The 52,425-nt window shown below is 75.0% G+C and carries 42 protein-coding genes; 19 read left to right on the top strand and 23 right to left on the bottom strand.

The genetic code is table 11. The features are described from left to right. Window positions 1-545: 545 nt before the first annotated feature. The 6 genes from ABT122_RS24630 to ABT122_RS24655 form a co-directional block, all read right to left on the bottom strand. Window positions 546-1,931: an 8-oxoguanine deaminase gene (locus tag ABT122_RS24630; protein ID WP_351556197.1), complete on the bottom strand. Its 1,386-nt coding sequence runs from the start codon at window positions 1,929-1,931 to the stop codon at window positions 546-548. A gap of 28 nt (window positions 1,932-1,959) precedes the next feature. Further along, window positions 1,960-2,865, bottom strand: coding sequence for a factor-independent urate hydroxylase (gene pucL, locus ABT122_RS24635; RefSeq protein WP_351556200.1), 906 nt, complete (start codon window positions 2,863-2,865; stop codon window positions 1,960-1,962). 176 nt (window positions 2,866-3,041) lie between these two features. Then, on the bottom strand, window positions 3,042-3,410 hold the full coding sequence (gene uraH / locus ABT122_RS24640; protein ID WP_351556203.1) for a hydroxyisourate hydrolase: 369 nt from the start codon (window positions 3,408-3,410) through the stop codon (window positions 3,042-3,044). 37 nt (window positions 3,411-3,447) lie between these two features. Further along, window positions 3,448-3,984, bottom strand: a complete 537-nt coding sequence (uraD, locus tag ABT122_RS24645; RefSeq protein ID WP_351556206.1) for a 2-oxo-4-hydroxy-4-carboxy-5-ureidoimidazoline decarboxylase — start codon at window positions 3,982-3,984, stop codon at window positions 3,448-3,450. 119 nt (window positions 3,985-4,103) lie between these two features. Then, window positions 4,104-4,487, bottom strand: coding sequence for a helix-turn-helix domain-containing protein (locus ABT122_RS24650; protein ID WP_351556209.1), 384 nt, complete (start codon window positions 4,485-4,487; stop codon window positions 4,104-4,106). Then, on the bottom strand, window positions 4,484-4,759 hold the full coding sequence (locus ABT122_RS24655) for a hypothetical protein (RefSeq protein WP_351556212.1): 276 nt from the start codon (window positions 4,757-4,759) through the stop codon (window positions 4,484-4,486). Before ABT122_RS24655 ends, ABT122_RS24650 begins: the two co-directional genes overlap by 4 nt. Before the next feature lie 122 nt (window positions 4,760-4,881). Between ABT122_RS24655 and ABT122_RS24660 the strand changes: the two genes are divergently transcribed. Both ABT122_RS24660 and ABT122_RS24665 read left to right on the top strand, forming a co-directional pair. Next, a complete protein-coding gene (locus ABT122_RS24660; protein WP_351556215.1) occupies window positions 4,882-5,535 on the top strand; it encodes a hypothetical protein in 654 nt (217 codons plus the stop codon). Between the two features lie 135 nt (window positions 5,536-5,670). Then, window positions 5,671-6,177: a GNAT family N-acetyltransferase gene (locus ABT122_RS24665; RefSeq protein ID WP_351556218.1), complete on the top strand. Its 507-nt coding sequence runs from the start codon at window positions 5,671-5,673 to the stop codon at window positions 6,175-6,177. A gap of 8 nt (window positions 6,178-6,185) precedes the next feature. Here the strand turns inward: ABT122_RS24665 and ABT122_RS24670 are convergent, their stop codons facing one another. Together ABT122_RS24670 and ABT122_RS24675 are read right to left on the bottom strand one after the other, a co-directional pair. Next, window positions 6,186-7,814: an AMP-binding protein gene (locus ABT122_RS24670; RefSeq protein WP_351556221.1), complete on the bottom strand. Its 1,629-nt coding sequence runs from the start codon at window positions 7,812-7,814 to the stop codon at window positions 6,186-6,188. A 68-nt stretch (window positions 7,815-7,882) separates the two neighbouring features. Next, window positions 7,883-9,562, bottom strand: coding sequence for an AMP-binding protein (locus ABT122_RS24675; RefSeq protein ID WP_351556224.1), 1,680 nt, complete (start codon window positions 9,560-9,562; stop codon window positions 7,883-7,885). 159 nt (window positions 9,563-9,721) lie between these two features. Here ABT122_RS24675 and ABT122_RS24680 point away from each other — a divergent pair, with 159 nt between their 5' ends. From ABT122_RS24680 to lysA, 3 genes are all read left to right on the top strand, one after another. After that, complete coding sequence (locus tag ABT122_RS24680) at window positions 9,722-10,543, top strand: helix-turn-helix transcriptional regulator (RefSeq protein WP_451067436.1); 822 nt, start codon at window positions 9,722-9,724, stop codon at window positions 10,541-10,543. 490 nt (window positions 10,544-11,033) lie between these two features. Beyond that, complete coding sequence (locus ABT122_RS24685) at window positions 11,034-11,426, top strand: SAV_915 family protein (RefSeq protein WP_351556230.1); 393 nt, start codon at window positions 11,034-11,036, stop codon at window positions 11,424-11,426. A gap of 43 nt (window positions 11,427-11,469) precedes the next feature. Then, window positions 11,470-12,807: a diaminopimelate decarboxylase gene (gene lysA, locus ABT122_RS24690; protein ID WP_351556233.1), complete on the top strand. Its 1,338-nt coding sequence runs from the start codon at window positions 11,470-11,472 to the stop codon at window positions 12,805-12,807. A 31-nt stretch (window positions 12,808-12,838) separates the two neighbouring features. Here lysA and ABT122_RS24695 read toward each other — a convergent pair whose 3' ends face one another. The 9 genes from ABT122_RS24695 to ABT122_RS24735 form a co-directional block, all read right to left on the bottom strand. Beyond that, a complete protein-coding gene (locus ABT122_RS24695; RefSeq protein WP_351556236.1) occupies window positions 12,839-13,525 on the bottom strand; it encodes an HAD family hydrolase in 687 nt (228 codons plus the stop codon). Window positions 13,526-13,554: 29 nt separating this feature from the next. Next, entirely contained in the window at window positions 13,555-14,145 is a 591-nt protein-coding gene (locus ABT122_RS24700; RefSeq protein ID WP_351556239.1) for a sugar O-acetyltransferase, read from the bottom strand. Next, window positions 14,142-15,014, bottom strand: coding sequence for an exonuclease/endonuclease/phosphatase family protein (locus ABT122_RS24705; RefSeq protein ID WP_351556242.1), 873 nt, complete (start codon window positions 15,012-15,014; stop codon window positions 14,142-14,144). The genes ABT122_RS24700 and ABT122_RS24705 overlap by 4 nt, the downstream gene beginning before the upstream one ends. Before the next feature lie 8 nt (window positions 15,015-15,022). Beyond that, complete coding sequence (locus ABT122_RS24710) at window positions 15,023-16,018, bottom strand: methyltransferase (RefSeq protein ID WP_351556245.1); 996 nt, start codon at window positions 16,016-16,018, stop codon at window positions 15,023-15,025. Between the two features lie 535 nt (window positions 16,019-16,553). Next, window positions 16,554-17,411, bottom strand: a complete 858-nt coding sequence (locus ABT122_RS24715) for an SDR family NAD(P)-dependent oxidoreductase (protein WP_351556248.1) — start codon at window positions 17,409-17,411, stop codon at window positions 16,554-16,556. Further along, window positions 17,392-18,777 carry a glycosyltransferase gene (locus ABT122_RS24720; protein ID WP_351556251.1) on the bottom strand — a complete coding sequence of 462 codons (1,386 nt, stop codon included), beginning with the start codon at window positions 18,775-18,777 and terminating at the stop codon, window positions 17,392-17,394. Before ABT122_RS24720 ends, ABT122_RS24715 begins: the two co-directional genes overlap by 20 nt. Beyond that, window positions 18,758-20,512: a 1-deoxy-D-xylulose-5-phosphate synthase N-terminal domain-containing protein gene (locus tag ABT122_RS24725; RefSeq protein ID WP_351556254.1), complete on the bottom strand. Its 1,755-nt coding sequence runs from the start codon at window positions 20,510-20,512 to the stop codon at window positions 18,758-18,760. Before ABT122_RS24725 ends, ABT122_RS24720 begins: the two co-directional genes overlap by 20 nt. Beyond that, the gene (locus ABT122_RS24730) at window positions 20,509-21,864 is read right to left on the bottom strand and encodes an aminotransferase family protein (protein ID WP_351556257.1); all 1,356 of its coding nucleotides are present in this window, start codon (window positions 21,862-21,864) and stop codon (window positions 20,509-20,511) included. Before ABT122_RS24730 ends, ABT122_RS24725 begins: the two co-directional genes overlap by 4 nt. A 110-nt stretch (window positions 21,865-21,974) precedes the next feature. Then, entirely contained in the window at window positions 21,975-23,069 is a 1,095-nt protein-coding gene (locus tag ABT122_RS24735) for a phosphotransferase (protein ID WP_351556260.1), read from the bottom strand. Window positions 23,070-23,594: 525 nt separating this feature from the next. Between ABT122_RS24735 and ABT122_RS24740 the strand changes: the two genes are divergently transcribed. Further along, window positions 23,595-24,953, top strand: a complete 1,359-nt coding sequence (locus tag ABT122_RS24740; RefSeq protein WP_351556263.1) for an NsdA family TPR-like regulatory protein — start codon at window positions 23,595-23,597, stop codon at window positions 24,951-24,953. A gap of 578 nt (window positions 24,954-25,531) precedes the next feature. Continuing rightward, entirely contained in the window at window positions 25,532-26,140 is a 609-nt protein-coding gene (locus ABT122_RS24745; RefSeq protein ID WP_351556266.1) for a LuxR C-terminal-related transcriptional regulator, read from the top strand. Window positions 26,141-26,199: 59 nt separating this feature from the next. Here ABT122_RS24745 and ABT122_RS24750 read toward each other — a convergent pair whose 3' ends face one another. The 5 genes from ABT122_RS24750 to ABT122_RS24770 form a co-directional block, all read right to left on the bottom strand. After that, window positions 26,200-27,984 carry an ATP-binding cassette domain-containing protein gene (locus ABT122_RS24750; protein WP_351556269.1) on the bottom strand — a complete coding sequence of 595 codons (1,785 nt, stop codon included), beginning with the start codon at window positions 27,982-27,984 and terminating at the stop codon, window positions 26,200-26,202. Continuing rightward, window positions 27,981-30,071 (bottom strand): ABC transporter ATP-binding protein, encoded by a 2,091-nt coding sequence (locus tag ABT122_RS24755; RefSeq protein ID WP_502976197.1) that lies wholly within the window; start codon window positions 30,069-30,071, stop codon window positions 27,981-27,983. Before ABT122_RS24755 ends, ABT122_RS24750 begins: the two co-directional genes overlap by 4 nt. A gap of 136 nt (window positions 30,072-30,207) precedes the next feature. Continuing rightward, window positions 30,208-30,339 (bottom strand): SapB/AmfS family lanthipeptide, encoded by a 132-nt coding sequence (locus tag ABT122_RS24760; protein WP_351556272.1) that lies wholly within the window; start codon window positions 30,337-30,339, stop codon window positions 30,208-30,210. Between the two features lie 30 nt (window positions 30,340-30,369). Next, entirely contained in the window at window positions 30,370-32,979 is a 2,610-nt protein-coding gene (gene lanKC, locus ABT122_RS24765) for a class III lanthionine synthetase LanKC (protein WP_351556275.1), read from the bottom strand. A 207-nt stretch (window positions 32,980-33,186) separates the two neighbouring features. After that, window positions 33,187-33,990, bottom strand: coding sequence for a type 1 glutamine amidotransferase (locus ABT122_RS24770; RefSeq protein ID WP_351556278.1), 804 nt, complete (start codon window positions 33,988-33,990; stop codon window positions 33,187-33,189). Between the two features lie 590 nt (window positions 33,991-34,580). On the opposite strand from ABT122_RS24770, the gene argC reads away from it, so the two are divergent. From argC to ABT122_RS24805, 7 genes are all read left to right on the top strand, one after another. Next, a complete protein-coding gene (argC, locus tag ABT122_RS24775) occupies window positions 34,581-35,603 on the top strand; it encodes an N-acetyl-gamma-glutamyl-phosphate reductase (RefSeq protein WP_351556310.1) in 1,023 nt (340 codons plus the stop codon). Beyond that, on the top strand, window positions 35,600-36,751 hold the full coding sequence (argJ, locus tag ABT122_RS24780; RefSeq protein WP_351556281.1) for a bifunctional glutamate N-acetyltransferase/amino-acid acetyltransferase ArgJ: 1,152 nt from the start codon (window positions 35,600-35,602) through the stop codon (window positions 36,749-36,751). The genes argC and argJ overlap by 4 nt, the downstream gene beginning before the upstream one ends. After that, window positions 36,748-37,704, top strand: a complete 957-nt coding sequence (gene argB / locus ABT122_RS24785; RefSeq protein ID WP_451067428.1) for an acetylglutamate kinase — start codon at window positions 36,748-36,750, stop codon at window positions 37,702-37,704. The genes argJ and argB overlap by 4 nt, the downstream gene beginning before the upstream one ends. Next, on the top strand, window positions 37,701-38,903 hold the full coding sequence (locus ABT122_RS24790) for an acetylornithine transaminase (protein WP_351556284.1): 1,203 nt from the start codon (window positions 37,701-37,703) through the stop codon (window positions 38,901-38,903). The genes argB and ABT122_RS24790 overlap by 4 nt, the downstream gene beginning before the upstream one ends. Before the next feature lie 74 nt (window positions 38,904-38,977). Then, on the top strand, window positions 38,978-40,399 hold the full coding sequence (locus tag ABT122_RS24795) for a lysine N(6)-hydroxylase/L-ornithine N(5)-oxygenase family protein (protein ID WP_351556287.1): 1,422 nt from the start codon (window positions 38,978-38,980) through the stop codon (window positions 40,397-40,399). 11 nt (window positions 40,400-40,410) lie between these two features. Continuing rightward, window positions 40,411-43,182: a condensation domain-containing protein gene (locus ABT122_RS24800; protein WP_351556290.1), complete on the top strand. Its 2,772-nt coding sequence runs from the start codon at window positions 40,411-40,413 to the stop codon at window positions 43,180-43,182. Continuing rightward, on the top strand, window positions 43,179-43,391 hold the full coding sequence (locus tag ABT122_RS24805; RefSeq protein ID WP_351556293.1) for an MbtH family protein: 213 nt from the start codon (window positions 43,179-43,181) through the stop codon (window positions 43,389-43,391). The genes ABT122_RS24800 and ABT122_RS24805 overlap by 4 nt, the downstream gene beginning before the upstream one ends. A 98-nt stretch (window positions 43,392-43,489) precedes the next feature. Here ABT122_RS24805 and ABT122_RS24810 read toward each other — a convergent pair whose 3' ends face one another. Beyond that, the gene (locus ABT122_RS24810) at window positions 43,490-44,014 is read right to left on the bottom strand and encodes a GNAT family N-acetyltransferase (RefSeq protein WP_502976198.1); all 525 of its coding nucleotides are present in this window, start codon (window positions 44,012-44,014) and stop codon (window positions 43,490-43,492) included. 282 nt (window positions 44,015-44,296) lie between these two features. On the opposite strand from ABT122_RS24810, the gene ABT122_RS24815 reads away from it, so the two are divergent. The 5 genes from ABT122_RS24815 to ABT122_RS24835 form a co-directional block, all read left to right on the top strand. Beyond that, complete coding sequence (locus ABT122_RS24815) at window positions 44,297-44,560, top strand: phosphopantetheine-binding protein (RefSeq protein WP_351556295.1); 264 nt, start codon at window positions 44,297-44,299, stop codon at window positions 44,558-44,560. Between the two features lie 166 nt (window positions 44,561-44,726). Next, window positions 44,727-45,596: an ABC transporter ATP-binding protein gene (locus ABT122_RS24820; protein ID WP_351556298.1), complete on the top strand. Its 870-nt coding sequence runs from the start codon at window positions 44,727-44,729 to the stop codon at window positions 45,594-45,596. Next, a complete protein-coding gene (gene entS, locus ABT122_RS24825) occupies window positions 45,583-46,944 on the top strand; it encodes an enterobactin transporter EntS (RefSeq protein WP_351556300.1) in 1,362 nt (453 codons plus the stop codon). Before ABT122_RS24820 ends, entS begins: the two co-directional genes overlap by 14 nt. Window positions 46,945-47,023: 79 nt before the next feature. Further along, on the top strand, window positions 47,024-48,049 hold the full coding sequence (locus ABT122_RS24830) for an ABC transporter substrate-binding protein (RefSeq protein WP_351556303.1): 1,026 nt from the start codon (window positions 47,024-47,026) through the stop codon (window positions 48,047-48,049). Between the two features lie 210 nt (window positions 48,050-48,259). Further along, window positions 48,260-52,425 (top strand): non-ribosomal peptide synthetase (locus ABT122_RS24835; RefSeq protein ID WP_351556306.1); only part of this gene is annotated, 4,166 nt, incomplete at its 3' end.

The raw sequence follows: 52,425 nt of genomic DNA on the forward strand, positions 1-52,425 counted from the left end.
GCTCAAACGCCGGAGGGGCTGAGGTGGTGCTGCTCAATCGCCGGAGGGGCTGGGGTGCTGCGGCTCAAACGCCGGAGGGGCTGGGGTGGTGCTGCTCAATCGCCGGAGGGGCTGGGGTGCTGCGGCTCAAACGCCGGAGGGGCTGGGGTGGTGCTGCCTCAAACTCCCCCAGAGCTGCCTCTGGGAGGTGCCCCCAGCGAGGCTGGATTTCGTACCTCGCCCACCTGCGAGGGTGAGGTGGTGCTGCCCAGACGCCGGAGAGGCTGGGAGGGGTGGCTCACACGCCGGAGAGCCTGGGTGGGCCTGGCCTACGCTCCGGAGGAACCGGAGAGGTGCGGCTCAACCCGCGGAGAGGCGGGGGTCGCACGGCTCAACCCATGAAAAAGCGGGGGTCGCACGGCTCAACCGGCGGGCCGGGGTCGTGCCGCTCAACCCATGGAAAAGCGGGGGTCGCACGGCTCAACCGGCGGGCCGGGGTCGTGCCGCTCACGGTTCGGTGGGGGCGATGGCGCACGCGCCCGGGCTGCGGGGTGCCGGGGTTGTGGCTACGGCGGGTCCCCGGCGGCGATACGGGCCAGGCGGCGCGCCTCCCCGCGGGCGACCCGCGCGATCGTGGCCTCGTCGGCGGTGGTCAGCCGCCCGTCCTCCACCACCGCCCTGCCGTGCACCAGCGACAGACTCACCGGCGCGGGCGCCCCCAGCACCAGCGCCGCCACCGGGTCGGCGATGGTCGAGTGGGCGAGGGTGTCCAGCCTCCAGAGGACCAGGTCCGCGAGTTTCCCGGGCTCCAGGGAGCCAATGTGGTCCGCGCGGCCGAGCACCCGGGCGCCGCCGTGGGTGCCCAGACGCAGCGCCTGGCGGGCTGTCAGCGCGGCCTCCCGGTGGGCGCCGAGCCGGTTGATGAGCAGGGCGTTCCGCAGTTCGGTGTGGAGTTCGCCGGACTCGTTGGAGGCGGTCCCGTCGACCCCGAGGCCGACCGGCACCCCGGCCCGCAGAAGATCGGGGACCCGGGCGATACCGGCGCCGAGCCGGGCGTTGGATGAGGGGCAGTGGGCGACACCGGTGCCGGTACGGGCGTACGCGGCGATGTCCCGGTCGCCCAGGTGGACACAGTGGGCGAGCCAGACATCCGGCCCGAGCCACCCGGTGGACGCGAAGTAGTCGGTGGGCCCCATCCCGAACAGCTCCTCGCAGAACCGCTCCTCCTCCGCGGTCTCCGAGCCGTGGGTGTGCAGCCGCACCCCCGCGCCCCGGGCGAGTTCGGCACCCTGGCGCATCAGTTCCGTGGAGACGGAGAACGGGGAGCAGGGCGCCACCGCGATCCGGGTCATCGACCCGGGCGAGGGGTCGTGGTGCGCTGCGATGGTCTCCTCGGTGGCGGCGAGCGCGCCGTCGAGCGTCTCGACGGCGAAGTCCGGCGGCAGCCCTCCCAGGGAGGTGCCCCGGTCCATGGAGCCCCGCGCGAGAGTGAGGCGTACACCCAGCTCGCGCGCGGCGCCGACGATCGCCCCGGACAGATCCCCGGCGCCCCGTGGATACACATAGTGGTGGTCCGCGGCGGTGGTGACCCCGCCGCGCGCCATCATCGCGAGCGAGCCGCGTGCCGCCGCGCCCACCATCTCCTCGTCGATCCGGGCCCAGGTCGGATAGAGCGCGACGAGCCAGTCGAAGAGACGGTGGTCGGTGGCGAGCCCCCGGGTGATCCACTGGTAGAAGTGGTGGTGGGTGTTGACCAGCCCGGGGGTGGCGAGGTGCCCGGACGCGTCGACACGGCGGACGACGTTCTCCAGCCCGCCCGGCGCGTCCCCCGCGCCGACGGACTCGATCAGATGGTCCGCGACGACGAGATGCCCCCGGCGGTGCTCGGTGTCCTCCGCGTCCACGGTCGCGATGGCGCAGTTCTCGATGACGATGCGACGCGCACCCGGCATGGCGGGACCTCTCTCCTCGGTCGGACGGTCAGACCGCGCCCGGGCCGGGCGGGATCAGGGAGGGGGCTCCGTCCCTGAGGACGGTGGCCTCGATCAGCCCGTGGGGGCGGTCGGCGGCGAGGTAGACCTCGTGGTCGTTGGTGAGGCCGAAAGGGGCCAGATCCACCAGGAAGTGATGGTTGTTCGGCAGGGAGAGGCGGATCTCGTCCAGTTCCCCGTCGCCCTCGATGACGGACGCCCCCATCCGGTAGAGGGTCTGCTGGAGGGAGAGCGAGTAGGTCTCGGCGAAGGCCCGCAGCAGGTTCGCGCGCGCCTGTCCGTACGAGGTGTCCCAGTCGGGCGCACGGGTGGCGTCCGAGGCCCAGGAGTAGCGCCAGCGGGCACGGACATCGGTCGCCAGAATCCGGTCGTACGCCTCCTGGAGTGTGGTGTACCTGTCCTTCACATAGCCGGAGAACTCGGAGTCCGTGGAGTTCAGCACGGTGAGGCCGTCGAGCCCGGAGACCACCTGCCACCGCTCGCCGTCGTAGCCGATCCGGCTGACCCGGGTCTCCCGCCCGGTACGGACGAAGGAGTGCCCCGTTCCGCCGTCCCCGGGGGAGTTCTCGACGCGGCTCCAGCCGTGTTCCTCGATCCGGATGCCGGCCCGGTGGACCGCCGGCTGCGAGGTGACGAAGTGGCGCGCCAGTTCGATCCCGAACTCCTCCGCGGAGGCTATCCCCCGCTCCTTGGCGAAGGCGTACACGGTGTTCTTGGTGGTGTCGGTGGGCAGCAGCCCGGAGTTGGAGCCGGAGTAGTGGGCCTCGTCGAACTCTCCGGCGAGGGTCACCGAGACGGTGAGGTCCTTGATGTGGTGGACGGCGCCCTCGCGGATGACCCGGACGACGCGGACACCCGCCTTGCCGTACTGGTTCTGGCCGAGAATCGTGGGCATGGACCAGGGCCTTTCGTCGGGATCGGGCGGGATCAGTGAGCGGGGTCCGGTGCCGTGCGTCGCGAGGCGGAGGATCGCGCCACGGCGGTGGGGGTGCCTCCCGTGCCTCCCGTGCCTCCCGTGCCCGCCGGGCACGCGAGCCCGGCGAGGTCCCGGCGAGGTCCCGGCGCAGGGCCCTAGCTCCCCCGGTAGACGGAGTAGCCGAACGGGCTGAGCAGCAGGGGTACGTGGTAGTGCTCACCGGCCACGACCGCGAAGGTCACGGCCGCCTCGGGGAAGAAGGGGAGGAAGGGGTCCGTGCCGGGGTGTTCCCGGGCGAGGTGGGGCCCGGTGGCGAAGTCGAGGCGGGCGTGGACGGTGCCCGCCGGGAGGGGCGGCAGATCCTGGCAGCGGCCGTCCGGGCCGGTCGCGGAGGCTCCGATCTCCACCCACGCGGCCCGGGGCCCGCGCCGGGCCGAGAGGGTGACGGCGACCCCGGCGGCGGGCCGTCCGGCGGCGGTGTCCAGGACGTGGGTGGAGACCGACGCGGTGGTGTCCGTGCGCATGCGCTGTCCTCCTCCGTGAGGCGTCGGGGCCCGCGCTTCAGATGTCGGCCGCGAGGCGGGCGAGCCGGATGCGGTTGATGCCGCCCAGTTCGGCGCGGATCGCCTCCCGCTCCCGTTCGGGCGGGTTCCCGAGCCGCAGCCGGGCCCGGTCCCGCAGCTGTCCGGCCGTCAGACCGGTGGCGCAGATCAGCAGGACATGGCCGAATCTTCGCTCATAGGCGAGGTTCAGCCGGTGCATCTCGGCTCTGAGCGCGTCGTCGGCGCCGTCCATCCCGCGCTGTTCCCGGGAGGAGAGCGGGTCCCCCGCTTCCGGGCGGCCGATCGGCGGGTGCCCGGCGACGGCCTCGGCCAGGTCGTCCGGCGTCAGCGCGGCCAGGGCTGTGTCACCGGCGGCGAGCAGGGCCTCCGGGTCGGGGTAGGGGCGGCCGGCGAGCACCCGCTCGCACCAGGTGGTGCTGGCGCAGACCCGGTGGAGCGCCGCGGCGGCGGAGTGCTCCGGCGCGGCGTTGAACGGGCCGAGCCCGGCGGGCGGTACGGGAGGGGTGGGCGGCGGGCGGTGCGGAGTCGACGTCACGGGAGCCTCCGTGGGCCGTGGGGCGGGCGGGAGCGCGCGGGGTGGGCCCACAGCTAACGCCCTCCGCCCGGTGCCGTCAACAGTCTGTTGAAGCACGATGGGGCGCCCGGAGGCCGGGGTCAGCCGCCCTTCGCCGCGTTCTCCCTGTTCAGATAGTTGTAGACGGTGAAGCGGCTCACTCCGAGCGCCTCGGCGACCGTCTCCACCCCGTGGCGCACGGAGAACGCGCCCCGCGCCTCCAGGCTCCGCACCACCGACTGCTTGGTCCTGCGGTCCAGTTCGGCGAGCGGCCTGCCGTGGCGGCGCTCCAGGGCGGCCAGCAGCCGGCCCAGCGACTCGGAGAGCTGCGGCAGCCGCACGGCGACGACGCTCTCGCCCTCCCAGGCGAGGACCACGTCGTCGGGGCCGGCCTGCCCGGGGGCGATCAGCTCGGCGCCGAGGGCCTCGACCAGCGGGCCGACGGCCCGGGCGAGCGGGTGGTCGCCCGGCGGGGACCCGGTCATGTGCCGTCCTCGACGGCCGTGTTGACCTCATCGGCCACAGTGACCTGGAGCGAGATCCGGGTCGCGCCGGCGGCCAGGGTGCGGCGCAGCAGCGCGCCGACCGTGCCGAGCACCGCGTCGGCGGTGCCCTCGGCGGTGTTGCCGAACGGGCCCACGTCCACGGCGTCGAGCCCGGCCCCGGGCGCCCCGATGACCTCACGGGCGACGACGGCGTGGGCCGGGGTCTCGTCCAGGTCGAAGGGTTCGGTGGTGAACTCCACTCTCAGTCGCACCCGCACAACCTAACGCCCCGGGAGCGGGGGCCGGGGCGACGGGATGGGGGAACCTCTCCCTCCGGTGGGGTCGTTGGTGGACGATGGAGGCACAACGGTGGTGACGGTGGGGTGGGTGAGGGATGTCCGACGCGGTACCGGTGCGCTGTCCGTCCTGCCGGCGCGAGCATGAGTACACCGCGCCGGTCTACCCCTGTGCGTGCGGCGAGCCGCTGGCCCCGCCGCTGCTGCCGGCCGCGCCGCCGGAGCGGGTGACCCGCAGGACCTGGGCGGAGGACTGGGTGCTGGTGCGCTGCGGCGGGTGCGGCCGGCGCGACCACTGGCCGCAGCCGGAGCTGGGGTGTCCCTGCGGGGTGGTGCTGCGGATGCCGGTGCGTCCGGCGGGGCCGTCGCCGCGCCCGTTGTTCCGGCCCGTCACCATACGGAACGAGCGGGACGCCGTGACCGTGGCGGCGCGGTATCTGCGGTGGCTGGGGTACCGGGATGTGGTGCGGCAGGAGTTCCGGCCGCCCGGCGGGGCCGGTGTACGGGCGGCGGGGCTGATCGCGCGGGTCGATCCCTCGGCGCGGCCGGTGCTGCCGCGCGAGGTGGAGTGTCTGTGGCTGAGCGGGATGGCGGCGTCGGCGTCGACCGCGTACTTCGCGCTGGCGGGGTACGCGGAGGAGACGAGGGCGCGGGCGGAGGGGCTGGGGGTGCCGCTGTTCGTGCTGGAGGTGACGGGGAGGGCGGAGCCGGTGAACGCGGCGGCGATGCGGCTGGTGCTCACGGGGGCCTGAGTGCGGCGGCGGGATCGACCCGCTCGGAGCCGGCGGAGGGCTCTTCGTGTGGCGGAGGCGCGGGGCTCCCCGGCGGGGCGGGGCGGAGGCGGAGGCGCGTGGTGAGGTCTCCAGGGGGCGGAGGATACTTGAGGGATGCGTATCCGACTGGTCACTGACGCGGAGCTGCCACGGCTCCAGGACATCGAGCGCGCCGCGGGCGAACCGTTCCGGGGGCTCGGGATGGGGGAGATCGCCGACGACGATCCGCCCGGGCTGGATGTGCTGGAGCGCTACCGGGCGGCACAGAGCGCCTGGGCCGCCGTCGGCGACGACGGAGTCGTGGTCGGGTATCTGCTGCACGAGGAGATCGACGGGGCGGCCCATATCGAGCAGGTCTCGGTGCACCCGGCCGCCGCGCGGCGCGGCGTGGGGCGGGCGCTCATCGAGCATCTCGCCGCCCGCGCGTCGGCGGACCGGACGGCCGGCATCACGCTCACCACCTTCGCGGCGGTGCCCTGGAACGCCCCCTACTACACCCGCCTCGGCTTCCGCACTCTCGGTGAGGACGAGCTCACCGAGGGCCTGCGCGAGGTCAGACGGGTGGAGAAGCGGCTCGGTCTGGACCGCTGGCCCCGGGTCTGCATGCGCCGGGAGCTCTGACGCCCGGCTCACCCCCCGCCCGTCCCGTACCGCTCCCTCAGCTCCACCTTCCGCACCTTCCCGCTCACGGTCATCGGGAAGGTCTCCAGGATCTCCAGCCTGCGCGGGATCTTGTAGTGCGCGAGCCGCTCCCGGCAGAAGGCGGCGATGTCGTCCAGGGTCGGCGGGGCGGCGGGGTCGCGGGGGATGACACAGGCGAGGATCTCCTCGCCGTACCGGCTGTCCGGAACACCGACGACCTGCACATCGGCGACCCCGGGGTGGGTGTACAGAAACTCCTCGATCTCCCTCGGGTAGACGTTCTCGCCGCCCCTGATGATCATGTCCTTGATCCGGCCGACGATCCGCACACAGCCGTCCTCCCGCATGACCGCGAGATCCCCGGTGTGCATCCAGCGGTCGCGGTCGACGGCCTCGGCGGTCCGCTCGGGCTCGTCCCAGTACCCGACCATCACGCTGTAGCCGCGGGTGCACAGCTCACCGGAGCGCCCGCGCGGCACCGTGGCCCCGGTCGCCGGGTCGACGATCTTCACCTCCACATGGGGCAGCACCCGCCCGACCGTGCCGGTGCGGCGTTCCAGGTCGTCGTCGCGCCGGGTCTGGGTGGAGACGGGGGAGGTCTCGGTCATGCCGTAGCAGATGGAGACCTCGGCCATGTGCATCTCGGTGACCACCCGCTTCATCACCTCCGCCGGGCACGGTGAGCCGGCCATGATGCCGGTGCGCAGCGAAGTGAGGTCGTAGGAGGGGAAGTCGGGGAGCTGGAGTTCGGCGATGAACATCGTCGGCACCCCGTAGAGGGAGGTGCAGCGCTCCTCGTCGACCGCGCGCAGGGTGGCCGCCGGGTCGAAGGACGGCGCGGGGATCACCATGCACGCACCGTGCGAGGTGGCCGCGAGATTCCCCATCACCATGCCGAAGCAGTGGTAGAAGGGCACGGGTATGCATATCCGGTCCTGCTCGGTGTAGCCGAGCAGTTCCCCGACGGAGTAGCCGTTGTTGAGGATGTTGTGGTGGGACAGGGTGGCTCCCTTGGGGAAGCCGGTGGTGCCGGAGGTGTACTGGAGGTTGACGGGGTCGTGGCACTCCACCCGTGCCTCGCGGGCCGCCAGCTCGTCCGGCGTGACCCCGGCGGACGCCGCGAGCAGGGCCTCCCAGGAGGTGTCCCCGATGTAGTGGACGGACCGCAGTCCGGGGCAGCGCGGACGGACCTGTTCGACCAGGGCGCGGTAGTCGGTGGTCCGGTGGCGCGGGGAGGCGCAGAGCACGGAGACGCCGGCCTGGTTCAGTACGTACTCCAGCTCCCGCGACCGGTAGGCGGGGTTGATGTTCACCATGATCGCGCCGATGCGGGCGGTGGCGTACTGCACCAGCACCCACTCCGCGCAGTTGACCGCCCAGATCCCGACCCGGTCGCCCCGGCCGACGCCGGTGCCGATGAGTCCGCGCGCCAGCCGGTCCACCTCGGCGCCGAACTCGGCGTAGCTCCAGCGGGGTCCGCCCGCGACCACCAGGGCGTCGCGGTCGGGGTGGGCGAGGACCGCGCGGTCGAGGTTGGCGCCGATGGTGTCGCGGAGCAGCGGCGCGGTGGCGGTGCCGCGGTCGTACGAGAGTGCTCCGGCGCGGTCCGTGGCCATGGCGGGTCCCGTCTGTCGTGCGGGCGGTTCGGTCGGTTCGGTCGGTTCGGTCGGCGCGGAGCGGGATGTCACAGCTCGTCCTCCGCGTACTCGTCGGTGGAGCCCTTCGCGGTGCGTTCGCGCAGTTCGATGCGGCGGATCTTGCCCGAGACGGTCTTCGGCAGCTCGGCGAACTCGATCCGCCGCACCCGTTTGTACGGGGCGAGGACGGAACGGGAGTGGGCGAAGAGGAGCCGTGCGGTCTCCGGGCCCGGCTGCCAGCCGTCCGCCAGCGCGACGTACGCCTTCGGGACGGCGAGCCGCAGCGGATCGGGCGCGGGGACGACCGCCGCCTCCGCGACCGCCTCGTGTTCGAGGAGCGCGCTCTCCAGCTCGAAGGGGGAGATCTTGTAGTCGGACGCCTTGAAGACGTCGTCGGAGCGGCCGATGTAGGTGATGTACCCGTCGGCGTCGCGCGCGCCGATGTCCCCGGTGCGGTAGTACCCGTCGGCCATCGCCTCCGCCGTCCGCTCCGGGTCGCCGTGGTAGCCGGTCATCAGACCCACCGGGCGCGCCGAGAGGTCGAGGGCGATCTCCCCCTCCTCCGCGCCGGGTTCACCGGTGACCGGGTCGAGCAGCTCCACCCGGTAGCCGGGGCTGGGGCGGCCCATCGATCCGGCCTTGAGGAGCTGGCCGGGGCTGTTGGAGACCTGGACGGCGGTCTCCGTCTGCCCGAAGCCGTCCCGGATGGCGACGCCCCACTCGCGCCGCACGGTCTCGATGACCTCGGGGTTGAGCGGCTCCCCCGCCGCGACCGCCTCGCGCGGCGGCACCCGCAGCCGGCTCAGATCGGCCTGGATCAGCATCCGCCACACGGTGGGGGGCGCGCAGAAGCTGGTCACGCCCGCGCGGTCCATCCGCGCCATCAGCGCGGCCGGGTCGAAGCGGCGGTAGTTGTGGATGAAGACGGTGGCCTCGGCGTTCCACGGCGCGAAGAGGTTGGACCAGGCGTGTTTGGCCCAGCCGGGCGAGGAGATGTTGAGGTGGACATCGCCGGGGCGCAGACCGATCCAGTACATCGTGGCGAGATGGCCGATGGGGTAGGACGTATGGGTGTGCTCGACGAGCTTGGGGCGGTCGGTGGTCCCGGAGGTGAAGTAGAGCATCAGCGGGTCATCGGATCGGGTGATCCCGTCGGGCCGGAACTCCGCTTCGGCGGAGGCGGCGTCGCGGTAGTCGAGCCAGCCGGGGGGCGGTTCGGCGCCGACCGCGATCCGGGTGTAGTCACCGGGTACGGAGTCGAACTTGGCCGTGTCCTCGGTGCGTACGAGGACGTGCGCGGCCCGGCCCCGTTCGACGCGGTCGCGCAGATCGAGCGGGCCGAGGAGGGGGGTGGCGGGGATGACGACGGCGCGCAGCTTCATCGCCGCGAGGGCGGTCTCCCACAGTTCGTGCTGGTTGCCGAGCATCACGACCAGCCGGTCCCCGGCCCGTACCCCCTGGGCGCGGAGCCAGTTGGCGGTCCGGTCGGAGCGGCGGGACAGTTCGGCGAAGGAGAGTTCGATCGCGGTACCGTCCTCCTCCACGATGTGCAGGGCGGTGCGGTCGTTGCCGTCGGCGATGACATCGAACCAGTCGAGCGCCCAGTTGAAGCGCTCGGGCCGGGGCCAGGCGAAGCCGTCGTACGCGCTCCGGTACTCCTCCCGGTGTCGCAGCAGGAAGTCCCGGGCCGCCCGGAACTCCCCGGTAGCGCCGCTGCTTGCCGTCATGTGCCCTCCTCATTGCCTCACCACTCAGTAGCATCGTGTAATCAGTGACGTACGTCTCACCACCCCCGATCGGGGGTGGCCCCGCCGGGCCCCCCGCGGGAGACCCCCTGCGGGAGAACGGGAAGTGGAGCGGTGTCCGAACCGGCCGAGGCGGTGGAGATGCGGGCGGCGCTGTTGCGGCTGCGCCGTGCGACCGGGATTCCGATCACTTTCGGGGGGCTGCTGCTCGATGCCCAGCGGCTGCGGATCGCGCAGCTCAGCGGGGCGCAGACGCAGGCGCTGCACGGGCTGGCGATCTGTGCGGGGAACGGTCTGGGCGGCAAGTCGATGGCGCTGTCGCGCCCGTGCGCGGTGACCGACTACCGCGAGGCCCGGCACATCAGCCATGAGTACGACGCGGCCGTCTCGGCGGAGGGGCTGCGCTCGGTGCTCGCGGTGCCGGTGGTGGTGCGGCGGAAGGTGCGCGGGGTGCTGTACGGGGCGCTGCGGCGGCCGGTGCCGCTGGGTGACCGGACCTTCGACGCGGCGGTGGCGGCGGCGCGTGATGTGGAGCAGGCGCTGGTGGTCAGGGACGAGGTGCAGGGGCTGCTGGCCATCGCCCGGGAGCCCACGGCGGGGCTCGGCGCCTGGGAGGAGGTGCGGGAGATCCACGGAGTGCTGCGGGCGCTGACCCCCCGGGTCGCCGACCCGCTGCTGCGGGAGCAGTTGACAGCCGTCTGCGGGCGGCTGGCCGCGGCCGGCGCGGGCCCGCTTGCCGGGACGGGCGCCGGGGAGCGGGCGGGGACGGTGTCGCTGGCGCCCCGCGAGGTGGATGTGCTGGCGTGTGTCGCCGCGGGCTCGACGAACGCGGTGGCGGCGCAGCGGCTGGGGCTGCGCCCGGAGACGGTGAAGGGGTATCTGCGCGCGGCGATGCGGAAGCTGGGCGCCCACACCCGGCTGGAGGCGGTGGTGGCGGCCCGCCGGGCGGGGCTGCTGCCGTAGCCCCGCCGGGCGCGGCCCGGCGCCCCCGGCCCGCAGGGTGGGGACAGGCGGAGGGGCGGAAAGAGGCACCCGCGTGCCCCCGGGGGCTTCCCGGGGGGCACCTCCCGGCGCGGGAGTCGGGGGCCTGGCAGGACCGGACCGCCGGGCAGGCAGGCGGACGCGCGGACCGCAGGACGGGCAGGACCGGGCGGACTCGCGGGCGGCGGGCGAACTCGCGGGCGCCGGGCGAACGGACCACCCGGCGGGCGGGCGCGGGCCGCCGGACGGGCAGAACCGGGCGGACTCACGGGCGGCGGGCGGACTCGCGGGCGCCAGGCGGACAGGCGGGCGGACAGGTGGGCGGCGGCATGATCCCTCCCCGGCGCTAGGGCGGCGTCAAAGAGCGGGGGTGGGCGGTCAGCGGGGCGTCAGGGAGGTGCCGGGGGGCGGTGGCGGGGGCATAGCTTCGGGTGGCCGGAGCATTCACCGACTTGCCTGCGAAGGACACACCATGGAATTCCCCACCCCCGCGGGCGCGGACACCGCGGACCCCGACGAACGCCGCCCGGCAGGGCCGCTGTACGTGCCGGTGCGGCTCGGCTCCGCCGGAGGCAGGCAGCTGCGTTTTCTGCGCACCCCGCTCGGGGTGCGGACGGCCGTCGGCTTCACCAGCCCGGAGCGGCTGGCCGGGGCGCTCGGCCCGGACCAGCGGTGGATCAGGCTCGCGGAGCCCGCGCTCCGCTCTCTCGCGGAGCCGCTCGGGGTGACCGCGGTGACGGTGGACCCCCGGCTCACCGCCCCGGCCCCGGGCGCCCGCGGGTCCACGGCCCGCTCGGCGGCGGGGGTCTGTGCCCGCCGCCGGGAGTGGGGCCCGGACGCCGTGGCCCCCGCCGTCTCCGGCTGACCCGCACGCGCGAAGCACTCGACCCATGGACAGAGGTGTACGGATGACGGTGGTACCCGCGAACCCGGTGCGCTTGCCCGAGCTGGCCGCCCCCTCGGTGTGGCCCGCTTCCGCCGTGCTGGCGCCCGGCGGCGATGTGGCGGTGGGAGGGGTGTCGCTGACCGAGCTGGCCGAGCGGTACGGAACCCCCGCCTATGTGCTGGACGAAGGGGAGGTGCGGGCCCGTGCGGCGGCCTGGCGGCGGGCGCTGCCGGACGCCGATGTGGTCTACGCGGCCAAGGCGTTCCTCTGCCGGGCGGTCGTGGACTGGATGGAGCAGGAGGGGCTGGGGCTCGACCTCTGCTCGGCCGGCGAGCTGGAACTCGCCGCCACCCGGGGCTTTCCCGCCGAGCGGATGGTGCTGCACGGCAACGCCAAGTCTCCGGAGGATCTGCGGACAGCGCTGCGGCTCGGGGTGGGCCGGATCGTCATCGACTCCGAGTGCGAGATCGCGCGGCTCGCCGCCCAGGTGCCGGGCCCGGAGGCCCAGCAGGTGATGGTGCGGGTGCTGCCGGGGATCGAGGCGGGCGGCCACCGGAAGATCCGTACGGGCATGGAGGGGCAGAAGTTCGGGCTCTCCATCGCGGACGGGGACGCGGAGGACGCGGTGGCCCGCATCCTGGGGCAGCCGTGTCTGGAGCTGACCGGGCTGCACAGCCATCTGGGGTCGCAGATCGCCTCCCCGGAGCCGTACGCGCTCGCGGTGCGGCGGCTGGTGGCGTTCATGGCGAGAGTCCGGGACCGCTTCGGCATCACCCTGCCGGAGCTGGATCTCGGCGGGGGTTTCGCCGTTGCCTACCGGCCCGGGGACCCGGCGCCCGCCCCGGCGGCGTACGGCCGGCGCGTCAACGACGCGCTGGTCCGCTGCTGCGCGGAGTTCGACTATCCGCTGCCCCGGCTGACCGTGGAGCCCGGCCGTTCGATCATGGCGCCGGCGGGGGTCGCGCTCTACCGGGTGCTGGCGCTCAAGCGCACGGGCGGCCGGGTGTTCGCCGCCGTCGACGGCGGGATGAGCGACAATCCGCGGCCCGCGCTCTACGGCGCCCGGTACACCGTGCGGATGGTGGGGCGCCCGTCGGCGGCGCCGATGCGGGCGACCACCGTCGTCGGGCGGCACTGCGAGGCGGGCGATGTGCTCGCGGAGTCGGTGGAGCTGCCGGAGGATCTGCGGCCCGGGGATGTGCTGGCGGTGCCGGCGGCGGGCGCTTACCACGTGTCGATGGCGTCGGGCTACAACCTGACGGGCCGTCCGCCGGTGGTGGCGGTCGCCGGGGGCCGGTCCCGGCTGCTGGTGCGGCGGGAGACCTTCGACGACCACCGGGGGCGGGACGTGGGCCTCTGAGCGCCGCGTCCGGCCGGGCCCCGGCGGCCCCTCACCGGGCCGTGCCGGGGCGGAGCCAGGCGAGGGCCTTCAGGGCGGCCATGCCGGGCAGCAGATGGTGGGCCCCGGTGAAGTCGCAGTGCCGGGTCAGCTCGGTGGGAACGGCGATCACGGTCATCCCGGCGGCCCGCGCCGCGGCCACACCCGTGATCGAGTCCTCGACGGCGGCGCACTCCTCGGGCGGCACGCCGAGCCGGGCGGCGGCCTCCAGATAGACGGCGGGGTGGGGCTTGCGGAAGGGCACCTGGTCCCCGGTCACCACGGCCTCGAAGCGGTCCGCGATGGAGAAGTGGGTGAGCCAGCGGCCCACCCACGGCCCGTCGGCCGCCGAGGCCACCGCGAGCCGCGCCCCGTCGGCCCGGAGCGCGTCGAGGAGTTCGCGGACGCCCGGCAGCAGCCGTATGTGCTCGGGGGTGAAGAACCGTTCCCAGTGGCTCTCCAGCCGGACGCGGAGAGCCGCGACGGGCGGTCCGCCGAGGGCGTGCAGCATGGCGAGGAGACGGTCGTAGCCGTCGGGGTGGCCGCACACCTCGGCGGCCCAGCGCCGGGCCGGCAGCGGGGCTCCGTACTCCTCGAAGAGCGCGGAGCAGGAGAGGAAGTCGGCGCGGACGGTGTCGACGAGGGTGCCGTCGTGGTCGAAGACGACGGCCCGGACGGCGGGACGCTGGGGTGGGAGCACGGCGGAGCCCTTCCTTCGAGGGCGCGGCCTCAGGGGAGCGGGCGGATCACCCGCGCGGGGTTGCCCGCGGCGACCACCGACGGGGGCAGGTCCCTGGTCACGACGGAGCCGGCGCCCACCACCGCGCCCGCGCCGATGGACACCCCGGGGAGCACGATGGTCCCACCGCCGAGCCAGACGCTGTCCCCCAGTTCGATGGGTCTGGCCTGTTCGCGCAGGGCTCCGCGCAGCTCCGGGTCGAAGGGGTGGTTGGCGGTGTAGAGCTGGCAGCGGGGGCCGATCCAGACATCGGCGCCGATGACGATCGGGGCGCAGTCCAGCAGGACGGCGTCGTAGTTGATCCGCACCCGGGGTCCCAGCTCGATGAAGAAGCCGAACTCGCAGAGGAACCGGGGCATCACCCAGCCGCCGGGGCCGACCCGGGCGAGCAGTCGGCGGAGAATGGCCTCCCGCGCGGGGAAGTCGCGCAGCGCGGTGCGGTTGAAGGCGTCGAGCAGATCCAGACAGCGCAGCCGGTGGGGTTCGAGGAGCGGATCGGACGCGTCGTACATCTCGCCCCGCGCCATCCGGTCCTTGAACCGCTCCAGGGCGGCCGGACCCCCGGCCCGCGCGGCGGTCACCGGCGGCGCAGCCGGACGGTGACCGGCCGGTGGTCGGAGGCGGCGGGGCGGTCGGGGCCGGGTGTCAGCAGGGGGTCGTCCAGGGCGCGGTAGCCGGCGAGGCTCTCCGCGAGGGCGGGCGCGAGGAGGATCAGGTCGATGCGGCGGGGGGCCTCGCACGGCGGGTGGAAGCCGAAGGTGGGGGCGCGGTCGGCGGTGTGGGCGCCGGCGTCGAGGAAGAGCGGGGCGCCGGGGCGGCCGAGGAGCCGGCGGAGCGGGGTGCGGTCGGCGGTGCCGGAGTCCGGCGGGAGGTGGTCGTCGCGGCGGTGGGCGGGGACCTGCTCCCAGTCGGGTTCGGGGTCGCCGGGCGGGACGGAGTTGGCGTCCATGGCCAGGATGGTCGGGGGGCCGGCCGGGTCGGCGTACCGCCGCAGCCGGTCGGACTCGATCAGCCGGTTCGTGGGGCTGAAGGGGTCGAGATGGGCGACGGCGAACCGCAGGGGTTCCGGGTGGCCGGGCAGCCGCAGGGTGACGGCGCCGTGGCCGTGCCAGGCGGCGAGTTCCGGGGGGACGGTCTCGGTCTCCACCCGGGTGATGTCGGGCTGCCAGAAGACCGCGAGGTCGCACTCGGTCTTGGCGGGGAAGAGCACCCCGTCCATGCCGAGGGCGTCCCGGGTGTCGTCGAAGAGCTTCCGGCCGTCGCGGTGCCAGCCCCAGCCCTCGGTGGTCAGCAGGACCCGGGGCCGGTGTGCGGTGATCAGTTCGCGCTGGGCCTCCCAGCGGGCGTGGTCGCCGTCGAGCCGCTCGATCGCGGCCTCGTACAGATTCCAGAACATGATCAGGTCGGTGGGGGCGGAGGCGGGGGCGTCCGCCGGGCGGGAGGTGTGCACGGGGCCGCTCACTTGATGCCGACGACCATGGACTCGGGGCCGTCGAGGTGTTCGGTGTACGAGGAGGTGAAGCCGGTCTCCGCGAGCCAGCGGCGGCAGTCGGCGCCGGTGTAGTCCGCGCCGCCGGGCACCTCCAGATGCATGATCAGGCTGAGCAGCAGACCGGTGGTGTTCCGGCGGCGGTCGTCGTCGATGAGGGTCTCGTAGACGAGGACGGCGCCGCCCGGGGGCAGGGCGCGGTGGGCCTTGGTGAGCAGCAGGAGCCGTTCGTCCGGGTTCCAGTTGTGCAGTACGTGGCCGAGGACCAGCACATCGGCGGTGGGGAGTTCGTCGCGGAAGAAGTCCCCGGCGTGGAAGGTCATCCGGTCGGTGAGGCCGAGGCGGGCGGCGTACTCCTCGAAGCCGGTGCGGGCGGGGGCGAGGTCGAAGCCGATGGCGCGCAGATGGGGGTGGTGGGAGAGGACCTGGCCGGCGAGGGCGCCCTCGGCGCAGCCGATGTCGGCGAGGGTGCGGCGGTCCGGCCAGGGGAACTTCTCGGCGATGGCGCGGGCCGAGCCGATACTGAGGGCGGTCATGTCGCGCTGGAAGGCGCGGAGGGTGGGGGTGGTGGCGCAGATGCCGCCGTAGTAGTCGCGCCCGTCGCGGGCGCCGCGCAGGGCTCGGCCGGTGCGGAGGACGGCGGTCAGTTCGTCGGCGAGCCCGGCGCCCTGGGCGGCGAGGGCGGCGCCGAGGTAGCTGTGGGGGCGGGCGGGGTCGAGGTACTCGGCGGTCTCCGGGGTGTTGCGGTAGTGCCCGTCGTGGCGTTCGAGGAGGCCGAGGGCGACGAGGGCGTCGAAGAAGTCGGTGGCGGGGCGGGGGTGGATGCGGAGGCGCTCGCGCAGTTCGGCGGCGGGGAGGGGGTGGTGGGTGAGGGCGGGGAAGACGCCGAGCTCGATGGCGCTGAGGAGGGTGCGGGTTTGCCAGTGGGACCACATGAGGGTGGTGATGGGGAGGGGGGAGAGCATGCGGGGGCTCCTTGTCCCGGGCGGCCGGCCACCCGGAGCACGCTACCGCCCCCACCCCTCCCCCTCTCCCCCGCCGCGCGGGACCCCGCGGTCCTCAATCGCCGGACGGGCTGGAATTGCCCGGGTTGCCCGTGGCGCGGGGGCCGTCCTCAAACGCCGGACGGGCTGGGATTGCCCGGGTTACCCGTGGCGCGGGGGCCGTATTCAAACGGCGGGCGGGCGGGAACCTCAGCCCGGCCGGTGGTTGACGCGCGCCACCCCAGCACCTCGGGCCGGGCCGAGGCAGCACACCCAAGCCCCTCGGCGTGTGAGCCGCCACCCCCAGCCCCTCCGGCGTGTGAGCCGCCACCCTCAGCCCCTCCGGCGATTGAGGAGCGGGGGTTCGGGGGCAGGCCCCCGACCGAAGCCCGCGGGATGCGGGGACCTGTGGCACAGGGTCCGTCCTCAAACGCCGGACGGGCTGGGATTGCCCGGGTTGCCCGTGGCGCGGGGGCCGTCCTCAAACGGCGGGCGGGCGGGGGGCCGAGGGGGGGAGTCAGGGGGCGGACATGCCGCCGTCTATGGAGAGGGCCTGGCCCGTGATGCGGGTCGCCGAGGCCAGGAAGACCACGAGGGCCGCCACATCCTCCGGCGTCTGGAACTCCCGCTGCGGAATCATCCCCCGCATCCGCTCCCAGCACTCCTCCTCACTCTCCCCCTCCCTCACGAACTCCCCCAGCAGATACCCCCACATATTCGACCGCACCACCCCCGGGCACACCGCGTTCACCCGAATCCCGTCCCTCGCCACCTCCTGCGCCAGCGCCGCCGTGAACCCGATCACCCCGAACTTCGCCGCGCAGTAGTGCGCGATCCTCGCGAACCCCGAGCGCCCGGACACGGACGAGAAGTTGATGATCGACCCGCCGCCATGGGCCCGCATCAGCGGGATCGCGTGCTTCGCGGTGAGGAAGACCCCCTCCAGATTCCCCCGCACCACGGACTGGAATTCGGGGAGTTCCATCCGCTCCACGGTGCTGACATGGGTGACTCCGAAGGCGTTGACGAGGATGTCCAGCCGCCCGGACCCCTCCGCCACCGTGTCCATCAGGGCGACGACCGCGTCCTCGTCGGTGGCGTCGGTCTGTTCGGCGGTGACCTTCAGGCCCTGCCGGGTGAGGCGGGCGGCCAGCGAGGTCGCCTCGGCGAATCCGCCGACGCGGGTGGAGGTGTAGTGGTTCCAGGCGTCGGGCAGCCGGTCGGTGTCGGCGGCCGTGACGGCGGCCCCGCGCCGGGCGAGGGCCTCGGTCACGGCCGCTCCGATGCCCCGGCCGCCGCCCACGACCAGGGCGGTTCTGCCGGTGAGTTCGCTGCCGGGCGGCAAGGTGACGGGGTCAGGGCGTGGATCGTCCATCGGTGGGGTCCTCGCGATCGTGGTCCGGCGGCCGGCCGAAGCCGTAGCCGAGGGGCGGCAGTACCAGGGCGTCGACGAGCCGGGGGAAGGCCCGGTAGTCGGACGGGTCGCGGTGCGGCCGGCGGACGATCTCCCGCAGGGCCGCCCGGTCCGTACCGTCGGGTGCGCTGTCGATGGCGTCGAGCAGGGCGCGGTCGTCGCGCCGGGTGAAGTAGGCGGCGAACACCTCCCGGGCCCGGGAGAGGGCCGGGGCGGGGGACGGCTCCGGCCTCGGGGAGACGGTCAGCCGGTCCCGTACGGTCGGATCGCAGGGCCCCCCGGGGCTCGGGGGGTCACCGGCCAGGGCCCGCAGAAAGGCACGGGTGCCGTAGCGCGCCCGGTCGACGGGGCCGGCGGGGGCGAAGTCGCGGGCGAGGAGCTTGGCCACCAGGGCGTCCTCGTCGACCCGGCCGAGGGGGACGACCCGGTCCATGGTGAACGCGGTGGTGGTGTCGAGCAGGGTGGGGACCAGATTCCGCGCGGGGAGCAGTTCGGCCGCCGGGCCGGCGTCGGCGGCCAGGACCGGCACCCCGTGGGTGAGGGATTCCAGCACCACCCGCCCGAGTGTCTCGCGGGAGGCGGTGCTCGGGAAGAGCAGCACATCGATGTCCGCGAAGAACCCCGCGAGCCGCGCCCTCCCCACCACCCCGGCCGTCCGGGCCGTCCCGGGGGCGGCGCCGAGCGCCGCCAGCTCCCGGCCGATGGAAGCGGGCTCCCAGCGGGGGTGGTTGGGCTTGCCCGCGTACAGCAGGGTGACGGGGCTCCGCCGTCCGCAGCGGGCGACCACGGAGAGCACCTGGTCGAAGTTCTTCGCCAGGGAGAGGGCCCCCAGATAGCCGATGCGCAGCACCCGGTCCGCCGGTGGCCGGGGGCGGGCGGGCAGCCGGGGCGGGAGCAGGTCCAGCAGGGGGTAGACGACGGCGGAGTTCTCCGGGCGCGCGCCGGGCAGATGCCGCAGATAGAGCCCGCGGGTGTACTCGGTGGGGAAGAGCACCAGATCGCCGGGGCGGGTCAGCGGGGCGCACAGCTCCTCCTGGGTCCAGTACCCCGACCAGAGCGCGGTGTGGACCTCGCGCACGATCCGGTAGCCGCCGCCGGTCTCCTCCCGCCAGGCGTGGTGGAGATGGGCGTACGGGCCCGAGCCCGCGTACACCACGTCGCTCGGGCCCGCGGTGGCGAGGCCGCACGGCCCCCGGGTGAGGTCGTGCCAGCTCACCGGCAGCCCGGAGGCGGCGATCAGGGTGGCGGCCTCCCGGTGCATGAGGACGGCGCCGTCGACGGTGCCCGCCGACTGCGGCGAGCGGGGGTCATGCGCGTACAGACGCACTGTCCGTCTCCTGCCCGGTCGCGGTCCGTTCGATGAGTTCGCGGAGCTGGGGCGGGCTCATCCCGTGACGGCGGAGCTGTTCGCCGTGGACGCAGGTGCCGATGTCCCGGCGTACGGCGTGCACGGCCGCGGGGAGCAGATGGCGCTGGCGGAGCCCTTCGCCGAAGCCGCCGTGGGCCCCGTTGTACTCGACGGTCAGAATCCGGTCGCACGCGGCGAGGGCGGCCAGGGTGGCGCCGGGGAGTTCGGGGGCGAGAGCGGCGCAGTGCAGATGCGGCACTCGCGGCCCCCGGTTGGCCTCGGCGACCAGCACCCCGGCGTAGCCGAAGGTGACCACCGCCGTTCGGGGGCCCTGGCGCCGGAGGGGGGTGACCCAGACCCCGCCGTCGGGGTCGGCCGAGCAGTCCACGGGGAGCGGGTCGAAGCGGGCGTCCACCATGCTCAGCACATGGGCGGTGGCGGGGTGGGCGGCGAGCCGGTCGAGACAGGCCGCGAACTCGGCCTCGGTGACGGGTTCGTAGACGCGGGTGTGGAGCAGCTGGCCGAGGAGGTTGGTGGCGTTGTGCGCGCCGCCCCACGCGCCCCAGCTCCGCCCGGCGAGCACCAGCAGATTGCGGACGCCGGTGGTGGCCTCGGTGAGCATGCTGAGCGAGTCCATGTAGTACATCGCGTCGGTGGCGACCACTTTGAGCACGGGCTCGGGCAGGGAGAGGGTGAGACCGACGCCGAGCGTCTCGGCGAGCCCGGTGTTGGTGTACGGGACCTGCCCGCGCAGCCCGAACCTGGCGGCCATGTCGGCGGTGAAGACGGCCAGTTCGCGTCCGGTGCGGCGCTGGTGGGAGGCGAGCATCCGGCCGGTCCCGGCGGCGAAGGAGGGCCGGGCGGGGGTTCCGGCGGGGGGCGGGCGGAAGCTGTGGTCGCCCTTGCGGGTGCGGCAGACCAGGGCGGCCCGGCCGTCCCCGGCGAGCAGGGAGCGCAGGGAGCGCCGCACGGCGGGGCGGTCGTGGCCGTCGACGGGTTCGACCCGGCCCAGATAGGCGCTCAGATAGGCGAGGCTGACCGGTTTGGGGAGGGGTTCGATGCCCTTGCCGTTGGCGTCGACCACCAGGATCAGATTGCGGAGGTCGTGCTCGTGGGCGAAGCGCAGGCACTCGAAGACGACGCCCTCCTGGAGTTCGCCGTCCCCGGCGAGACAGACGACCTTGCGGTCGTCGCCGCGCCGGGCGAGGTCCCAGGCGAGGCTGACGGCCTGGGCGACCCCGACGCCGAGGCTGTAGCGCATGGTGTTGGTGAAGCCGGTGGCGCGGTTGATGACCCCGGTGAGGCCGCCCTGGTGGAGGGTGGCGAGCGGGACGAAGGGGAAGGTGCCGCGCACATAGCGCTCGGCGTAGAAGGCGGGGGCGATATGGCCGCGCCCCACGATGAGTTCGGCGGGGCCGGGGCGGCCGTCGGGGACCAGGCCCAGGTCGAAGCAGGCCCGCACGATGGCCAGGGAGGAGAGGTTGCTGGAGAGATTGCCGGTCCCGGCGAGCTGGTGCATCCGCAGCAGCAGCCGGGCGCTGTCGTGGTAGAGCCGTTCCGGGACGGCGGCGGCGAGTCTGCGCAGCGCGCCGGGCAGCGGGCCGTCGTACCCGCCCTTGTCGAGTTCGGCCAGCTCCCGTTCCACCACGGACGCCTCCTCGGGGGTGAGGCGCGGCAGGGCGGCCCGGGCGGGTCCCCGGAAGAGGGTGTTCAACGGAGCCCCGGGGATGTGTGGTGCCGGGAGGGGCCGCCCGGGGTCCCGGGAGCCGCTGTCTCGTCGAGCGCCGCCGCGAGGATGCCGGCGATCTCGTCGGCCTCGGCCCGGGTGGTGATGTAGGCGGGCGCCAGCACGGCCCAGTCGTCCTGGCCCCGGATGATCAGCCCGCGCCGCAGACAGGCCCGGGCGAGCCGCTCGCCCGCGTCGGGGCCGCCCGTGAGGGTGAGTCCGTACAGCAGGCCGATGGCGCGCAGGGTGCCGCGCCCGTCCAGCGCCCGGCGGAGCCCGGGCTCCAGATGGGCGGCGAGTGCGCTGATCCGGGCGGGGAAGTCCTGCTCGGTGAAGAGGGTCACGGCGGCGAGCCCGGCGGCGGCGGAGACGGGGTTGGCGGCGTAGGTGTGGGTGGGGGCGAAGGAGTACGGGCCGCCGTCGCCGCCCAGGCAGGCCGCGATCCGCTCGGTCATCAGGACCGCCGCGAGGGGGGCGTACCCGCCGGAGACTCCCTTGCCGGCGCACATCAGATCGGGCACCACCCCGAAGGTCTGGGCGGCGAAGGGCGCTCCGGTGCGGCCGAAACCGGTGACGATCTCGTCGAAGACCAGGAGGACGCCGTGCCGGTCGCAGATCTCGCGCAGCCGGGCGAGATAGCCGGGCGGCGGGACGGCCATACCGCGCAGATGGATCACCGGCTCCACGACCAGCGCGGCGACGGTCTCGGGGCCCTCCGCCTCGATGGTCCGCTCGATCAGCTCGGCGGCGCGCTCCCCCGACTCCCCGTGCGGCACGCCGAGGGTGGCCTCCAGACAGTCCGGCGGCCAGACATGGACCACGCCGGGCACTCCGGGGCCGAAGCGTCCGACATCGGGCCGCCCGGTCAGGGAGAGCGACCCGAAGGTCGCCCCGTGGTACCCGTGGTAGTGGCTGAGGATCTTCAGCCGGCCGGGCTCGCCCTCCGAGCGGTGGTGGAGCCGGGCGAGCCGGATGGCGGCCTCGACCGCCTCGGAGCCGCCGTTGACCAGTCTGACGGTGGTCAGCGCGGGCGGCGCGAGGGCGGCGAGCGCGGCGGAGAGGGCGAGCGCGGCCGGGTTGGTGCCGTGCAGGGGCGGGTGGAAGGGGAGCGTCCGGAGCTGTTCGGTGACGGCGGCGACGATCGGGGCGCAGTCGTAGCCGAAGCAGGTGACGAAGACGCCGGAGAGACCGTCGAGATACGGCCGGCCCGCCGTGTCGGCGAGCCGGACACCCTTCCCGGATGCGAAGAGGACCGTGTCCGGCGCGTGGGGCACCTCGAAGCAGTAGGAGGACAGATCGGCCGGCCAGGGCGAGTCGGTCGGGGTCTCGGGGGACAGCATGGCGAAGTCGCCTCCCAGGGAGAGTTCCGGTGACGGACGCGGGACGGGGCGGGCGGGGCGGTCAGCGGACGGGGTCCGCAGACGGGCGGGGACGGGCGGTGGCGGGGCGGTCAGCGGGCGCGGGACGCGGCGGTGAGGGAGTCGTGGACGCCCGCTCTGCGCTCCGGGGAGAGCAGTTCGAGATAGGCCGGCCACTGGTCGCTGAGGTCGCCCCGTTCCAGGATGTCCTTGGCGATGTCGACGACGACGGGCAGCGAGTGCGCCATCAGCAGGGGCATCAGCAGGGCCTCGTCGCCCGCGCCGAGCAGGCCGGTCCCGGCCGTCCCGTCCAGGAAGGCGGCCAGCGCCCGCCGCCGGGCGGTGTCGCCGCGGACGCGTCCGGCGGTCTCGGCGAGCCAGGCCAGATCGAGCCGGCGGTCGCCGGTGTGCAGATTGTCGAAGTCGAGCACGGCGAGAACCTCCCAGGTGCCGCCGCCGGGCGCGGTGGAGCCGGGGCGCGGGGCGACGATGAAGTGCTGGGGATGGAGATCGCTGTGGATCGCGGCCGGTTCGGCGGCGCGGAGCCCGCCGAGGCTGCCGTGGAGCAGGGGCCCGGCGGCGACAGCGGCGCGCAGCGCGGCGGCGGCCCGCCGGGAGAAGGCGTCGTCGCGGCCGGCGGACAGCGGCAGCAGCCGCCGCTCGGCGTCCAGGAGCGCGGCCCGCCACTCCTCCTCCTCGACGAGCAGCGGGAGGGGTACGGACGCGAGGCGGTCCAGGGCGCTCGCGGGGAGCCGGTCCAGGGCCCGGCGCAGCCGTACTCCGCAGCGGACCACGGCGGCGGACTGGGCGGGGTCGGCGGGGTCCGCGGGCCGGCCCGGGTACCAGGGGGTCAGTTCGCAGACGGTGTGGTCGCAGCGGACGGTGGTGGTGCCGTCGAGGGCGGGGATCGCGGCGGCCACCGGCACTCCGTGCCGCCGGCAGTGCGCCCCGATCTCCTCCTTGAGGCCGTAGAACTCCGGTGTGCGCAGGGCCTCGGGGACGAGCCGGACCTTCAGCACATGGTCGCCCGCCGGGCCCCGGACCCGCCAGAGCCCGGCGGTGTGGCTGAGCGGCGGCGCGCCGTCGACGAGCAGGGGACGGACGAGGGTGTGCCGGGCGTCGAGACCCCACCGGCCGGCGAGGAGCCGGCGCACCCAGGGCGCGCCGCCGGGCGGCGGCCGTCCCACGGCGGTGCTCCGCCCGGGCCGGTCACGACCGCGCGGGAGGACGGCCCCGGTGCCTGTGCCTGTGCCTGTGCCTGTGCCTGTGCTTGTGCTTGTGCTTGTGGCGATGCCTGTGCCGGTGTCGATTCCGGTTCCGGTTCCGGTTCCGCTGCCTTGGTCCTCGTCCTGCTGCATCACGCCCCCACCTGATTCCGGGCCGCGGGCTCCGGTTCCGCTCCCCGGCCGACGCCCCCGTGGCCGGTCCGGGGGTGCCGTACGGGGAAGGGTGCCGCCCGGGGCGGATGCGCGCGGCGGGCGCGGTTCCCGGTGTGCCGGTGTGCCGGTGCCTCGGGCACTTCCCCGTGTCCGCCGGGCCGGGCCCGGTCGCGCATATCCATACGGAATTGGACCGGCGCACATCTGGTGCGCCGACGGGACTGCCGGGTAAGCACATTGGACCGTCCCCGGCCCTGCTCGCACAAGAGTTCAGGGCCGCGAGCGGAGGGCACTCCGTGCGACTTCGTGCGTTTGTGAAGGCAGGGTGATCCGATGTCTTCGGAAGAAGTGACCGTGCCCCCCGTGGCCAACGCCCGGCTGCGGCTGCTGCTGGAGGCGTCCGGGTGGAACGCCGGCGAGCTGGCCCGCGCGGTCCGCTCGGTCGCCGGGGAGCACGGCCGGCGGCTGGCCTGCGACCGCTCGTCGGTCGTCCGGTGGCTCGCGGGCGCCCAGCCCAGACCGCCCGTGCCCGCCTTTCTGCTGGAGGCGCTCTCCCGCCGGCTGGGGAGACCGGTCACCGCGCAGCAGGCGGGGCTGACCCGCGCTCCGGACCGGGTGCCGGTGGTCTCCTGGCAGAGCGCTCCGCTCCGTACGCTCACCCTTCTCACGGAGGCCGAACTCGACCCGGCCCGGCGGCGGCTGCTCGCCTCGGGGGTCTTCAGCCCGCTCGCGTTCGCCGTGCCGGAGCTGCTGCCCCGGCCGCGCCGGGCCGCCTCGGACCCGGCCCCGGCGGACCCCGGGCCCGGTGCCCGGGAGCCGGGGGCCGAGCAGATGCACGCCATGGCCGGGGTGTTCGCCTCGGCGGCCGAGCAGTTCGGCGGCGGTCCGGTGCGGGCCGCGCTGGCCGCCTACCTCGCCCGGGATGTCACCGCGCGGCTCCACGCGCCCGCGCCGGACGCGGTCCACCGGGGGCTGCTGTCCAAGGCCGCCCAGCTGACGCTGCTGCTGGGCCGGATCTGCGCCGACGGCGGCGACGACGCGGTGGCGCAGCACTACCATCTGCTCGCCGCCCGGCTGGCCGCGGACGCCCGCGACCACGCCACGCTCGCCATAGCGCTGCGCACCATGGCCACCCACGCCCTCGAACTCGGCCACCGCGGACCGGCGGTGCTCCACCTCGCGGAGCGGGCGTCGGACCACGCGCGGCACGCGCCGCCCGTCGTCCAGGCGTACACCCAGGCCCATCTGGCGGTGCTCCAGGCCGGGCACGACCGCCGCGCGGCGCTGGCCTCGCTGGCGCGGGCGGAACGGCTGCACACCCCGCACGACGCGGCGCCGGGGCCCTTCACCGCCTACTCGCTGGGCGCCCTGCACTACCAGCGGGCCCAGACGCTCGCCGCGCTGGGCGACCGGGCGGGGACGGTCGGCGCGCTCACGGACTCGCTCCGGGCCCGTACGCCCGGGGAGCGCCACGCCCGTACGCTCACCCACGCCCGGCTGGCCGAGACCCAGTTGCGGCTGGGGCATCTCGACGCCGCGCTCCCCCACTGGGACGCGTTCCTGGAGGCGTATCCGTCACTCGACTCCGTGCGGGCGGCCCGCCGGCTGGCCGCCCTGCGGCGGCAGTTGCGGCCCCACCGCGCCTACCCGGCCGCCGCCGGACTCCTCGCCCGGGCGGACGCGGCGGGGTGAGCCCGCTCCGGGACCTCCGGTGGGGCCTCCGGTGGGGCGGGGTGCCGGAGCGGGGAAGGCGAGGGCGTAGGCGCGGGGATCTTGCATGGCCGCCACCCTGCCGCCCCGGAGGCGGCGGCCCGGGCCCGGCGGGGCCGGTGGGCCGGGATCTTCATACGAACAGGTGGCGGCGGGCCGCGGGCGGAACCGGCCCGGGGTGACTGCTTCCGCCGCCACAGGGAAGACGCTTCCCCGCCGGTCCGCCGCTCCGTCGGAGAGCCCGGCCCACCGAGGGGCGGAGCCGGTCCGAACCGGAGATCGTACCCCCGGGGCGTACAGCACTTCCGGCACTTCCGGCACTCCCCTGCTAAACCCGCGCGTGGAAGCGGAGCATGGTCAACAGAGGCGCACAGGAGGTGAGCGCGTGCCTTCGCACGCCCCCCTCACGTCCGCCTGTCAGGGGTATTAGGCAGTTCGTCAGTGAAACCCGGACCTTCTGCGGTGAACTGGTGGTAGTTGCACACAGAACATTTGCTGGATACAAGACCGTTGAGAGAGCTCGTGAAGACAGCCGTTGAAGAAAGTCAGAGGAGCGGTCCATGACGACGGTTCTGTTGGTGCACGGGGTGTCCCTGTGGCGCGCCTCGCTTGCCTGCCTGCTGAGCAAGGATCAGAGCTTCCGAGTGCGCACCACGGACAAGGGCGGAGTGCGTGCCGCCATGGAGGAGTGCCCGGCCGACATACTGGTCACCGATCTCGACTGTCCGGATTCCGTGGAAGTGCTGACGCTCGTCGAGTCGTTACGGCAGCCGTCGGGCCGGGGCGGCACCGCGCTGGTCGTGCTCGCCCGCGGCGACCGGGCCGGGGATCTGCGCCGCGCCTCCGACGCGGGGGCCAGAGGTTACATCGACAAGTTCGGCCCCGTGGACAACTTCTGCGAGGTGGTGCGGAAGGTCGCGTCCGGTGGGCGCCATATCGATCAGTCGCTGGCCTTCGGTCTGCTCCAGGCCAGTGAGGTGCCGCTCTCCGCACGGGAGTTACGCGTGCTGGCTCTGGCGGCGGAGGGGGAGTCCGTGTCGTCCATTGCCAGCGTGCTGCATCTGGCCAGCGGTACCGTGCGGAACTATCTGGCCGCCGCGATCCGCAAGACCGGGGCGCGGAACCGGCTCGACGCGATAAGACTCTCGCGGGAGTTCGGCTGGCTGTAGGCCCGGGCGGGCCGGCGCGGCGGCGGGAGCGGGCCGGGCCGGGAGGGCGCGCCGCCCGGTCAGCGGGACGCACCGGAACCGGAACCGGACCAGTGGCCGGTCAGATCGCGGTAGAGCGCTGATTCCGCGAGGAGTTCGGCGGGGGTGCCGCAGACCGTGCGGGTGCCGTCCATCACCAGCACCCGGCCGGCGCGGGCCGCCGAGGTGAGCCGGTGGGCGATCACCACCAGGGCTCCCGCTCGCTCGGCGAGCGCGCACTCGGCGCGGGCCTCGGCGACGGGGTCCAGATGGCTGGTGGCCTCGTCCAGGATGAGCAGGGGCGCGGTGGTCAGATGGGCCCGTCCCAGGGCGACGAGTTGGCGCTCGCCCTGGGAGAGCAGCCGGGGGTCGAGCGGCGCGTCGAGCCCGCCGAGCCGCTCCAGCAGTTCGTGGAGGCCGATCGCGGCGACGGTCGCGGAGATCTCCGGGTCGCGGGCGGCGGGGCGCAGATAGCGCAGATTGTCGCGGAGTGTGCCGGTGAAGACATAGGGCTGCTGCGGGAGGAGGGTGCGTACGGAGGTGGGTTCCACCTCGGTCGCGGGGCGGCCGAGCCAGCGCACCTCGCCGCCGGTGGGCGCGGCCACCCCGGCGAGTACGGCCGCGAGGGTGGACTTGCCGCTGCCGCTCGGGCCGACGACGGCGAGCCGGCTCTCGCTCCGGAGCGTGAGGTCGAGCCGGTCGAGCACCGGGCGGGCGGCGGGGCCGTAGGCGAAGCTGACGGCCCGCAGCTCGGCGGTGGGGACCACCGGGGCGGGGCGGGGCGCGGGGGCCCGGCGGGGGTCGGCGCCGGGCGCGGGCGGCAGGGGCGCGGCCCCGGTGAAGCGGTCGAGCACCACCACCAGCCGCCCTCCGGCGGTGCCGAGCACGGTCAGCAGGGCGTGCAGGGCGGGGGCCAGGGAGTACGTCAGATAGGTGAACGCGCCCACCAGCGCGCCGCTGGTGAGGCCGTGGCGCATCAGCCAGGGCGCGGCGAGCAGCAGGACCAGCGGAGGAACCCGGCCGCAGACGCCGAGCGCGACGATCCGCACGGCCGCCCAGCGGGCCAGGGCACGGGCCTCGACGGCCTGTTCGCCGGCGAGCAGGGCGGCTCGGTCGACGGTCCGCCCGGCGGCGCCCGCGGCGGCGATGTCCCGGAGCGCGGACGCGGTCTGTCCCGCGTGGGCGGCGAAGGTCTCATCGGCGGTGAGATAGGCCCGTTGGCGGGCCGCCATGGGGATGAGCGTGGCGAGGAAGAGCCCGAGGCCGAGGAGGAGCGGCGGCAGGACCACCAGGAGGAGCCTCGGCGAGAGGACGGCGAGACCGGCGAGGGCTCCGGCGGAGGTGAAGACGAAGGAGCGGAGCGAGAGCACCAGGCCGGCCCAGCCGTCGCGGGCGATCTCGCTCTGGTGGGTGACCTGCGAGACCGAGCGGGTGGTGGTGGCGGCGCCCGGGCCGCCGAGCGCGGTGCCGATGGCGCGGGCGGCGGCGCGGCGGACGAGGCCGTCGCGCAGCGGCTCCACCAGATCCGCCAGCCGGCCGAAGATGCCCCGGGTCGCGAGCGCGGCCGGGAGGGTGGCGACGGCGGCGACGGCCAGCCAGAGGAGGCCGGTGGCCGGGGAGCCGGCGAGGAAGCCGCGGTCGATGGCGGTGGCGATGGCGAAGCCGCCCAGGAAGGTCTGCGCGAACTCCAGCAGCGACCACCCGCCGAGCCGCACCATCACCCCGGTCCGCACGCGCAGAAACGGCCGCCCCTCACGCCACACCCGCCCCAGCGAGCCCTCACCGGTGGTGCGCCGCTGCTCCGGGGGAGCCTCGCCGGCAGTCATCGGACCTCCTCCCGCCCGGCGGGCGCCCCATTCCGGGACTCGGGCGGCACCGCGTGCCGCGAGGCCCCGGGGGTGGGCCCGTCCGGGCGGGGGGCTGAGGGAGACGGCGAGGTCTCCGGCGCGCGGGCCGGAACGGGCCCCTCCGGGCGGACGGGCCCAGCGAGTCCCGAACCGTCCGGCGCCCGAGGCGGAACGATCTCCTCCGTACGAGCAGTCGCGACAGACGGCGAGGTCTCCGGCGCCCGCGCCGGAGCGGGCCCCTCCGGGCGGACGGGCACAGCAGGCCCCGAACCCTCCGGCGCCCGAGGCGGAACGGGGCCGTCCGGGCCGGGGCCGTTCGGGCCGGGGTTCGGGGTTTCCGGGGGGGCGTCCGCGGGGGTGTGGAAGACCGCGCGGTAGGCGGGGTCCCGCCAGAGCGCGGCGTGGGGGGCGACGGCGCGCACCGCGCCGTCGTCGAGCCACACCACGCGGTCGGCCCCGGCGGCCGTCGAGACGCGGTGGGCGACGACGATCGTCGTGCCGGTGCCCGTGTGGCGGGCCAGGGCGCGCTGGACATGGGCCTCGGTGATGGTGTCGAGGCTGGAGGTGGCGTCGTCGAGGATCAGCAGCCGGCCCCGGTGCGCGAAGGCCCGGGCGAGGCCGAGGCGCTGGCACTCGCCGCCCGAGAGGGGCGCCCGCTCCAGCGGGGTCCGGTAGCCGAGCGGCAGCAGGGCGATGAATCCGTCGGCGGAGGCGGCCCGGGCGGCCTCGTGGACCGTGGCCGGGGGCGGCTCGGTGGCACCGAAGGCGATGGTGTCCTCGACGGTGGTGCCGAGCAGCGCGGGCCGGGCGAACGCGAAGGCGATCTCGTCCCGCAGCCGCACCGGGTCGACCCCGTCCAGGGGCACCCCGTCCAGGGTGACCGTGCCCGCGTCGGGGTCGGTGAGCCGCCCGGCCACCGCCGCCAGCAGGGACTTGCCCGAACCCGACCGTCCCACCACGGCCAGCGAGCTGCCGCCGGGCACGGTGAGGCTCACCCCGCGCAACAGCCGCCTGCCGTCCCGTACGACCTCGATGCCGCACAGCTCAACCGTCCCCGGGCCGCCGGGCGGCAGGGTGCGGGAGGAGTGGGGCACGGCGGGCAGATCCAGCAGCGGCTCCAGCCGGCGGGCCGCGGTGCGGCCCCGGGAGATCGCGGCGAACGCGCCGGTCAGCGCGCCGAGACCGACGGCGAGCACGGCGTAGCGGGAGACGGCGAAGAGGTCGCCCACGCTGATCGCCCCGGCCGACATCCGCAGCCCGGCGACGGCCAGCACCAGCACGGTGAGCAGCGGCAGCAGCACGGCGCTCGCGCCGACGGCCCGTCCGTGGATGCGCCAGGTGCGGTGGCCGTGCCCGGAGAGGGCGGAGAGCGGCTCGGTGATCCGGGCGTGCTCGGAGGTCGCGGTGCGGGCCGCCCGTACGGTGTCGATCCCGTCCAGCACCTCGGTGAGCCGGGTGGCGATCAGGGCCTGCTCGCGCTGGTAGTCGGCGGAGACATCGGCCGTGCGGCGGATGAGGGTGCGCAGCAGCAGGACGAAGGCGGGGGCGCCGACGAGCAGCGCGACAGCGGCCCAGGGGTCGATGAGGAAGAGCGCGACCGCCGCGCCGAGCGGCAGCAGCACCACGGACGCGGCGGTGGCGGCCGTGACCGCGACGGTGGCGGCGTCAGCGGCGTTGGCGGTGAGCCGGGTGGTCAGATCGCCGGAGGCCACGGCCTGGCCGTGGCGGGGTTCGGCGCGTACGACCCGGTCGACGAGGGTGGTCCGCAGCCGGGCGGTGAGGGTCGCGGTGGTGGAGCCGCCGAGGAGGGCGACGAGCGCGTCGAGGGCGACTTCCGCGGCGGTCAGCGCCGCGCACAGCAGCAGCCCGGACCAGGGGATCTGGCGCCGGGTCAGCAGGTCGTCGACGGTGGCGCCGAGCGCGGCGGGCAGCGCGAGGGCGGCGAGCGCGGCGCCGGTGGAGCAGACGACGACGGCCGCCAGCGAGAGGCGGCCGGCGCCCGGAGTCGTCCGGAGGGAGGCCGCCCGTGGCGGGGAGGACTTCACCAGGGGCGGACTGCTCGTCACACTGGATTCCTTCCGGTCTCGGCCGGGCACCGGCCCACGCGACCGGTCCCGGGCGGCCGAAGCGGCCCGGGACCGGCGCGGTGGCCGAGGGGCGGCCCGGTGCGGTTGTTCACCGGTCAGCCCCTCGGCCCTGGTGTCACGGGGTGCAGAGGACGATGCTCAGCGAGCTGTACTCACAGGCCAGCAGGCTGACCTGGCTGCCGCCTTCGAGGTCGCCGTACGCCTCGTCCGCCGGGGTCTCCAGAGCCTGAAGGTCGAGAAGCGCCATGATGATTTCCTTCCGTGGGGACGAATGTGCTCATGGGTGGTGCACGGCCCCTGGATGGGGCCGGGTCGTGGGCCTCTCGCGGAGCGAGAGGAACGGCAGGGACACCCGGTCGGGCCGGTGTGCGCTGCCGAGAGCGAGGAGGACACCGGCGGTGCCGGTGGCCAGGTCCATGGACCGGCGCATCAACTGCTCTCCGGGGAAGGCCAGTTCGCCCGCGAAGGGCGTGGCCAGCCGGCCGATGAGGGCGGTGTGGCGGTCGATGGCCCGCTGCCGTTCGGCCGGGTCGCCGAGCGGGGTGCGGGCCAGGTGCAGAACGAGTCCCGCCACCCCCCGGAAGAGTCCGGGCTGGACGTAGAAGGCGGAGCGCAGCCCCGGCTGGATCTCCTGGCGCGCGGTCTCGAAGGACTCGTCCGGCCGGTGGGCCAGATACTCGTCCAGCACCATCGCGAGTCCGGCGCTGCCCGCGCCCAGATAGGGCATGGTCCGCTTCTCCTCGACCACCAGGAGCGCGCCCTCGGCGCCGGTCCTGCAGCGGGCCAGATCGCGCCGGAGCGCGGTGGCGGCCAGGTCGAGCAGCGCGGGGTCGCCGGTGGACTCGTAGCGGCGGACGAAGAGGAGCGCGAGGCCGGTGGCGCCGCGGAGCAGCCCGGTGCGGGGGGACGGCGGGCCGTGCACGAGGGCGCGGGCGGCGAGTGCGGTGCACTGTTCGGCGGCCCGGCGCAGCGCGGTGGCCTCGGTGCCGCCGATGGCGTCGGCCAGGTCGGCGAGGGCGAGGGCGATCCCGGCGTGGCCGCCGTGCAGATCGGAGCCGAGGCCGTCGAGCGGCTGGCGGACGATCAGATCGGCCAGTTCGGCGGCGGGGGCCGTGTGGCCGAGGCGGTGCAGGGTCCAGGCGATGCCGGCGAGGCCGTCGTAGAAACCGACCGGGGTGCCGGACGCGGGGTCCTTGATCCGGGCCAGGAGCCATTCCACGGCTTCGGGACAGGGCGGCGCTCCCGTCTCGTGGAGCGCGTACAGCACTCCCGCCGCTCCGTAGCCGAAACACTGGCCGCCGGCCGGGTTGGCGAACTGGGCGATGTCGCCCGGAAAACATCGGTCCTCGCGGTCGGGGGTGCGGGAGGCGGCGATGGCGCGGGCCATGGAGTCGCGGGCGAGCGGCCACTCCCCGGGCTCCGGGACCGTGCCCCCGGCCGGTGCCGCTGCGGGCTCCGGGGCGCCGCGCAGGATCTCCTCCACCGCGGGGCGCAACTCCTCGGCGGTCACCGGGTAGACGCGGGCGATGTCCCGGGCGAGCCGGGCCGCGCCGTGGCGGTCGATGGCGAAGAGGGTGGTGAGCGGGAGGAAGAGGGCGAGGCGCAGACAGGCCAGGGCGTACCGGTCGATGGCGGTGCCACGGCGGTCCGGCGGGGCGACGAAGGCCGGGTTGGCCACGATCTGGCGGCGCTCCTCGGCGGCCTGGGAAGCGGCCTCGAAGTCGAGGAGGACGACACGGTTCCCGTCGTCGGAGACCATCACATTGCTCATGTGCAGATCGCTGATGACGATGCCCCGGGCGTGCACCCGCTCGACGGCGCGCTCCACCCGGCCGTACATCCCGCGCGCCCAGTCGGTGTGCTCGGCGAGCCGTTCGGCGGCGGGGACGGCGGCGGTCAGCGGGAAGCGGCGGGCGAAGACGGTGTTGAGGGTGGTGCCGGGGATGTGCTCCAGCACCAGGAAGTGGTGATCGCCCACCTGGAAGGTGCCGCGCACCTCCGGTACGCAGTCGAGTCCGGCGAGCTGCTCCAGCGCGACGCGCTCGCGCTCCAGCCGGGCGACCGCGTCGGCGCCGTCGGCGGCCAGTCCCGCGTACGGCCGGGCCTCCTTGAGCACCACGGTCTCGCCGGTCCGGGTGTCCCGGGCCTTGTAGACGCCGCCGCCGTTGGAGAAGTGGAGGGCGCCCAGGACCTCGTACGGCAGGTCCTGCATGCTCACGGCGGAGCGGGCGGCCAGATACGGTCCGAGGACGGCGGGGGGTGTCACCCAGTCGGGGATCTTCAGCGACGGGCCGCGCGGGTCGGGCACCAGGGTGCCGCCGGGGTCGGCCACGGCGGGCACGAGCCGGCCGTCGGGGCCCGCGCAGTACCTCGCGGCGAACGCGCCGTACCGGACGTGCACCGGGCTGTCGCCGCAGCGCAGATCGCTGAGGATGGTGGGCCCGTGCTCGTCCGCCAGCAGTTCCACGAGGTCGGTGCAGACCTCGGGGAAGGTCTCCTCGGAGTGCGGGTAGACGGTGATGAACTTGCCGCTGCCGGCGCGGTCGGCGTACTTGGCGTTGCGCAGCAGGAGCAGGCCGGGGCCGGGGACGAACTTGAACGCGAGGCGCCGGGGGACGCAGTACGCGGAGACCCGTTGCAGGATCGATTCGGCGTTGTCGAGTCCGGCCGAGACATGAATCTTCCAGCCCTGGGGCGGCAGCTGGAGTCCGAGCGGGGTGTACGAGAGCCAGTCGCCGCGCCGGGATGTCTCCCACCCCTCGGGGGCGGGGGTACGAGCCGGGGCGTACTGCGACTGCTCGTCGCCGGTGCCGCCGCGCCGGGCGCGGTGGGGGGCGTCGTAGAAGTCGCGGTCCGCCTGGGTGTACGCGGCGTACTCAGGGTTCACCCGTGCTCCCTCTCTCGGCTCGCTGTGGAGTGGATACGAGAGGAAACTGTCATGGCCCGGGACGGCGGGACAGTCGTCGCTGTCACCACTCCGGCGTGCGCCCGGGCGTGCGAATCGCACACCCGGCGCACGCCGTTGTCCTGCGTCGTTCCCGTGCGGGGAGCACACGCGCACGGCGGGGGCCTGCGAACGGCATCCGCCGGTTGGTCAGAGGGACGGCCGCCCGGCGGGCCCGGCGCACCGGGCCGGATCGGCGGATTCGGCGAACTCGGCGAACTCTGTGCCCTCGGCGTGTTCCGCGCCCTCGGCGGACTCGTGGACGAGGGCGGCCCAGGCGGCGGAGGCCCGGCTCCAGACCGCGCGGAGCGCGGGTTCCGCCGCGCGGACGGAGGCGACGGCGCCCTCGGGGTCGCCGCCGGCCGCCGCGACCGCCGGGCCGTCGGAGCGGGCCCAGTCGGCGACCTGGGCGGCGAGGACCTCGGGGTGGAACTGGACGCCCCAGGCCCGCTCGCCCACCCGGAACGCCTGGTGGGCGCAGTCGTCCCCGGTCAGCAGCGGGACCGCGCCCGGGGGCAGTGCGGTGATCTCGTCCCAGTGCCACTGGGCGGCGGGCGCCCCGTCGGGCACCCGGCCGAGAACCGGGTCTGCGGCGGCCCCGGGCAGTCTGCGCAGGGGCACGGCGCCCACCTCGGGAACCCGGCCGCGGGCCGTGACGGTGCCGCCGAGCGCGGAGGCCATGATCTGGCCGCCGAGGCAGATCCCGAGCAGGGGGACGCGGTGCCGGACGGCCTCGCGCACGAGTGACCGGACCGCCGGTATCCAGGGCGCCGCCGTCTCGTCGTCGCAGTTCGCCGCGCCGCCGAGCACGAGGAGTCCGCCGTACCCGGCGAGGGAGGCGGGCAGCGGTTCCCCGCGCCAGGGGTGGTGGACGGCGGTCCGCACCCCGGTCCGCCGCAGCACCTCTCCGACCAGCCCGGGGCCGGTCCCGTCCTCGTGCTGCACCACGAGCACGCACGGAAGCGGAGTCGAAGGTTCCGCCACCGCGTTCCGCCCGGCCGGGACCGCCTCCACCACGACGGCCCCCCGGGGAAGACCGCCCACCGGAAAGCCACCCGCCCCCGGCACGCTGCCGGAAGGCGCGCCCGGCGGGGTCGTGCCCGGCGGGATGGTGACCGGCGGGTGCCCCGAAGCGGCGACCGGCGCCGGCGCACCCGGCACGCTGCCGGAAGGCGTTCCCGGCGGGGTGGGGACCGGCGGGCGGAACGGGGTCGTGCCCCGCGGGCACGGGGGCGATCCGGCCGGGGGCACGGGAAGGGTCCGCGGCCGAGGTGGTGGGACGCGCCGGGGCATCGTCATGGGTGATCCGCCTCCGTGTTCGGTGCGGGCCGCCCTGGTGCGTCCCGCCGGTGTCCCGGGCCCCGGGCGACGGGGGCGTACCGGTCAACACGGCCATCATCGGGCAGGGTTCGAACAGTTCGGTAGCGCGTTCGGTCACACTCTCCCCACCTGGCGCGATCCTTAGGTTAGGCTAAGCTAAGTTCCTGTCGGCGGGGTGCTCGCTCACTGCGTGTCACCAGCGATCGAAAGAGAAGATGCCCGAGATGACCTTCGGCGTGGCTGTAGCAGGCGCGAGCGGATACGCCGGAGGTGAGATCCTCCGGCTGCTGGCCGCCCACCCCGAGGTGGAGATCGGCGCCCTCACCGGCCACAGCAGCGCGGGCCGCCCCCTCAGCGCCGTCCAGCCCCAACTGGGCTCCCTCCACAACCGGTTGCTCGTCGAGACCTCGGCCGAATCCCTGGCCGGGCACGATGTCGTCTTCCTGGCGCTGCCGCACGGGCAGTCCGGCGCCCTCGCCGCACAACTCGGCGAGCGCACGCTCGTGGTGGACTGCGGAGCCGACTTCCGGCTGCGGGACCCCCGCGCCTGGGAGACCTTCTACGGCTCGCCGCACGCCGGCACCTGGCCCTACGGCCTGCCGGAACTCCCCGGCGCCCGCGCGACCCTGCGCGGCACCCGCCGGATCGCGGTCCCCGGCTGCTACCCCACCGCCGTCACCCTCGCCCTCTTCCCCGGCTTCGCCGCCGGGCTGCTGGAGCCCGACGCGGTGATCGTCGCCGCGAGCGGCACCTCGGGCGCGGGCCGGGCGGCCGGGCCCCGTCTGCTCGGCTCCGAGGTGATGGGCTCGATGACCCCCTACGGCGTGGGCGGCGGCCACCGGCACACCCCCGAACTGGCGCAGAACCTCTCCGCCGCCGCCGGCGAGCGCGTCACCGTCTCCTTCACCCCCACGCTCGCGCCGATGCCCCGAGGCATCCTCGCCACCTGCTCGGCCCGGGTGCGGGACGGGGTGCGCGAGGTGCGCGCGGCGTACGAGAAGGCCTTCGCCGACGAGCCCTTCGTCCATCTGCTGCCCGAGGGCCGGTGGCCCTCCACCGCCGCCGTGCTGGGCTCCAACACCGCCCAGGTGCAGATCGCGCTGGACGAGTCCGCCCGCCGGCTCGTCGCCGTGAGCGCGATCGACAACCTCACCAAGGGCACCGCGGGCGGTGCGGTGCAGTCCATGAACATCGCCCTGGGCCTGCCGGAGACCCTGGGCCTGCCCATGAACGGAGTGGCACCATGAGCGTGACCGCCGCCGGGGGGTTCCGCGCGAGCGGGATCGCCGCCGGGATCAAGGAGTCCGGCGCGCCGGATCTGGCGCTGGTGGTGAACAGCGGCCCGTCGTTCGCGGCGGCCGGGGTGTTCACCTCCAACCGGGTCCAGGCGGCCCCGGTGCGCTGGTCCCGCCGGGTGCTCGCGGACGGCAGCGTCCGTGCCGTCGTCCTCAACTCCGGTGGCGCCAACGCCTGCACGGGACGCCCGGGCGCCGAGGACACCCGCACCGGGGCCGAGCTGACGGCCCGTGCGCTGGGCACCGCCGCCGATGAGGTGGCGGTGTGCTCCACCGGGCTGATCGGGACCCGGCTGCCGATGGAGGCGTACTCCGCCGGGATCGCCACCGCCGCGGCGCGGCTCTCCCCGGACGGCGGCCCCGACGCGGCCGAGGCCATCCTGACCACCGACTCCGTACCCAAGACGGCCCGGTTCGCGGGCGCCGGCTGGACCGTCGGCGGCATGGCCAAGGGCGCCGGCATGCTCGCGCCGGGACTCGCCACGATGCTGGTGGTGCTCACCACCGACGCCGAGGCGTCCCCCGCCGTCCTGGACCCGGCGCTGCGGGAGGCCGTCCGCACCACCTTCGACCGGGTCGACTCCGACGGCTGCATGTCGACCAACGACACCGTGCTGCTGCTGGCCTCCGGCGCGTCGGGCGTCACCCCGGAGCCGGCGGAGCTGGCCCGGGCCGTCCACACGGTCTGCCGGGACCTGGCGCGGCAACTGGTCGCCGACGCCGAGGGCGCGTCCAAGGAGATCACCGTCGAGGTGGTCGGCGCGGCCTCCGAACGGGACGCGGTGACGGTGGGCCGCTCGGTGGCCCGGAACAATCTGCTCAAGTGCGCGCTGCACGGCGAGGACCCCAACTGGGGCCGGGTGCTGTCGGCGATCGGCACGACGGACGCCGTCTTCGACCCCGATCTGCTCGATGTGGCCATCAACGGGGTGTGGGTGTGCCGGGACGGCGCGGAGGGCGAGCCGAGGAGGCTGGCGGACCTCTCCGGCCGGCACGTCACCGTCACCGTCGACCTGCGCGCGGGCCGGGAGTCCGCGTCCGTCTGGACCAACGACCTGACCGCCGAGTACGTGCACGAGAACAGCGCGTACAGCTCATGAGCGCCCGAAGAGCCGACCCCGCGAAGCCGCTGTCCCCGGCACCCGGGCCGCGCACCGGCCGCGCCCGCACGGTGATCGAGGCGCTGCCCTGGCTGGAGACCTTCCGCGACCGGGTCGTCGTCGTCAAGTTCGGCGGCAACGCGATGGTGGACGAGGAGCTGAAGCGGGCCTTCGCCCAGGACGTCGTCTCGCTGCGGTACGCGGGTCTGCGCCCGGTCGTCGTCCACGGCGGCGGGCCGCAGATCAGCGCCCTGCTGAACCGGCTGGATCTGGAGGTCGAGTTCGCGGCCGGGCTGCGGGTGACCACCCCCGAGATCATGGACGTCGTACGGATGGTGCTGGCCGGTCGCGTCCAGCGCGAGATCGTCGGCCTGATCAACGCGCACGGCCCGTTCGCCGCCGGCCTCACCGGCGAGGACGCGCACACCATGACGGCGGTGCGCCGCCCGGCGTGGGTGGACGGCGAGCCGGTGGACATCGGCCTGGTCGGCGAGGTGGTCCGGGTCGATCCGGAGCTGCTGAGGGCGCTGCTGGACCGGGGCCGCATCCCGGTCGTCTCCCCGGTGGCGCGCGGCGCGGACGGGCAGATCTACAACATCAACGCCGATCTGGCGGCCTCGGCGCTGGCGGTCGCGCTCGACGCCGAGAAGCTGGTGATGCTCACCGATGTGGAGGGGCTGTACGCCGACTGGCCGCACAGCACCGAGGTGATCGGCCGGCTGACCGTGAGCGAGCTGGAGAAGCTGCTGCCCGGTCTCGCGAGCGGAATGGTGCCCAAGATGGAGGGGTGTCTGCGGGCCGTGCGCGACGGCGGGGTGCGGATGGCGCACGTCCTGGACGGACGGGTGCCGCACGCGCTGCTGCTGGAGGTCTTCGCCGACGACCACACCGGCACGACCGTGGTGCCGGACCTCCGGCACCGGGCCGTCGCGGCGGAACGGACCGGCCGATGACCCCCGGAGCGGCACCGGCACCCGCCCCTTCCGGCGGCGCCCGGCTCACCGACCGCTGGCGGGCGGTGATGATGGACACCTACGGCACTCCCCCGCTGGCGCTGGTGCGCGGCGCGGGCCGCACCGTGTGGGACGCGGACGGCACCGCGTATCTCGACCTCACCGGCGGGATCGCGGTGAACGCGCTCGGCCACGCCCACCCCGCGGTGGTGCGCGCGGTGAGCGAGCAGATCGCCCGGCTGGGCCATGTCTCCAATCTGTACGCGGCCGAGCCGCCGGTGGCCCTCGCGGAGCGGCTGCTGCGGCTCTGCGGCGACCGGCCGGGCCGGGTCTTCCTCGCCAACTCCGGCGCGGAGGCCAACGAGGCCGCCTTCAAGATCGCCCGGCGGACCGGTCGGACCCGGGTCGTCGCCGCCGATGGCGGTTTCCACGGCCGCACCATGGGCGCGCTGGCGCTGACCGGACAGCCGGGCAAGCGGGACCCGTTCCTCCCGCTCCCCGGCGGGGTGGTCCATGTGCCGTTCGGGGACACGGCCGCGCTGCGGGCCGCCGTCACCGGCGAGACGGCGGCGGTCCTGCTCGAACCGGTCCAGGGCGAGGCCGGGGTGATCCCCGCGCCCGCCGGCTATCTCCGCGCGGCCCGGGAGATCACCCGCGCCGCCGGCGCGCTGCTGATGCTGGACGAGGTCCAGACCGGCACGGGCCGCACGGGCCACTGGTTCGCCCACCGGGCGGACCCGCTGATCGAGCCCGATGTGGTGACCCTGGCGAAGGGGCTCGGCGGCGGGCTGCCGATCGGCGCGACGCTCGCCTTCGGTCCGGCCGCCGGGCTGCTGACCCCGGGTCAGCACGGCTCCACCTTCGGCGGCAACCCGGTGGCCTGCGCCGCCGCGCTCGCCGTCCTGGACACCATCGAGGACGAGGGACTGCTCGACCGGGCACGGCGGCTCGGGAGGCGGCTGCGGCGCGGAATCGAGCGGGCGGGGCATCCGGCGGTGAGCCGGGTGCGGGGCGAGGGGCTGCTGCTCGCCCTCGTCCTCACCGGGCCCGTCGCCGCCCGGGTCCAGCGGGACGCCCAGCGGGCGGGGTTCCTGGTGAACGCCACCGGACCGGAGACCGTGCGGCTCGCGCCGGCACTGACGCTCACCGAGGAGGAGGCCGACGCGTTTCTCGCGGCGCTGCCCCGCATGCTCGGCTGATCCACGGCAGTACACCCCAGGACCACCGTCACCGGCCCTCCCAGGAGCCGGCCCCCCACCCAGTAAGGACGAGCATGTCGGCAGGGCACGCGAGCACCGCACAGCAGGAGACCACCCCCACCGAGGATCTGGTGGGCATCGGCTTCGGCCCGGCCAATCTCGCACTGGCCATAGCCATCGCGGAGCACAACGGCCAGAGCGCGCCCGGACGGGCGATCAGCTCGGCCTTCGTGGAGCGCCAGAGCGCCTTCGGCTGGCACCCGGGCATGCTGCTGGAGGGCGCCACGATGCAGGTGTCGTTCCTGAAGGACCTGGCCACGATGCGCGACCCGGGGAGCCGTTTCACCTTTCTGCGCTATCTCCACGACCGGGGCAGGCTCGCCGACTTCATCAACCAGAAGAGCTTCTTCCCCACCCGGGTGGAGTTCCACGACTATCTGGGCTGGTGCGCGGAGCGGTTCACGGACCGGGTGGCGTACGGCAGGGACGCGGTCGCGGTCCGCGCGGTGGAGCGCGGCGGACTGGTGGAGAGCTTCGACGTGGTCACCCGCCCCTCGGGCGGCGGCGCGGGCAACGAGCGGGTGGTGCGGGCCCGCAACATCGCCCTGGGCACCGGGCTGCGCCCGCAGCTCCCCGAGGGGGTCGTGGCCGGGGAGCACGTCTGGCACAACCGCGATCTGCTCTTCCGGGCGCCCCGGCTGACGCACCGGCCCCACCGGAGGTTCACGGTGGTGGGCGCGGGCCAGTCGGCCGCCGAGACCGCCGAGTACCTCTACCGCGCCTTCCCCGACGCGCAGGTGTGCGCCGTCTTCACCCGCTACGGCTACAGCCCGGCCGACGACAGCCCCTTCGCCAACCGGATCTTCGACCCGGGCGCCGTGGACGACTTCTACGACGCCCCCGAGGAGGTCAAGCGGGCGCTGCTCGACTACCACGGCAACACCAACTACTCCGTGGTGGACGGGGAGCTGATCGACCAGCTCTACCGCACCGTCTACCAGGAGAAGGTGGCCGGCACCGAGCGGCTGCGCGTCCTCAACACCACGGCGCTGACCGGGGTCGAGGAGATCGCCGGCGGCGCCCGGGCGGTGGTGCACTCGCTCACCACCGGTGAGCGCACCGCCCTGGACTGCGACGCGGTGGTGCTGGCCACCGGCTACCGGCCGCGCGACCCCCGGGAGCTGCTCGGACCGCTCGCGGACGCCTGCCTGACGGACGGCCAGGGCAGGCTGCGCATCGACCGCGACCACCGGCTGCGCATGGCGGACGGGGTCCGCGCGGGCGTCTACCTCCAGGGCGCGGGCACCGAGCACACCCACGGCATCACCTCGTCCCTGCTCTCCACGCTCGCCGTGCGCTCCGGGGAGATACGGGACTCGCTGCTGCTGCGCCGCGCCGGGAGCGAGGAGCTGGACCGGCTGGCGGACGAACTGGACGACGGCCCGGACGGCCCGCTGTCCACGGCCGCGCGCGGCGTCGCCGCGCACACCGGCTGAGGGCGGCCCCCGTGGCCGCGCACACCCACGAACCGATCGGGCACACCACCGGCCCCGTGGCGCTCACCGCCGCCCAGGCCCGGGTGCTCGCCGCCCAGCGCGCCGACCCCGGCAACGCCGCGTACAACGTGGGCCAGTACATCGAGCTGTCGGGCCCGCTCGACACGGCGGCGCTCCAGGACGCCGTACGGCACACGCTCGCCGAGGCCGACGGGCTCCACTTCCGGGTACGGGAGGGGGAGGACGGGCGGCTGTACCAGGAGCCGGTGCCCTTCGACGCGGCCGGCTGGCGGCTGCCCCGGCTGGACACCTCGGGGGCGGGCGATCCGACGGCCGCCGCCGTGGAGCTGGTGCGCGAGCAGCTCGCCTGCCCGCCCCGGCTGGATCTGCTCTTCACGGCGGGCGGCGGGATCGGGCGGCCGGCCCCCTCGCTCACCGGCGCGGTGCTGGTGACGGTGGGTCCGCACCGCCATCTGCTCTTCCAGTTCTTCCACCATCTCGCCGTGGACGGCTACGGGGTGGCCCTGCTCACCCGCCGGATCGCGGAGGTCTACACGGCCCGGCTGCGGGGCACCGTGCCGCGCGGGCGGCCGTTCACCCCCGTCGCGACGCTGGTGGCGGCGGAGCGCGCCTACACCGGCTCGGCGCAGTACGCGGCCGACCGCGCCCACTGGGCCGGACGGTACGCCGACCGGCCGCCGGCCACCGGATTCGCGGCGGGCTCCGCGCCCCCCTCGGACACCGCGCTGCGCCACACCGCGGTCCTGGACCGGCGGGCCGGCGCGGCGGTGACGGAGGCGGCCCGCGCGGCACGGGTCACCTGGGCGGAGGCGGTGAGCGCCGCGCTCGCGGTCCAGCTCCACCGGGACACCGGCACCCGGGAGCCGGTGCTGGCGCTCTACACCATGGCCCGCACCGAGCCGGGCACCCTGCGGGTGCCGGGGATGGCGGTGAACACCCTGCCGGTGCGGCTGCCGCTGAGCGGCGATGACACCTTCGGCGGTGTGCTGGAGCGCACCGGCCGGGAGTTCGCCGCCGTCCGGGCCCATCAGCGGTTCCGGGGCGAGGAGATCGCCCGGGAGCTGTGGCCGCAGCGGAGCGGGCGGCTGCCGGGGCCGCTGGTCAATCTGCGCCCCTTCGACACCGAACTGGACTTCGCGGGCGTCCCCGGACATGTCGTCAGCCTCGCCTCCGGGCCGGTGGACGATCTCTCGCTCTCGGTGGTGCGGTACGCGGACGGCAGGCTGCGGCTGGACGTCGACGCCAACCCGGCGCTGTACGACGCCCGTACGGTGGCCCGGCACGCCGTGCGCTACACCGATCTGCTGCGGCGGCTCTGCGCCGAGCCGGACCGGCCGCTGGCCGCCTTCCCGCTGCTGGACGAGGCCGGGGTCGCCGCGGCGCTGGAGACCGGGGCGGGCGCTCCCGCGCCGGCCCGCGCCCGGGAGGGGGAGCCGGCGGACGGCGGCGCCCCGGACGGCGAGGAGGCGGGCCCGCTGCCGCTGCTGCCGTCGGCGCACCGGCTGCGCGAGTCGGGCACCCCCGTGGAGCGGCTCCAGGACTCGGTGCTGCTGTCGGTGGAGCCGGGCCTCACGGCCTCGGTGCTGCGCCGGGCGCTGGCCCGGCTGGCCCGGGCGCATCCGGCGCTGCGGCTGCGGCTGCACCGTGTGGACGGGATCTGGACGACGGAGATCCTGCCGTCGTCGGTGGCGCCGGCCGTGGTCGGCACGGACACCCTGCGCCGGGTCGACGCCGGGCGGGCCGAGGGGGCCGCGCTGACCGCGCTGATCACGGCCGAGGCCCGGTCGGCGGTGCGGGCGCTGGACCCGGGTACGGGGACGGTGCTGCGCGCCGTCTGGTTCGACGCGGGTCCGGAGCGGGCGGGGCGGCTGCTGCTCACCGCGCACCGGCTGTCCGTGGACGACGCCTCCTGGCAGTTGCTCGTCCCGGAACTGGCGGCGGAGTGCGCCGCGCCGGCCCGGGGCCGCGCGCCGGCGGCCGGGGCGCCGGGCGGCGGGCTGCGGGGGTGGGCCACCGCGCTGGTCGAGCAGGCCCACGGCCGGGAGCGGGCGGAGGAGCTCCCCTACTGGCGGCGGCTGCTGGGCGGCGGGGCTCCCCGGCCCGTCCGGTACGCCGCGCCCGGGCCGGATCTGGTGACCGGCGCGGGTACTCCCGCCGACGGCGACCCCGCCCTGTTCGACCGTGCGGTGCTCACCGCGCTGGCCCGGGCGGCGGCGGACGAGCCGAGACTGCGGCCGGACGGCGACGCCCTGGTGGTGGAGGTGGAACGGCCGTCGTCGGCCCGGCCGCCGCGGACGGTCGGCGCGCTGACGACCGTCCATCCGGTACGGGTGCCATCGGCCGGGCGGTCCGCCGGCGCCGCCCCGGGCGTCCCGGACCGGGGCCGAGGCCATGAGCAACTGCGCCATCTCAACCCGCAGACGGCACCCGTGCTGGCCCGGGCCGCGCCCGCACCTGTCCGCTATGTCCGGCGGGGCGGCGAGCCCGAGTGGCACGAGCTGCCGGGCTGGACCCGGGCGCCGGCCGGGGAGTGCGCGGCGCTACACGGCGCCCTCGCGGCCCTGCCCGGCGCGGAGCCGCCGGTGCCGGGCGCGCTGGAGCTGACCGTGCGGGCCGGCCGGCGCGGCGGGCCCTCGCTGCGCTGGCGCTGGGCGGGCGGACTGTTCACGGATGACGAAGCACGGGTACTGACCACTCGTATCACCGCAACGATCACGACCCTTGTGACCGAGTACACAACGACTGAGGAGAGAACACGATGACTGCCACCAACCCCTTCGAGGACGACGACGCGCGCTACTTCGTGCTGGTCAACGACGAGAACCAGCACTCCCTGTGGCCGGCGTTCGCCGAGGTGCCCGCGGGCTGGACCGTGGTGCACGGCGAGGACTCGCGGCAGGCGTGCACGGAGTACGTGGAGACCCACTGGACCGATATGCGCCCGGCCAGCCTGATCGCCCAGTCGGCCTGAGGCCCCGGGAGACCCATCGCCGTCGGCCGGGCCGGAGCTGCCGCTCCGGCCCGGCCGACGGGCGTGTGGCGCGCGGACCGGGCGGGCCCGGGGCGGGCTCAGTTCGTGGGGGTCAGCGTGCGGGCGAGGACGCGTGAACCGCGCCGGGGGTCCAGGGCGTTCGCCCAGGACCGGGGGGCGAGCCCGGCCGCGACCGGGACGAAGCCGTGCCGCAGGAACAGTTCGCCGCCACCGCCGGTGGCCGTGAACACCGCCCGCAGCGGGTGGGCGCCGGCCGCCGTCAGCGCGGCCCGCAGCAGGGCGGAGCCGACGCCCGCGCCCTGGCTCCCGGCGGCGACACAGAAGTTGTAGAGGACGCCCGCGGGCCCCTCGGGCGGGTGCGGGTGCGGGCGCAGGCCCAGACAGCCCGCGAGAGTGCCGTCGGCCCGCTCGGCGACGAGGAAGTCGGCCGCGTCGGCGGCGTACAGCGAGAGCGGGCGCTCCCGGAGCGCTCCGTCGCGGACGAACGGCGCGGAGAGCCGGTGCAGGGCCGCCGCGTCACCGTGCCGGGCCCGGCGCACCGCCGGGCGCGGGGCGGGGGCGGCGGGGGTCCTGACGGCGGAACGGGGCACGGCCGTGGTCAATGGATTCCCTCTCCTCGGTCCACGGGGTGCGCGGCGCGCCGGTGCGCCGCACCGACGGCAACCGCAAATACTTAGGCAAGGCTTGCCTAAACAATGGCTACATTACGACACCGCCCTCCCACCCCCACCACGGGGGCGTCCGGCGGAAGTTGGCCGCACCCGGCGGACACGGACTCACAGCGCCTCCGGCTTGACGTGGAACAACCAGAGATAGTTAGGTGAGGCTTACCTAATCTCCGCTGCTGGTTCGCGGAGTCCTGTCAGGGGAGAGGAACACAGACGATGGCCGACACGGCCCCCCGGGAGACCTCCGCGCAGGGCACCTTCGCGCTGGAGCGGCTCGTCCGCGATGTCGCCGAGCTGCTCTACACCGAGGCCGGCGACATCGATGTGACGGAGAACCTGCTCGATCAGGGGCTCGACTCGATCCGGCTCATGACCCTCGTCGAGAACTGGCGCGACGACGGCGCGCGGATCAGCTTTGTGGAGCTGGCCGAGCGGCCCACCCTCACCGAGTGGGCCGCGCTGCTCAACGCCCCGTCCTGACCGGCGCGGACTCACCGGCCGTACTGACGCGGCCAACCCAGCCGGCACAGCCAACCCGGCCAACCCGGCCAACCGGGCCAACCCGGCGGACCCCGGCAGATCCAGCGGGCGCGAACGGGCCCCCACGGACGCAACGGACTCAACGGACTCACGGAGGAAGACACTCATGGGTGAGAGGCTGCGGGCCGACGGCCTGACCCTGGCCTACGACCGGCGGGTCGTGGCCGAACGGCTCGGCATCGCCATCCCCGACGGATCGCTGACGGTGATCGTCGGGCCCAACGCCTGCGGCAAGTCGACCCTGTTGCACGCCCTGGCGCGGATCATCAAGCCCCAGGCCGGCGCGGTGGTCCTGGACGGCCGCCCCATCGCCTCGATGCCGCCCAAGGTGCTCGCCCGCCATCTGGGACTGCTGCCGCAGTCGCCGACCACCCCCGACGGCATCACCGTCGCGGACCTGGTGGCACGCGGCCGGTTCCCCTTCCAGAAGCTGCTGCGCCAGTGGTCGGCCGATGACGACACCGCCGTCCTGAGCGCGATGGACGCCACCGGGGTCACCGGACTCGCTGCCCGGCAGGTGGACGAGCTGTCCGGCGGCCAGCGCCAGCGCGTCTGGCTCGCCATGGCCCTGGCCCAGGAGACCCCGATCCTGCTCCTCGACGAGCCCACCACCTTCCTCGACATCGCCCACCAGGTCGATGTCCTCGACCTCTGCGCCGAACTGCGCGAGGAGCGGCAGCGCACGGTCGTCGCGGTGCTGCACGACCTCAACCACGCCTGCCGGTACGCCACCCATCTGATCGCCATGCGCGACGGCCGGGTGGTCGCCCAGGGCCCGCCCGCCGAGATCGTCACCGCCGGACTGGTGGCGGAGGTCTTCGGGCTGGAGTGCCGGATCATCACCGACCCCGAGACGGACACCCCCCTGGTGCTGCCCCTGGCCCGCGAGGCCCGGGCCGGCCACGGACGCCTCCCGGCCGGGGCATCGGCGACGGGGAGAGACGACGAGCGAGGGGCCCCGCGTGTCAGTGCGTGATCACCTCATCGACATCACCCCCCTCCGCACCAGCCCCGACTTCCGCGCCATCTTCATCGCGCGCGTCGTCTCGCTGTTCGGGCTCGGCATGGCGACGGTGGCGCTCAGCGCCCAGGTCTACGACCTGACCGAGTCGACCTTCCAGGTCGCCGTCGCCAGCATGGTCATGAGCATCACGGTGCTGCTCGGCTCGCTCGCCGGCGGGGTGCTGGCCGACCGGATGGACCGGCGCGGCATCATCGTCTGCGCCCGGGCCGCCGCCGCGCTCGCCTTCGCCGGACTCGCGGCCAACGCGTTCTCCGACAACCCCCGGCTCTGGGCCATCCTCCTCTGTGTGGCATGGGACGGACTGGCCACCGGGGTCAGCGTCACCGCGCTGATGGCGGTCGCCCCCACACTCGTGCGCCCCGACCAACTGCCCGCCGCCGGTGCCCTGATCTCACTGACCGGTGAGATCGGCTCCATCGCGGCGCCGCTGCTCGGCGGTGTGCTGCTCACCCTCGCGGGGCCCGGTCCCGTCTATGCCTTCGCCGCCGTCACCACGGCGATCACCACCCTGCTGATCTCCCGGATACGCCCGCTGCCGCCCGGTGTGGGCGAGGACGACGACGAGGACGCGGCCGAGGACACCGGATCGCTGATGGTCGCCTTCGCCTACGCCTGGCGCAACAAGGTCGTCGGCGGTCTGCTGACCCTCGGCGGCGTGACGGCGCTCTTCACCATGCCCGTGGTGCTCTTCCCCGAGATGGTCGCCGAGGAGTTCGGCGACAGCGATCTGATCCTCGGGGTGCTGTTCACCGCCCCCGCCGTCGGCTCGGTGATCGTCTCCGCCGGCAGCGGCCGGCTCACCCGCACGACCCGCCCCGGCGGACTCCTGCTGGGCGCCGCCTTCCTCGGCGGTGTCGCCACCGCCGGCTTCGGGCTGAGCGGTCTGATCGGCCTCGGCCAGGCCGCGCATCTCTCCCTCGCCGTGCTCATGCTGGCGCTGGCCGGCGGCGCCGGGACGGTCTACGAGATCCTGGAGTACGCGCTCATCCAGCACAACACCCCCGACCGGCTGCGCGGCCGGATCGTCAGCGTCAGCACCACCCAGGACACCACCGGTGATCTCCTCGGGGATGTCGAGGCCGCCCTGGTGGCCAAGTGGTTCAGCCCGGCCGGGGCCGCCGTGGTCAACGGCGCGGTCTGCGCGCTGACGGCCGTCGTGGTCGCGATCGCGGTGCCCGCGCTGCGCAAGGCCACCCTCCCCCTGGAGGACGAGGACGAGAGCGGCGGCGGCACCGGTGAGGACGGACCAGGAGCCGGCACCCCCGTACCGGCCGGCGACCCCCGCCCCGCCACCGCCTGACCCACGCCCCCGCACCCCCACACCCCCCAACCGGCAACACCGTCCGCCACCGGCGCGGACCGAGAGAGGCAGAACCAGCATGCTCAGAACCCGTGCGCGCGCGACCGCACCGGGGCGCGCCCCGCACCTGAGGGCGGCCCGCTTCCGCAGGGCGGCGGCCGGACTGGTGGCCGCCGTCGCCGTCACGCTCACGGCGTCCTGCTCCACCACCACCGACGAATCCGGCGCCGCCGGGAGCGGCGAGGACGGCAAGCCGTCCACCCGCACCGTCCAGACCCCCGACGGGCCGGTGGAAATACCCGCCGAGCCCCGGCGGATCATCGGTCTGTCCTACGCCTCCGCCTGGATGCTGGACGCCGGGGTGCCCATGGTCGGCGTCACCGACATCGACGAGGGCGCGCTCGACGCCGGGCAGAAGGCGGCCGTCGGGAAGATGACGATCGTCGGCGAGGGCAATGAGCTGAACTTCGAGAAGATCCTCTCGCTCAAGCCCGACCTGATCGTGATCTCCGCCCCCAAGCACGTCCCCTTCAACATCGACAAGCTGAAGCCGATCGCCCCCGTGCTGTCGTACGGCATCGGACAGCCGACCGAACTGCTCCCGGCGTCGCTCAAGGTGCTCGACGCAGCCGGGAAGGCGGACAAGGGCGCCGGGTTCAAGAAGGCGTACGACGAGAAGCTCGCCGCGATCAGGAGCACGTACGCCGACAAGCTCGCGAGGAACACCTTCGCGGTCGTCAACTCCGGTGAGGCCGGGAAGTTCTCCGTCTACACCGAGACCTCCTGGCTGGGGGCGGTCGTCAAGGACGCCGGCATGAAGTTCGCCGAGATCCCGGGCGCGCCGAAGGGCGAGTTCTCCTACGACCTCTCCTTCGAGGAGATCGGCAGGCTGAAGAGCGCCGATGTGATCCTCGTCGACGGTGACGGCGCGAACGGCGCCCCGGTCGCGGAGACCACGTCGCTGATGGCGCAGAAGAACTGGTCCGAGCTGAAGGCCGCCAAGGCGGAGCAGGTGCACCCGGTGCCCGGCTTCTTCATCAGCCGCTACCCCGAGGGCGTCGAGATCCTGGACCGGTTCGAGCGGATTCTGAAGTCTCTGCCGTAGGTCCTGCCCGGCTGCGGGACCGCCCGGTTCCCAGGTCCCAGGACCGGGCGGGTTCCGCGCGAGGGCCGTCGTGGCCGTGCGGGTGCGCTGGACAGCGGCACCGGCACGGCACGGCGGCCCCCGGTCCCGGCCCGTCCCCCGGGCCGGCGCCCACCGCGACCCCTCCCCCGACCCAAGTCCCGTCGCGTCCGACCCCTGGAGCAAGATCCCATGACCGAGCGTGCTTCCCAGCGTCTTCCCCTCACCGGGGCCCAGACCGGTGTCTGGTACGGCCAGCGGCTCGACCCGGCGTCCCCCGTCTACAACGTCGGGCAGTACGTCGAGATCGAGGGCCCGCTCGATCAGGCGCTCTTCGCCCGGGCCCTGCGGCGGACCGTCGCCGAGGCCGAGGCGCTCACCGTGCGGTTCGAGGAGGACGGGGACGGGCAGCCGCTCCAGGTGACCGGCCCGCCGCCCCCGGGGGGACCGGCCCTGCTGATCACCGACCACGGCGCGGCACCCGATCCGTACGCCTGCGCGCTCGACGCGATGCGCGCGGACATGGACCGCCCGGTCGATCCGGCGGGCGAGCCGCTGTACGCCTTCGCGCTGCACACCGTCGCCCCCGGACGCACCCTCTGGTACCAGCGCGCCCACCACATCGCGCTCGACGCCTACGGCTTCGCGCTCGTCTCCCGGCGCACCGCCGAGGTCTACACCGCCCTCGCCCACGGCGAGGAGCCCCCGCCCGCCCCCTTCGGCCCGCTCGCGTCGGTGGTCGAGGAGGAGCTGGCGTACCGCGCCTCCGAGCGCCGCGCCGAGGACCGCGCGTACTGGATGTCCCGGCTCGCCGGGCTGCCCGAGCCGGAGCCGCTCGGCGGGGTCTCCTTCCCCGCCTCGCACACCTTCCTGCGCGACGGGGCCACCCTCACCCCCGAGGCCACCGCCGGGCTCTTCGCTCTCGCCCGCGCGGCCAGGGCGAGCTGGGCGGATGTGGTGACGGCGGCGTTCGCCGGCTATCTCCACCGGGCCACCGGCAGCCGTGACGTCCTGCTGTCGCTGCCCGCCATGGCACGGCTCGGCTCCACCGCGCTGAAGGTCCCGGCGATGGTGGTCAATGTGCTGCCGCTGCGGATCGCGGTCCGGCCGGACACCCCCCTCGCGGAGCTGACCGCCGAGGTCGCGGGACATGTCCGCGACCTCCGCCGCCACCAGCGCTACCGCGCCGAGGACATCCGGCGCGACCTCGGGCTCGTCGGCCGCGAGCAGGGCCGGGGGCTGCTCGGCCCGATGGTCAATGTGAAGGCCTTCGACACCGCCCTGGACTTCGCCGGCGCCCCCGGCACCGTGCGCAATGTCGCCGCCGGGCCGGTCGACGATCTGACCCTCGGGCTCTACCACGACGCCGCGAGCGGCACGATCCGCTTCGAGTTCGACGGCAACCCGCGCGCGTACGACGCCGTGTCGCTGGCCGCGCGGTGCGCCGAGTTCACCCACTTCCTCGGCGAGGCGGCGGCGGCCGGGCCCGCCACCCCGGTCGGCCGGCTCGATCTGCTGCCGGATGCGGCGCGGGCGGCGGTGCTCGCCGCAGGGAACGGCACGGCGCACGAGGTGACCGGCCGCACGGTCGTCGACGCCTTCGAGGAGCGGGTGCTCGCCCATGGACCGCTCCCCGCCGTCGTGGCCGGTGCCACCACCCTCACCTACGCCGGACTCGACGCCCGCGCCAACCGGCTGGCCCGGCTGCTCGTCGAACGGGGCGTGGGCCCCGAGGCGCTGGTGGGCCTCGCCCTGCCGCGCTCGGCCGAGCTGATCGTCGCCGTGCTCGCGGTGCTCAAGGCGGGTGGCGCGTATCTCCCGCTCGATCTGGACTATCCGGCGGACCGGCTGGAGTTCATGGTCTCCGACGCCCGCCCGGTGTGCACGCTCACCACCCTGGCCTCGGCCGCCGACGCGCCCGATGTGCCGGGCGTGGAGACCGTGGTGCTCGACGCCCCGGACACCCTCGCGGCGCTCGCCGACCTCTCCCCCACGGCGCCGGGCGGCGCCGTGAGCGGAGGGAACCCCGCGTATGTGATCTACACCTCCGGGTCGACCGGCCGCCCCAAGGGAGTGGTCGTCCCGCACTCCGCGCTCGCCAACTTCCTGGAGACGCAGGCCGGGGAGCTGGCGCTGGGTGCCGGGGACCGGCTGGTCGCGGTCACCACCATCTCCTTCGACATCGCCGCGCTGGAGATCCACGTACCGCTGATCAGCGGTGCCGCCGTGGTCCTCGCCGACCGGGACACCGTCCGTGACCCCGGCGCGCTCGCCGCGCTGGTGGACGCCCACCGGCCGGCCGCCATGCAGGCCACTCCCTCGCTGTGGCACGCGCTGCTGGAGGACGGCCGGCCGGCCGCGCTCGGCGGCACCCGGGTCCTCGTCGGCGGCGAGCCGCTCCCCACCGACCTCGCGGCACGGCTCGCCCGCGCGGCACGGTCGGTGACCAATGTGTACGGCCCCACCGAGGTCACCGTCTGGGCGACATCGGTCACCCTGGACCCCGGTCACACCGGGACCCCCGACATCGGCACCCCGTTCTGGAACACCCGGGCCCATGTCCTCGACGGCGCGCTGCGGCCCGTGCCGGCGGGCCGGGCGGGTGAGCTGTATCTCGCGGGCGCCCAGCTCGCGCGCGGCTATCTGGGCCGCCCCTCGCTCACCTCCGGGCGCTTCGTCGCCGACCCGTTCGGCGCGCCCGGCGACCGGATGTACCGCACGGGCGACCTGGCGCGCCGCCGCCCCGACGGCCGGATCGACTTCATCGGCCGCGCCGACGACCAGGTGAAGGTGCGCGGCTTCCGGATCGAACTCGGCGAGATCGAGAGCGCCCTGACGGAGCGCCCGGAGGTCGGCCGCGCGGTGGTGGTGGTCCGCGAGGACCGGCCCGGGGTCCAGCGGCTGGTCGGCTATGTGACGCCGTCGGCGGAGGCGGGCGGGGCTCCGTGCGCAGAGCACGGCGATGGCGCCGGGCGCGCCCTCGCCGGGCAGGGCCGGGCCGGCGCGGGGCAGAACCCGCCGGACCCGGGGGACCGTCCCGCCGGGCGGGACCGGGCGGGCGGCGCGGTGATCGATCCCGGCGTGCTGCGGGAGGCCGTCGCCGGGCGGCTGCCCGAGTACATGGTGCCGGCGGCGGTCGTGGTGCTCGACACCTTCCCGCTGACCGCCAACGGCAAGATCGACCGCAGGGCGCTCCCCGCGCCCGGCCCCGATGGGCGGGGAGCGGCCGGGTCCCGGGCGCCGCGCGGCGCCCGGGAGGAGATCGTCGCGGGGATCGTCGCCGGAGTCCTCGGGCTCGACGCCGTCGGCCCCGATGACGACTTCTTCGCCCTCGGCGGGCACTCGCTGCTCGCCGCCCGGGTCGTGGCCCGGGTCCGTGCGGCGCTCGGCGCCGAGTGCGCCATCCGCGATGTGTTCGAGGCCCGGACCGTCGCGGCGCTCACGGCCCGCCTCGGGGAGCCGACGGGCGCCGAGCGCCCCGCGCTCACCGCCGGTTCCGGAGCCGGGCGGCCCGAGCCGCTGCCCCTCTCGTACGCCCAGCAGCGCCTGTGGTTCCTGCATCAGATGCAGGGCCCCAGCGCCGCCTACAACATCCCCTTCGTCGCCCGCTTCGACGAGCCGCTGGACACCGAGGCCCTGGAGGTCGCGCTCCGCGCCGTCGTCGCCCGCCACGAGGCGCTGCGGACCGTGTTCGCCGAGAGCGGCGGCGAGCCGCGCCAGCGGGTGCTGAGCCCCGCGGACGCCGGGGTGCGGCTCCGGGTGGTGGAGGTGCCGGCCGAGCGGTTCGACGCCGAGGCGGAGGCCGCGCTCGGCCACCGCTTCGACCTCGCGACCGAGGTGCCGCTGCGGGTGACCGTGCTGCGCGACCCGGCGACCGGCGCCCACGCCCTCATCGTCCTGCTGCACCACATCGCGAGCGACGAGTGGTCCATGGGCCCGTTCCTGGGCGGCCTGGAGCGGGCCTACACCGCCCACCGCGCGGGCGCGCCGGCGGATTTGGGCGAACCGCCGGTGCAGTACGCGGACTTCGCGCTCTGGCAGCGCGCTCTGCTCGGCGACCCCGGCGACGCCGGTTCCCTCTCCGCGCGCCAGGCCGCGTACTGGAGCGGGGCGCTGGCCGGGCTCCCCGAGGAGCTCGCCCTCCCCACCGACCGGCCGCGACCCGCCGAGGCAGGTCAGAGCGGCGGCATGGTGCACCGGGCGTTCCCCGCCGAACTGGCGGCACGGGTGCGGCGGCTGGCCCGGGAGCGCGGCAGCAGTGTCTTCATGGTGGTGCACGCGGCGGTCGCGGCCCTGCTGCACCGGCTCGGCGCGGGCGACGACATCCCCCTCGGCAGCCCGGTCGCGGGCCGGGGCGA

The organism is Streptomyces sp. NPDC001985 (assembly GCF_040296845.1).
GTDB lineage: Bacteria > Actinomycetota > Actinomycetes > Streptomycetales > Streptomycetaceae > Streptomyces.

Bases quoted from the DNA above. Each gene is read 5' to 3' on its own strand.
- pucL (WP_351556200.1), bottom strand. From the start codon at position 2,865: ATGCCCACGATTCTCGGCCAGAACCAGTACGGCAAGGCGGGTGTCCGC.
- ABT122_RS24795 (WP_351556287.1), top strand. From the start codon at position 38,978: ATGTCGGCAGGGCACGCGAGCACCGCACAGCAGGAGACCACCCCCACC.
- ABT122_RS24820 (WP_351556298.1), top strand. From the start codon at position 44,727: ATGGGTGAGAGGCTGCGGGCCGACGGCCTGACCCTGGCCTACGACCGG.
- ABT122_RS24680 (WP_451067436.1), top strand. From the start codon at position 9,722: ATGCGGGCGGCGCTGTTGCGGCTGCGCCGTGCGACCGGGATTCCGATC.
- lysA (WP_351556233.1), top strand. From the start codon at position 11,470: ATGACGGTGGTACCCGCGAACCCGGTGCGCTTGCCCGAGCTGGCCGCC.
- ABT122_RS24685 (WP_351556230.1), top strand. From the start codon at position 11,034: ATGGAATTCCCCACCCCCGCGGGCGCGGACACCGCGGACCCCGACGAA.
- ABT122_RS24805 (WP_351556293.1), top strand. From the start codon at position 43,179: ATGACTGCCACCAACCCCTTCGAGGACGACGACGCGCGCTACTTCGTG.
- argC (WP_351556310.1), top strand. From the start codon at position 34,581: ATGACCTTCGGCGTGGCTGTAGCAGGCGCGAGCGGATACGCCGGAGGT.
- ABT122_RS24730 (WP_351556257.1), bottom strand. From the start codon at position 21,864: ATGCTGTCCCCCGAGACCCCGACCGACTCGCCCTGGCCGGCCGATCTG.
- ABT122_RS24675 (WP_351556224.1), bottom strand. From the start codon at position 9,562: ATGACGGCAAGCAGCGGCGCTACCGGGGAGTTCCGGGCGGCCCGGGAC.
- ABT122_RS24790 (WP_351556284.1), top strand. From the start codon at position 37,701: ATGACCCCCGGAGCGGCACCGGCACCCGCCCCTTCCGGCGGCGCCCGG.
- ABT122_RS24815 (WP_351556295.1), top strand. From the start codon at position 44,297: ATGGCCGACACGGCCCCCCGGGAGACCTCCGCGCAGGGCACCTTCGCG.
- ABT122_RS24745 (WP_351556266.1), top strand. From the start codon at position 25,532: ATGACGACGGTTCTGTTGGTGCACGGGGTGTCCCTGTGGCGCGCCTCG.
- ABT122_RS24760 (WP_351556272.1), bottom strand. From the start codon at position 30,339: ATGGCGCTTCTCGACCTTCAGGCTCTGGAGACCCCGGCGGACGAGGCG.
- argB (WP_451067428.1), top strand. From the start codon at position 36,748: ATGAGCGCCCGAAGAGCCGACCCCGCGAAGCCGCTGTCCCCGGCACCC.
- ABT122_RS24830 (WP_351556303.1), top strand. From the start codon at position 47,024: ATGCTCAGAACCCGTGCGCGCGCGACCGCACCGGGGCGCGCCCCGCAC.
- ABT122_RS24660 (WP_351556215.1), top strand. From the start codon at position 4,882: ATGTCCGACGCGGTACCGGTGCGCTGTCCGTCCTGCCGGCGCGAGCAT.
- ABT122_RS24630 (WP_351556197.1), bottom strand. From the start codon at position 1,931: ATGCCGGGTGCGCGTCGCATCGTCATCGAGAACTGCGCCATCGCGACC.
- ABT122_RS24710 (WP_351556245.1), bottom strand. From the start codon at position 16,018: ATGCTCTCCCCCCTCCCCATCACCACCCTCATGTGGTCCCACTGGCAA.
- uraH (WP_351556203.1), bottom strand. From the start codon at position 3,410: ATGCGCACGGACACCACCGCGTCGGTCTCCACCCACGTCCTGGACACC.
- argJ (WP_351556281.1), top strand. From the start codon at position 35,600: ATGAGCGTGACCGCCGCCGGGGGGTTCCGCGCGAGCGGGATCGCCGCC.
- ABT122_RS24670 (WP_351556221.1), bottom strand. From the start codon at position 7,814: ATGGCCACGGACCGCGCCGGAGCACTCTCGTACGACCGCGGCACCGCC.
- ABT122_RS24665 (WP_351556218.1), top strand. From the start codon at position 5,671: ATGCGTATCCGACTGGTCACTGACGCGGAGCTGCCACGGCTCCAGGAC.
- ABT122_RS24650 (WP_351556209.1), bottom strand. From the start codon at position 4,487: ATGACCGGGTCCCCGCCGGGCGACCACCCGCTCGCCCGGGCCGTCGGC.
- ABT122_RS24715 (WP_351556248.1), bottom strand. From the start codon at position 17,411: ATGGACGATCCACGCCCTGACCCCGTCACCTTGCCGCCCGGCAGCGAA.
- ABT122_RS24750 (WP_351556269.1), bottom strand. From the start codon at position 27,984: ATGACTGCCGGCGAGGCTCCCCCGGAGCAGCGGCGCACCACCGGTGAG.
- ABT122_RS24740 (WP_351556263.1), top strand. From the start codon at position 23,595: ATGTCTTCGGAAGAAGTGACCGTGCCCCCCGTGGCCAACGCCCGGCTG.